This is a genomic window from Streptomyces sp. NPDC008137, from assembly GCF_042957035.1.
Taxonomy (GTDB): domain Bacteria; phylum Actinomycetota; class Actinomycetes; order Streptomycetales; family Streptomycetaceae; genus Streptomyces.
In genome coordinates this window covers 57,672-113,383 of record NZ_JBIBHN010000012.1, presented here as the reverse complement: position 1 = coordinate 113,383, position 55,712 = coordinate 57,672, and the positions used below count along the sequence as shown (strand labels likewise).

The following is a 55,712-nucleotide window of genomic DNA, read 5'->3' as shown; positions in this document are numbered from 1 at the left end:
CCGTCCCCGAGGAGGTTGAGCGCCAGGACCAGGAGGAAGAGCAGGACGCCGGGCACGAAGAGGTACATCGGGTCCTGGAGGAAGAACTGCGAGGCGTCCGAGAGCAGGGCACCCCAGTCGGGGTTGGGCGGGATGACGCCGACGCCCAGGTACGACAGGGCCGCCTCGGTGGTGATGTTCTGCGGGACGGCCAGCGCGAAGGAGATCAGGATCGGCGCCCACAGGTTGGGCAGGAGCTGCCGGAAGAGGATGTGCCGCCGGCCGGCGCTCATCAGCCGCGCGGCGTCGACGAACTCCCGTTCGCGCAGGGACAGTACCTGTCCGCGTACCAGGCGGGCGGTGTACGCCCAGGCGAAGACTGCGATGTTGAGGACCAGGACGAGGAGGCGCAGGTTCTCGTCGGTGCCGCCGTGGGTGTTGGTCTGCAGTGCGTTCTGGATCACCGGGGTGAGCGCGATGATGAAGAGCAGCTGCGGGAACGCCAGCATCACGTCCATGACCCGGGACAGCAGGGAGTCGACCCAGCCGCCGAAATAGCCGGCCGCGAGTCCCGCGACGACACCGACCACGGTGGACAGCACGGCCGAGGCGAGGCCCACGTACAGGGAGGTGCGCAGGCCGTAGACGATGCGGGCGAACAGGTCGTAGCCGGTGCCCGGTTCGACGCCGAGCAGGTGCCGGGCGCTGATGCCGCCCAGCGATCCGTAGGGGAAGTTGCCCGTGTCCGGGTTGATCGCCTTGTTGTCGGGGGTGATCGGCCCCCAGCCGGTCAGCGCGGTGAGGACCGGCGCGAGCAGGGCGATCACGATGAACAGGACGGTGGCCGCCAGGGCGGCCGTGGTGACCTTGTCCCGCCTGATCCGCCGCCAGGCCATCCGGGCCGGTGAGCGGCCGGCGACGAGCGGGCCGCCGGGTCTGCTGTCCTGCGTCGACGGCTCGGCCGGCAGCGCGGTGCCGCTGCCGGTGTCGACCGGCTGGTGTTGCGTGGTCATCGTACGGACATCCCGGATCTGCCCCTGAGGCAAGGAAATTGAGTGGCGGTCGTGAACGCCGCCGTGAGACATTGCGGACTTTCGCAATGCCGGGCGAGGCCGGTCAAGCCGAGCAGGGGACAGAAAAGGGATTGTTTACGGTCATGGAAAAGTGTTGACGAGAGCGGGGAATGTGATTACCCGCCGCGTGAGGGAATGAGGGAGATTCCTTGGGCAGTACTTAGCGTTGCTGCCGGGTGCGTTTCCTCTCGCTTTTCCCTCGGAATCCTCCGCGCCGGGTAAAGGGCACGAACACGGACCCCGGCTCAGCCGACCGGCACCCCGGCCTCGAGATAGAGCGCCGCTCCGCGTTCGCGCGCCCTCAGGGCCCAGCGCAGCCGCTCGTAGCGCACCGGTGGCAGCAGGTCGGCCGCCTCCTCCTCGGTGACGAACCGCCAGTCGCGCAGCTCCGGCCCGGGCAGCAGCACCCGGCCGGCTTCCGCGGAGTCGAGGAGGCCGCCGTCGAAGAGGAGCCGCAGGCCGCCGAAGCCGGGAGGCGCGGGGCGCTCCCAGTCGACGACGAGCAGGCTCGGTACCTCGTCGAGGTGGATGCCGGTCTCCTCGGCCACCTCCCGTACACCGGCCCGCGCGGGTGCCTCACCGGGTTCGACGACTCCGCCGGGGAACTCCCAGCCGGGCTTGTAGGTGGGGTCGACGAGCAGCACCCGGTCCCGCTCGTCGAACAGGAGCACACCGGCGGCGAGCGTCTCGGCCGTGGGCTCGGGGGTCTGCACGATGTCGCAGACGGGCACGGAGCCGCTCTGCACGGCCTCGGAGATGCGGGCGGCGGCCTCGTACGGGGTGAGGTCGCTGGTGTCGACCGGGTGCGCGTCCGCGGTGAGCCAGGAGGCGAGCGCGGCCCGGTAAGGCTCGATGTGGTCGAAGGACCACTGGCGTATTCGTGTCTCGCCCTCGGGGAGGTCCCGCGGAACCTCACGGCCCGCGATCCGCTCCCGCAGTATCGTTTCGGCCGGAGCGAGCAGGATGTGGCTGACCGGAATCCTGCGCGCGGCCAGGCCGCCGAAGATCTCGTCGCGGTACTCCTGACGCAGCAGCGTCATCGGGACCACCAGGGTTCCGCCGAGCTCGGCGAGCATCGCGGCCGCCGTGTCGATCACGAGCCGTCGCCAGATCGGCAGGTCCTGGAAGTCGCCGACCTCCGCGAGGCGCTTGGGCGGCAGCAGATACCGGAGCGCTCCGCCGATGACCTCGGGGTCGAAGAGCGTGCTGTTCGGGATCAGTTCGATCAGTTCCTGTGCGGTGGTGGTCTTCCCCGCACCGAACGCGCCGTTGATCCAGACGACGGTCACAGGTCCCCCTCTTCTGTTGGCCCCCTGAGGCTTGCCCGCTCCACCCTGCCACGGAAACCAGCCGCAGTTGAGGGCGCATGACGACGGCGCCGTCGCTCCCCTCACGCGGGGAGCGACGGCGCCGTGGGCCGGGGCCGGAGCGGCTCGTCAGCCCTTCTTGTGCTGAACGCCCTTCTTCTGGGCACCCTTCTTCTGGGCGCCCTTCTTCTGGAGGCCGTCCTTACCGGCCACGGACAGTCCGTCCTTGCCGACGGCCTGGTTGAGCGTGTTGAGGGTCTCGTCCACGTTGATCCCGGGGAGCTTCTCTCCGACGGCGTGCGACGGGGTGACCGCCGCGACGACGAAGCCGGTGGCCAGGGAGGCGATGGCGAGCATGCTGCGCTTCTTCATGACCGACTCAACTGTCCGACCCGCTCCGGGGTCACGCCACTGGGCCGTTCGGGCGACACGACGGCTGTCATTCGGTACCGGAGCCCCAGGTCCCGGGCCCGCCGCCGCGCCATTCGATCAGCCCCGACGACGCCGCGTACGCCTCGTCCGCGTCCTCGATCCCCGCCCGGCGCAGAAACTCGGCGACGTCCAGCAGCCCGTACGCGATCCCGAGGAACTGGTCGTCCACACGGACCCGCCGGCCGCCGTCCACGGCGGGCGGGTAGACCACGACGGGCTTCACGGACGCCATGGCACCAGAGTGCGCGGAAACGGCGCCGGGCGCGCGCCGGGGTGGGCCGTTCAGCCTGCCCTTCGCCTCCGCGTCAGGCGCCCACGTAGTCCGCGAGATGCTCCCCGGTCAGGGTGGAGCGGGCCTCGACGAGTTCGGCCGGGGTGCCCTCGAAGACGATCCGGCCGCCGTCGTGTCCGGCGCCCGGGCCGAGGTCGATGATCCAGTCGGCGTGCGCCATGACCGCCTGGTGGTGCTCGATGACGATGACCGACTTGCCGGCGTCGACGAGCCGGTCGAGCAGCCCGAGCAGCTGCTCCACGTCGGCGAGGTGAAGCCCGGTGGTCGGCTCGTCGAGTACGTAGACGCCGCCCTTGTCGCCCATGTGCGTGGCCAGCTTGAGCCGCTGCCGCTCGCCGCCGGAGAGGGTGGTGAGCGGCTGGCCGAGGGTGAGGTAGCCGAGTCCGACGTCCGCCATCCGTTCGATGATCCGGTGGGCCGCCGGGGTGCGTGCCTCACCGGCGCCGAAGAACTTCTCGGCCTCGGTCACCGACATCGCCAGCACCTCGCTGATGTCGCGGCCGCCGAAGCGGTACTCCAGCACCGACGCGTCGAACCGCCTGCCCTCGCACACCTCGCAGGGGGTGGCGACGGTCTGCATGATCGCCAGGTCGGTGTAGATGACACCGGCGCCGTTGCAGGTGGGGCAGGCGCCCTCGGAGTTGGCGCTGAAGAGCGCCGGCTTCACGCCGTTGGCCTTGGCGAAGGCCTTGCGGATCGGGTCGGCGAGACCGGTGTACGTGGCCGGGTTGCTGCGCCGGGAGCCGCGGATCGCGGTCTGGTCGACCGACACCACGCCCTCCTCGGTGGGGATCGAGCCGTGCACGAGCGAACTCTTGCCGGAGCCGGCGACGCCGGTGACGACGGTGAGCACGCCGAGCGGGATGTCGACGTCGACGTTCTGGAGGTTGTTCGCCGTCGCGCCGCGGATCGCGAGCGTGCCGGTGGGTTTGCGGACCGTCTCCTTCAGCGCCGCCCGGTCGCCGAGATGGCGGCCGGTGACGGTGGCGCTCCTGCGCAGCCCCTCCAGGGTGCCCTCGAAGCAGACGGTGCCACCGGCCGTGCCGGCGCTGGGGCCGAGGTCCACGACATGGTCGGCGATGGCGATCGTCTCCGGCTTGTGCTCCACGACGAGCACCGTGTTGCCCTTGTCGCGCAGCCGCAGCAGCAGGTTGTTCATCCGCTGGATGTCATGGGGGTGCAGTCCGATGGTCGGCTCGTCGAAGACGTAGGTGACGTCGGTGAGCGAGGAGCCGAGGTGCCGGATCATCTTGGTGCGCTGCGCCTCGCCGCCGGAGAGCGTGCCCGAGGCACGGTCGAGCGAGAGATAGCCGAGGCCGATCTCCACGAACGAGTCCAGGGTGTGCCGGAGCTTGGCGAGCAGCGGGGCCACCGAGGGATCCTCGATCCCGCGGGCCCATTCGGCCAGGTCGCGGATCTCCATCGCGCAGGCGTCGGCGATGTTGACCTTGCCGATCCTGGAGGAGCGGACCAGCTCGCTGAGCCGGGTGCCGTCGCACTCGGGGCACTCGGTGAAAGTGACCGCCCGGTCCACGAAGGCCCGGATGTGCGGCTGCATCGACTCGCGGTCCTTGGCGAGGAAGGTCTTCTGGATCTTCGGGATCAGCCCCTCGTAGGTGAGGTTGACGCCGTTGATCTTCACCTTGGTCGGCTCGCGGTACAGGAAGTCGTGCCGCTCCTTCTTGGTGTACTCGCGGATCGGCTTCTCCTTGTCGAAGAAGCCCGACTCGGCGATGACGCGCACCACCCAGCCGTCGCCGGTGTAGGTGGGGATGGTGAACGGGTCCTCGGAGAGCGACTTGGAGTCGTCGAACAGCTGGGTGAGGTCGATGTCGGAGACCTTGCCCCGGCCCTCGCAGTGCGTGCACATGCCGCCGGTGCGGCTGAAGGTCACCTTCTGCGTCTTGGTCTTGTCGGCACCCCGGTCGACCGTGATGCCGCCGCTCGCCGAGACCGTGGCGACGTTGAAGGAGAACGCGCCGGGCGGGCCGATGTGCGGGGTGCCGAGCCGGCTGAAGAGGATGCGCAGCATCGCGTTGGCGTCGGTGGCGGTGCCGACGGTGGAGCGCGGGTCGGAGCCCATGCGCTGCTGGTCGACGGTGATCGCGGTGGTCAGCCCGTCCAGCACATCGACCTCGGGCCGGGCCAGGTTCGGCATGAAGCCCTGGAGGAAGGCGCTGTACGTCTCGTTGATCAGCCGCTGCGACTCCGCGGCGATCGTGTCGAACACCAGCGAGCTCTTGCCCGAGCCGGAGACGCCCGTGAACACCGTGAGCCTGCGCTTCGGAATCTCGATGCTGACATCCTTGAGGTTGTTCTCGCGCGCACCGTGCACGCGGATCACGTCATGGCTGTCGGCGGCGTGCGGCCCGGGCGACCGTCTGTCCGTCGTCGTGGCCTTGCTCATCGTGTCTCCATCTGTCGCTCGGACGTTCCGTCCCCCGCACCGAACCGGGAGGTGCGGGGGATGTGGTCTGTGAGGCGCCGCTACGGCATCACGGCTTGAGCTGCTGGATGCGGATCATGTTGCCCGCGGGATCGCGGAAGGCGCAGTCGCGGACGCCGTAGGGCTGGTCGACCGGCTCCTGGACCACCTCGGCGTCGCCCGCCTGGAGCCGCTCGAAGGTGCCGTCGACGTCGGTGGTGGCCAGGACGATGCTCGCGTAGGTGCCCTTGGCCATCATCTCGGCGATGGTGCGGCCCTCGTCCTCGGTGATGCCCGGGTCGGCGGCCGGCGGATGCAGGACGATGCTGGTGCCGGGCTGGCCGACGGGACCGACCGTGATCCAGCGCATGCCCTCGTACCCGACGTCGCCCCGGACTTCGAAGCCGAGGGTGTCGCGGTAGAACGCCAGAGCGGCGTCCGGGTCGTCGTGCGGCAGGAAACTGGCGTGAATGTTGAGGTCCATGGCCACCACGCTAGTTTCGGCTCGGGGCGGGCGCTTCTCGATTCCTGACCGGTCTGGTGACCTGCTTCGCCACGCACGACGGGATCCCCGCGGTGGCCCGCGCCGCCTCGCGCCGGTAGGCGCTGGGCGGCATGCCGACCAGCTCCGTGAAGCGGGTGCTGAAGGTGCCCAGCGACGAGCAACCGACCGCGAAACACACCTCGGTGACGCTGAGGTCGCCCCGGCGCAGCAGGGCCATCGCGCGCTCGATGCGCCGCGTCATGAGGTAGCTGTACGGCGACTCGCCGTACGCCTGCCGGAACTCGCGGCTGAGATGCCCGGCCGACATGTGCACACCCCGGGCCAGCGCCTCCACGTCCAGCGGCTGCGCGTACTCCCGGTCGATCCGGTCCTTGACCCGGCGCAGACGCGCGAGGTCACGCAGGCGCTGTTCCGAGGTGGGTCTGCTGGTCACATGCCGGATCGTGTCACATCGCACGGATATTCGGACGATTTCGGAGGGAAAAGCCGGTGTCCCGGATCGGAGCCCGTCAGGTGAAGTACGTGTCGAACGTGCCGATCCACCAGGCCGCGAGCGGCAGGAGGCACATCTGCACGCCGGCCGTGATCCAGCAGCGGCCGAGCACCGCGATCCCGCAGGTCCACCACGCCGTGCTGCGCAGCGCGCTCACGACCGCGGCCTGGTATCCCCGCCCGGTGGAGTCGACCATGCCCGGATAGCCCATCCAGTCCTCGGTGAAGACGCCGTCCGCCCCGAACACGAGGATCGCCGACACGAACCACAGGTCGGCCAGGAGGGCCGTCACGGCGAGCGCCACGTCGAAGCGCCGGAACTGGGGCGTCGGCAGCAGCAGCCGTACCGCGGGGTGCCCTTGGCGGCGCACCCAGTCCCGCTCCCGGACACGCACCAGCGTGACGACGGTGAACACCAGCGCCCCGAGGGCGGCCGCCCACCCGCCCATGAAGACCAGCCCGAAGAACGTCATCCCGGCACTCACACCGGGCCAGATGCCGCGCCGGGCGGAGTGGTTCCCTCCGGCTCAGGGACGGGTGGGGCCCGGGAGGCGGCCCGGCCCCACCGCCTGAACGTTCCCGCCCGTGCTCACACCCCAGCGGCGGCCGCGTCCGGCCGCTTCGCGAGCGCCGCCGCGGCGGCACCCACCAGTCCGGCGTCGGTGCCCATCTGGGCCGGTGCCACGGTCAGCTGCCGGACGAAGGACAGGGTCGCGTAGGCGCTCAGAGCCTTGCGCAGAGGGGCGAAGAGGACGTCGCCCGCCTTGCCCACTCCCCCGCCGATCACCGCTATGTCGATCTCCACGAGGGTCGCCGTGGCGGCGATCCCGGCGGCCAGAGCCTGGGCGGCACGCTCGAAGGAGGCGACGGCCACCGGGTCCCCGGACCTGGCGGCGGCGGCCACCGCGGCGGCGGAGGTGTCACCGTCGGGGCCGGGCCGCCAGCCGTTCTCCAGGGCGCGCCGGGCGATGTTGGGACCGCTCGCGATGCGCTCGACGCAGCCGTGCGAGCCGCACGGGCACGGATCACCGTCGAGGTCCACGCTGATGTGGCCGATATGGCCGGCGTTGCCGGTGGGCCCGGGGTGCAGTCGTCCGCCGAGCACCAGGCCTCCGCCGACACCCGTGGAGACGACCATGCACAGCGCGTTGTCGTGGCCGCGGGCGGCGCCCTGCCAGTGTTCGGCCGCCGTGATCGCCACACCGTCGCCGATCAGCTCCACGGGCAGGTCTCCGGCCACGGCCCGGACGCGGCCGACGAGCGGGTAGCCGCGCCAGCCGGGCACGTTCACCGGGCTCACCGTGCCCGCCGAGGCGTCCACGGGCCCGGCACTGCCGATGCCCACGGCCGTGGCGCGCTCCCACAGCGGCGACACGGTGAGCTCGCCGAGCACCGCCTCCACGGCCCGCATCACGGTGTCGCCGTCCTCCCGGGCGGGCGTCGGCCGCTGGGCGCGGACCAGGATCCGGCCGTGGCCGTCCACCAGAGCGCCGGCGATCTTGGTGCCGCCGATGTCGAGCGCGGCCACGAGGTCGGTGTGCATCAGTGTCGGATCTCCCCGTCAACCATGAGAAAGAACGTCGAGACGTACTGAGAAATACTGGGAATCGAATCGCGGTGGACAGTCTCCCCCGAGCCTGACAACGTTGTCCAGGCTCTATGCTCGACGCCACATCCTCATACAAACCCAGGATCGACGCACCCCCGTGGACGACAGGACAGGACACCGCACCGTGCCCCAGACCCCCCTCCGATCCGCAACGCGCTACGGCACCAGGCCGACCATGAAGGACGTCGCGGCACGCGCCGGAGTCGGGCTCAAGACGGTCTCCCGGGTGGTGAACGGGGAGCCGGGGGTCACCCCGGAGACGGAGCGGCGGGTCCAGGAGGCGATCGACGCCCTCGGTTTCCGGCGCAACGACAGCGCGCGGGTGCTGCGCAAGGGCCGTACGGCCAGCATCGGCCTGGTCCTGGAGGACCTCGCGGACCCGTTCTACGGGCCGCTGAGCCGCTCGGTCGAGGAGGTGGCCCGCGCGCACGGCGCCCTGCTGATCAACGGCTCCAGCGCCGAGGACCCGGAGCGCGAGCAGGAGCTGGTGCTGGCCCTGTGCGCGCGGCGAGTGGACGGTCTTGTGGTGATCCCGGCCGGTGACGACCACCGGTATCTGGAACCGGAGCTCAAGGCGGGCGTCGCCACGGTGTTCGTGGACCGGCCGGCCGGGTACATCGACGCCGACGTGGTCCTGTCGGACAACTTCGGCGGAGCCCGCGGCGGCGTCGCGCATCTCATCGCGCACGGGCACCGCCGGATCGGCTTCATCGGCGACATGCCCCGCATCCACACCGCCGCCGAGCGGCTGCGCGGCTACCGGGCCGCGATGGAGGACGCGGGCATACCGGTGGCGGACTCGTGGATGTCCCTCGGCGTCACCGACCCCGAGCGGGTGCGCGGGGCGGCCGAGGAGATGCTGTCCGGGCCGGACCCGGTCACCGCGATCTTCACGGCCAACAACCGGGTGACGGTCACCGTGATCCGTGTCCTCGCCGAGCACGCCCGGCGCGTCGCCCTGGTCGGCTTCGACGACATCGAGCTGGCCGACCTCCTGCAGCCGGGCGTCACGGTCGTCGCCCAGGACGCGGCGGTCATCGGCCGCACCGCGGCGGAACGTCTCTTCCGCCAGCTCGACGGCACCCAGATCGCCCCCGAGCGCGTCGAACTGCCGACCCGGCTGATCACCCGCGGCTCCGGCGAACTGCCCCCGGCGGACTGAGCGCCCCATGGATCACCTCACCGATCGCACGCTGCGGGCACTCGGCCTGGCCGAGGCGCCGCGCGAGCATCCGCTGCTGTATCCCGGCGCGTGGCCGGCCGGCTCCGGGCTCCTCGACGGTGACTGCTTCCTGCCGCTGGATCAGCTCGTGTACGAGGACCGCACGCCGGTCCTGGCCATCGGATCCAACGCCAGCCCGGGGCAACTGCGGCACAAGATGGCCGAGTTCGGGATCAGGTCCCCGCTCCCGATGGTGCGGGCCCGGGTGACGGGCGTCGACGCGGGCGTCTCGGCGCACGTGAGCCGCATGGGGTACATGTCCGCCTCGCCGGTCAGTGCCCCGGGCGTGGTGCGGGAGCTGTTCGTCCTCTGGCTCGACGACGAGCAGCTCGCGGTGATCGACGCGAGCGAGGGCGCGCCCGTGCCCAGCGGCAACTTCAACCGGGCCTGGCTGCCCGCGCCCGATGTGCGGATCGACCTCGCGGACGGCACCCGGCTGCCCGGCGCGTACGCGTACGTCAACCGGCACGGGGTCCTGCACGACGGAACCGGCGCGCCGCGCACCCACCCGGGCCAGCGGGAGCTGCTCACCGAGCTGCTCTCCGGCCTGCCGCGCTTCAGGGAGCTCTTCGGCGTGGTGCCCGAGGAGTTCAGCGCGCGGGCCCGCGGTGACCGGCGGTTGTGCGATCGGGGCACACGGCTGTTCATCGAGGAGAAGCTGGTGGCCGCCTCCGGCCTGGAGCGGTACGTCGATTCCGGGCTGACGGGGTCTCAGCAGACCGGGAGCCCGGGGACCGGGCCGTCGTTGTCCCCGCCCTTGACGTAGACGTCGCTGACCCAGACGTTCGTGTTGCCGCTGTCGTCGTCGGTCTTCGCCCACCAGACGTTGGTCCACCGGCCGTCGGTCTCGCGGCGGCCCAGGTTCTGCTGGCAGTAGAAGTAGTTGGTGCCCGCCTTGAGGACACCGACCTTGGTGCCGGAGGCGGTGTAGGAGTCGGCGGTCTTCCAGACCTGGCAGTTGTACTTGCCGCCGCCGATGGCGTGGCAGGCCGGTTCGGGGGCCGGGGTGGTCGGAGTGCCGCCCGTCCCGCCCTCCCCGGAACCGCCTCCGGTGTCGTTGCCGCCGGAGGTGCCCGAGGTCTCGCTCGTGCCGCCGGGGGACTTGGCGGGGGCCGGGGTGTCCGCCCCGCCGGTGGGCGCGGGGTCCTTCTTGTCGCCGGGCTTCCCGGACGGGGCCTTGCCCTTCTCGTCGCCCTGCTGGGTGGGCCGGGGGGCGTTCGAGCCGTCGTCGGTGCGGCCGGGATCCGAGGAGGCCGCGGCGTCGGTACGGGCGGCGCCATCCCGGGAGCCCGCTTCCTTGTCGCCGGAGTGGCTGAGCACGGCGGCCGTGACTCCGGCTGCGGCGAGAACGACGGTGGCGGCCGCGGCCGCGAGCAGCACGCGGGACCTACGGCGGGGCAGGCGGCCGGAGTCCACCGGGCCCGTGGGAGCGGAGGCGCCCGGAGCGGCGGTACCGCCCGGGTCGGACGGTCCGAAGTCGGGCCAAGCGGGTCCCGAGCCGTAGGGGCCCGTCCCCGCACCGGCAGGAGAGCCGGCGGTGCCCGGCTGGACGTTCAGCGGTGGCCCGAACCCCGGCGGCACCGCCGGAACACTGCGCTCCGTGTCCGGGCGTGGAGGCGAGGGCGCGGGCGACGCCGCAGCTTCTCGCAGCGCGGAGGTCGGCGTGTCCGTACCGTCCGAGTCGGCCACCGACTGGAGCAGCTCTCGGGCCTGGTCGGCCTCCGGGCGGGCCTCGGGGCGTTTGTCCATCAGCCGCTGGAGGACGGGGCCGAGAGGGCCGGCCCGCTCGGGCTCCGGCAGCGGGTCGGTGACGATCGCCGTGAGCGTCGAGAACGTGGACGTACGGCGGAAGGGCGAGGCCCCCTCGACGGCCGCGTACAGCGTGGCGCCCAGGGCCCAGATGTCGGAGGCGGGGCCCGGGTCGGCGCCCTGGGCGCGCTCGGGGGCCAGGTAGTCGAGGGAGCCGACGAGTTCGCCGCTGCGGGTGAGGTGGGTGGCCGAACCGTCGCCCGGATCGTCCATGGTGGCGATGCCGAAGTCGGTGAGGACGACGCGGCCCGAGCGGTCGAGCAGGATGTTGCCGGGCTTCACGTCACGGTGCAGGACGCCCGCCCGGTGGGCGGCGGACAGCGCGTCCATGACCTTGGCGCCGATCCCGGCCGCCTCGCCCGAGTCCAGGGTGCCGCGCTCCCGCAGGACGTCGTCCAGGGACGGCCCGTCGACCAGTTCCATGACGATGAGAGGCCGGCCGTCGACCTCCGCGATGTCGTGCACGGCGATGACGCCGGGGTGGCGCACCCGGGCCGCCGCACGCGCCTCGCGCTGCATCCGCAGTCGCAGAGCGGCCAGTTCGGGGCCGGCCACGTCGGTGTAGGTGCGCAGTTCCTTGACGGCGACCTCACGGCCGAGGACCTCGTCGACGGCCTTCCAGACGATGCCCATGCCGCCGCGTCCCAGCCGGCCCGTGACGCGATAACGGCCTGCCAGCAGCCGACCGGCCCCGTCGGTCTGCCCGTACTCCCCCGTTGACACCGCTGCCCCGTTCCTGTGACACCACTGGATCCACCGACACGTCAGTACGTGGCGTACAGAGTACGGGGCGGCGATGACGATGTAAGCCCGCGGTGACGGCTGTGACAGGGCCGGTACGTGCCGGCCCTGTCACAGCGACGCGGTCAGGAGGACGCCGTCAGGTCCGCCCGCCTGGGCGTCGCGAAGCCCTCCAGGTCGGCGCGGGTCAGGCCGGTCAGCCGGGCGACCTCGCCGATGTCGAGGGCGCCGCAGTCCAGGCCGCGCAGCAGGTAGCCGCTGAGGGCCTTGGCGGTGGCGGGTTCGTCCATGACGTCGCCGCCGGTGCGGTTGGCGTAGCGGGCGAGGCGGGCGGCGGCCTGCTCGTAGCCCTCGCGGTAGAAGGCGAAGACGGCCGCGTACCGGGTCGGGATGTGGCCGGGGTGCATGTCCCAGCCCTGGTAGTAGGCCCGGGCCAGGGCGCGGCGGGTGAGGCCGTAGTGCAGGCGCCAGGCCGCGTGCACCTTCTCGGTGGGGCCGACGGGCAGCACGTTGGTGGAGCCGTCCGAGACGCGGACGCCGGTGCCGGCCGCCGCGACCTGCATGACGGCCTTGGCGTGGTCGGCGGCGGGGTGGTCACTGGCCTGGTGGGCGGCGGAGACGCCGAGGCAGGCGCTGTAGTCGAAGGTGCCGTAGTGCAGGCCGGTGGCGCGGCCCTCGGCGGCCTGGATCATGCGGGCGACGGTGGCGGTGCCGTCGGCGGCGAGGATGGACTGGCTGGTCTCGATCTGGATCTCGAAGCCGATCCGGCCGGGCTCCAGGCCGTGGGTCTTCTCGAAGGCGTCCAGCAGTCGTGCCATGGCGGTGACCTGCTCGGCGTAGGTCACCTTGGGCAGGGTGAGCACCAGCCCGCGGGGCAGGCCGCCGGCCTCCATCAGGCCGGTGAGGAAGATGTCGAGGGTACGGATGCCCCGGTCGCGTACGGGCGCCTCCATGCACTTCATCCGGATGCCCATGTACGGGGCCGCGGTGCGCTCCTCGTACGCCTCCGCGATCAGGCGGGCGGCGCGGGCCGCGGCCTCGTCCTCCTCGGCGTCGGGGCGGTTGCCGTAGCCGTCCTCGAAGTCGACGCGCAGGTCCTCGACCGGCTCGCGCTCCAGCTTGGCGCGCACGCGCGCGTGGACGGGCTCGGCGAGTTCCTCGGCGAGGCCGAGCACGGCGGCGAAGGACGCGGCGTCCGGTGCGTGTTCGTCGAGGGCCGCCAGGGCACGGTCGCCCCAGGCGCGGATCGTGTCGGCGGCGAAGACGTCGCCGGGGACGTAGACGGTGTGGACGGGCTGACGGGTGCCGGGGTCTCCGGGGTAGCGGCGCTCCAGTTCGGCGTCGACCGCCGCGAGGGAGGTGCTGATCTCCTCGCTGACGGCGCCCGCGAGGCTCGTCGCCACCTTCTCCTGCCGGCCCTGCCCCATCCCGCACCCTCCATTTTCCGTACAGCGGAATCAATAATCCGTATGACGAAGCTAACTGTCGATCTTCGCTTAGGTCAACACCCTCTTGAAGTGGGATTCCCCATCCTTCACCCTTGGTCACTGCCAACCCGCCCTCTTCTTCCGTATCCAGAAGGCAAGCTTCATGCTGACGCGCAAGGGGAGGGAGACCACGTGCCGAACGAGGTCGGAGTGACGCGCCGCCACGGGCTCAAGGCAGCGGCGGCCGCCGCCATCGCGGGACCGCTGCTCACCACCGCGGGCCCCACACAGCGCGCTTCGGCCGACGAGCACCCGGGCGCCCTGGACGTCATGACGTTCAACGTGCGCTTCGGGACCGTCGTCGACAGGACGCCGCGCTGGGAAGTGCGCCGGCCGGTGATGCGAGAACTGCTGCGCCGCGAGCGACCGCACCTCATCGGCACCCAGGAAGGGCTCTACCGACAAGTGCGCGCGATCGAGAAGGATCTCGGCGGGCACCACGACTGGATCGGCACCGGACGCGGAGGGGGCAGCAAGGACGAGTTCATGGCCGTCTTCTACGACACACGCAGACTCGAGCCGATCGAGTTCGATCATTTCTGGCTGTCCGACACCCCGTACACGATCGCCTCGAACACCTGGGGCGCGGACTGGCTGCGCATGGTGACCTGGGTCCGTTTCGCCGATCTCGCCGACGGGGGACGGGAGTTCTACGTCCTCAACACCCACCTCGACAGCGTCAGCCAGTACGCCCGGGAACGCTCGGCGGGGCTCATCGGCAAGACGATCGCCGGGTGGGACCGGTCGCTGCCGGTCATCGTCACCGGTGACTTCAACGCGGCCGCGCGCGACAACCGGGTGTACGACCTCATGCTGGACATCGGGCTGGTGGACGCCTGGGACGCGGCGGCCTCGCGGGGGCCGGCGTACGGGACGCACCACGGCTACCGGACGCCCAGGCCCGGCGGGCGGCGCATCGACTGGATCCTCACCACGCCCGGGGTGACCACGCACTGGGCCGGGATGAACACCTACTCCGTGGACGGGACGTACCCGAGCGACCATCTGCCGGTGCAGGCCTCGATGACCCTGGGATGAAAAGAGACCCCCGTGACCGTTCGCGCGGTCACGGGGGTCTTCTGCATCCGGATTCGATCAGCCCTTGCGGGTCTTGATCTCCTCGGTGAGGGCCGGGACTACGTCGAAGAGGTCGCCGACGATGCCGTAGTCGACGAGGTCGAAGATCGGAGCCTCGGCGTCCTTGTTGATCGCGACGATGGTCTTCGAGGTCTGCATGCCGGCGCGGTGCTGGATCGCCCCGGAGATGCCGGAGGCGATGTACAGCTGCGGCGACACGGACTTGCCGGTCTGGCCGACCTGGTTGGTGTGCGGGTACCAGCCCGCGTCCACCGCGGCACGCGAGGCACCCACGGCCGCGCCGAGGGAGTCGGCGAGCGCCTCGATGATCGCGAAGTTCTCCGCGCCGTTGACGCCACGGCCGCCGGAGACCACGATCGCGGCCTCGGTCAGGTCCGGACGGCCCGTCGACTCACGCGGCGTGCGGCCGGTGACCTTGGTGCCGGTGGCCTGCGCGGAGAAGGTCACGGACAGCGCCTCGACCGCGCCGGCGGCCGGGGCGGCCTCCACGGCCGCGCTGTTGGGCTTGACCGTGATGACCGGGGTGCCCTTGGAGACACGGGACTTGGTGGTGAAGGACGCGGCGAACACCGACTGGGTGGCCACCGGGCCCTCGTCGCCGGCCTCCAGGTCGACGGCGTCGGTGATGATGCCCGAGCCGATGCGCAGCGCCAGACGCGCGGCGATCTCCTTGCCCTCGGCGGAGGACGGCACCAGCACGGCGGCCGGGGACACGGCCTCGTGCGCGGCCTGGAGGGCGTCCACCTTCGGTACGACCAGGTAGTCGGCGTACTCGGCGGCCTCGTGGGTGAGGACCTTGACCGCGCCGTGCTCGGCGAGCGTGGCGGCGGTGTCTGCGGCGCCGTTGCCCAGCGCGACGGCGACCGGCTCGCCGATGCGGCGGGCCAGGGTCAGCAGCTCCAGGGTGGGCTTGCGGACGGCGCCGTCCACGTGGTCGACGTAGACGAGAACTTCAGCCATGGGACTTCTTCTCTCCTGCTTGCGAAAGATGAGGGGCGGTCAGCGAATGCCGGGCTCAGATGAACTTCTGGCCCGCGAGGAACTCAGCGAGCTGCTTGCCGCCCTCGCCTTCGTCCTTGACGATCGTGCCCGCGGTACGGGCGGGACGCTCGGCCGCGTTGTCGACCGTGGTGTAGGCGCCCTCCAGACCGACCTCCTCGGCCTCCAGGTCCAGGTCGGACAGGTCCCAGGACTCCACCGGCTTCTTCTTGGCCGCCATGATGCCCTTGAAGGAGGGGTAACGGGCCTCGCCCGACTGGTCGGTCACCGACACGACCGCCGGCAGGGACGCCTCCAGGTTCTCCGAGGCGGCGTCGCCGTCGCGGCGGCCCTTGACCGTGCCGTCCGCCACCGACACCTCGGAGAGCAGGGTGACCTGCGGGACGCCCAGACGCTCGGCGAGCAGCGCGGGGACGACGCCCATGGTGCCGTCGGTGGAGGCCATACCGGAGATGACCAGGTCGTAGCCGGCCTTCTCGACGGCCTTGGCCAGGACCAGGGAGGTGCCGATGGCGTCGGTGCCGTGGATGTCGTCGTCCTCGACGTGGATCGCCTTGTCGGCGCCCATGGACAGCGCCTTGCGCAGGGCGTCCTTGGCGTCCTCGGGGCCCACCGTCAGAACGGTGATCTCCACGTCGTCGTCGGAGTTCTCGGAGATCTGCAGCGCCTGCTCGACCGCGTACTCGTCGAGCTCGGAGAGCAGACCGTCCACGTCGTCCCGGTCGACGGTCAGGTCATCGGCGAAGTGCCGGTCGCCAGTGGCGTCGGGCACGTACTTCACAGTGACAACGATCCTCAAGCTCACGCCGGCTCTCCTACTGCATCGTCATTTCTCGGCTGCCTACTTGCAGGCAGCATAGGCGCCTCAAGCGGCCGATTCCGGTCGGGGCGACCCACGCTCCGAGCGAAATATTACTCGTCAGTACACCTAGTTCGTTCCCGCTAAGCAAGCGCTTTGAACTGTGACCTTCGCAACGCAGCGTAACCGGAACTCGACGGTCCCGCAGCCCGGGGGGTACGCCCCTCAGTCGGGCAGTCTCCGGAAACGCCCCTGGTGGTAGAGGAGCGGACGGCCTTCGCCCGTGGGGTCCCCGTGCAGGACCTCGGCGAGCACGAGCCGGTGGTCTCCGGCGGGCACGCGGGCGACGACCCGGGCCACCAGCCAGGCCAGCACGCCGTCGAGCAGGGGAACGCCCTCGGGCCCCTCCCGCCAGGCTGTGGGCGGAGCGAAGCGGTCGGCTCCGTTGCGGGCGAAGGTGGCGGCCAGCTCCTGCTGGTGCTCGCCGAGGATGTGGACGCCGACATGATCGGTCGCCGCGATCGCGGGCCAGCTGGAGGAGCCGGTACCGACGCCGAAGGAGAGCAGGGGCGGTTCGGCGGAGACGGAGGCGAGGGAGGTGGCGGTGAAGCCCACCGGACCGGTGTCGCCACGAGCGGTGATCACGGCGACCCCCGCCGCGTGCCGCCGGAAGACCGAGCGCAGAAGGTCGGGCGTGGCGAGGAGGTCCGAAGGCATGGGGTCAGGCTGACGATAAATGGTGTGCACAGTCAAGTTCGTTTCGTGATGTGGGAGATGGCTCACTGAACGCCCTCACATGCGCCGGGACCTCACACCGCCTCCCCCAGCGCGGCGATCACATCGGCCTTGCGCGGCTGTCCGGTGGCCCGCCGCACCACCCGGCCGTCGGCGTCGAGGACCAGCACGGTCGGGGTCTTGAGGATGTCCAGCCGTCGTACGAGGTCCAGCTGGGCCTCGGCGTCGATCTCGACGTGGGTCACGCCCGGGACCACGCCCGCGACCTCTCCGAGAACCCGCCGGGTCGCCCGGCAGGGCGCGCAGAACGCGCTGGAGAACTGGACGAGCGTCGCCCGTTCGCCGAGTTCCGCGCCCAGTTCCGCCGCACCGAGCCGCTTGCCGTCGTCCCGCCCGCGCACCCTTACTCTCCCGCTCCGCCGCCGTTGCAGCACTCCGAAGGCGCTCGCCGCCGCGAGCACCAGGACACACACCACCAGTCCGGTCATCACCTGATTCAAGCGTTCACGAGACCGCAAAGATTCCCGCCCTCCCAACGGGGCCGCGTTGCGGAATGCTTGGTTCCTATGGACATCGATGCGAGAGGGCCGCGTTTCGGCGCGGCCGTGACGGCCGTCGTCCTGGCGGTCGTTCTGGTCACGGGGAGCGCGTGGCTGCTGGCCTGGCAGACGCTGGCGTTCCTGCTCGGCACGGCGGGCGGGGTGAGCCGGTCGCCGTACGGCCTGCTGTTCCGGAAGGCCGTACGGCCGCGGCTCGGACCGCCGACCGACTTCGAGGCGCCCGAACCGCCGCGTTTCGCCCAGGCGGTGGGACTGCTCTTCGCCGCACTCGGGCTCGTCGGCTACACGCTGGGGCCCGGTTGGCTGGGACTCGCGGCTACCGGCGCGGCGCTCGCGGCGGCCTTCCTCAATGCGGCGTTCGGGTACTGCCTGGGCTGCGAGTTGTACCTGCTCGTGCGCCGGGTGGCGGTACGCGCGGAGTAATAAGGGCGTAAAAGCACGAGGTGGGGTCACACGGGCGACGTGACGAGAATCTCCTCCCCGGCGGGCACGAGGACTGGCTACCCGGCCGTTCTTCGGGCACGATCTGCGACAAGCCGTAAACCTACGGCTCCGTAACTTTCCGCTGGGAATCCCTTCCCAGGCAGAGCAGGAAGGGTCCGACCCGCCCATGGCAGAGCTCGTCTACCGTCCCGTCGTCGGTTTCGCCCGCACGCTGTTCAAGGTGTGGGACCTCAAGATCGACCTCCAGGGTTCGGAGAACATCCCGCGCTCGGGCGGCGCCGTGCTGGTGAGCAATCACATCAGCTACCTGGACTTCGTCTTCGACGGCCTGGCGGCCCTGCCGCAGAAGCGCCTGGTGCGCTTCATGGCGAAGGAGTCCGTGTTCCGGCACCGGGTCTCCGGCCCGCTGATGCGCGGCATGAAGCACATCCCCGTGGACCGCAAGCAGGGCGAGACGGCCTACGCGCACGCCCTGGACTCGCTGCGGTCGGGCGAGATCGTCGGGGTCTTCCCGGAGGCCACCATCTCGCAGTCGTTCACACTGAAGAGCTTCAAGTCGGGCGCCGCGCGCATGGCGCAGGAGGCCGGCGTCCCGCTGATCCCGATGGCGGTGTGGGGCACGCAGCGGCTGTGGACGAAGGGGCACCCCCGCAACTTCAAGCGCAGCCACATCCCCATCACGATCCGGGTCGGCGAGGCGATCGAGGCCTCCCGCGACAAGTACGCGGGCGCGATCACGCGTCAGCTGCGCGAGCGCGTCCAGGAACTCCTCGAGGCCGCCCAGCGCGCCTACCCCGTACGCCCGAAGGGCCCCGAGGACACCTGGTGGATGCCGGCTCACCTGGGCGGCACGGCTCCGACGCCGGAGCAGGTGCGGGCGGCGGAAGCGCACTGACAGGTGCCTCAAAGCGCCGTGGGGAGCGTCTCCCACAAGTGGGGCCGGTCACGGGCCGATGTGAGGGCTCCGAGCACCACCGGGTGAGGCGCGGCGTACAGAACCGGGCAGTCCGTTTCCCCGGACGCCGAATCGGGCGTGAAGGCGAGCCGCTCGCCGTCCAGGGAGAACCGGGCGTCCACCCCCTGCTTGTTGCCCCGGGGGTCCTGCCGGTGCCACGCGCCGTCGAACCGCACGGCGACCAGACCGTGCACCACCTCCAGCTCCTGGTAGCACAGCGCGGTCGGGATGTCCTCGGCCCGTAGCAGCGCCGCGAGCGCGTGCGCCTTGGCGTAGCAGATGCCGGTGCGCTGTTCCAGGACATCCGAAGCGCGCCAGGTGACACGGAGATCGCCCGAGTCCTGCGAGTGCGGGATGGTGTCGCGTACGAATTCGAATGCCACCCGCGCATACTCATACGAGTCCGCGACGCCTTCGGCGAGCCTCGCGGCGGTCTCGCGCACGCGGGGGTGGTGATGGTCGATGACCTCGTCAGCGTCCAAGTAAGCGGAGACGTCTGGGTTTTCTTGAATCAGCCGCATGCGGAAGGACTCTAGGAGCCGAGACTGCCTACGGGCAATTCTTTTTCATGCTTCCGCATATTCATACATCTGCACGCAATCTGAGGGACTCATCCCGCCTGCTCGGCGCCGCGGTGGCCTGCTGCGCCCCGGCGGCGGCCGGAGTCGGGAGCCGGGCCCGCGCACGCCGCGCAGAACGAGCTGTGGAGCAACGCCCCGTACGAGACGGTGCTGCCCGGCGCGGACGCCGACGGTGGTGTCCTGGCCCACGAACTGCGTGCCCGAGCCTGAGGTCAAGGCGGTCTGCGACATGCGCGCGATGCCCGAGGCGCCGCCCGGGGCACGGACGCCGAGCTCGACCTGCGCCCCGTGGCCGCCGTCTCCGAGCCCGACATCGATCCGCAGGACAACTACGGGACGGTCAATCTCCACGCCCGCAACACCGCCGATCTGAGGCTCACCGGCAGCACGGTCGGCGGAGCCGCCGGTGACACCCTGACCGCCCGCGTCACCGTGCACAACGACGGCCCGGCCTGGGTCGCCTCGCTCGGTGTGGGCGCCGCCAACGACGATCCCGAGCTGAGCATCAGTTCCACCCGGACCTGGGCAACAACACCGCGGAGATCGTCGTCAACTGACGAACGATACGGGTCAGCGGGCCATCTCCTCCTTGAGTGCCGCCACGAACGTGTCCACGTCCTCCTCGGTCGTGTCGAAGGCGCACATCCAGCGGACGTCGCCCGCCGCCTCGTCCCAGAAGTAGAAGCGGAACCGCTTCTGCAGCCGCTCGGTCACCTCGTGCGGCAGACGGGCGAACACCGCGTTGGACTGCACGGGGTAGAGGATCTCCACCCCGTGCACGGCGCGGACGCCCTCGGCGAGGCGCTGGGCCATCTCGTTGGAGTGCCGGGAGTTGCGCAGCCACAGGTCCCTGGCGAACAGGGCCTCCAGCTGCACCGACACGAAGCGCATCTTGGAGGCGAGCTGCATGGACAGCTTGCGCAGATGCTTCATGTGGCTGACGGCGTCCTGGTTCAGGACCACGACGGCCTCGCCGAACAGGGCGCCGTTCTTCGTGCCGCCCAGGGAGAAGAGGTCGACGCCGGCGGCGTCGGTGAACGTCCGCATCGGCACGTCCAGGGTGGCGGCGGCGTTGGCCAGCCGGGAGCCGTCCACGTGCACCTTCATGCCGTGCGCGTGGGCGTGCTCGCAGATGGCGCGTATCTCGTCCGGCGTGTAGGCCGTTCCCAGTTCGGTGGTCTGGGCGAGGGAGACGACCTGGGGCATCGCGCGGTGCTCGTCGTCCCAGCCGAACGCCTGCCGATCGATCAGCTCGGGGGTGAGCTTGCCGTCGGGCGTCGGAACGGTGAGCAGCTTCAGGCCACCGACCCGTTCGGGAGCCCCGCACTCGTCGACGTTGATGTGCGCGCTCTCGGCGCAGATCACCGCGCCCCAGCGGTCGGTGACCGCCTGGAGGGCGACGACGTTCGCGCCGGTGCCGTTGAAGACCGGGAACGCCTCGGCCGTGGCGCCGAAGTGGCTGCGGACGACGTTCTGGAGGTTCTCGGTGTACGCGTCCTCGCCGTACGAGACCTGGTGCCCGCCGTTGGCCAGGGCCAGGGCGGCGAGCACCTCCGGGTGGGCGCCGGCGTAGTTGTCGCTGGCGAAACCACGGACTTCCGGGTCGTGATGGCGGCGCGCGTCGGTCTTCGGCGGGTTCACGGCTTCTCGGTGAGCCACAGACGGTTTCCGTTCACTTCGGCGGCGGGCTTGTCCCAGACACCCACGACGGCTTCGGCCAGGTCCTTGACGTCGGTGAAGCCCGCGAACTTCGCGTTGGGTCGCTCGGCGCGCATCGCGTCGTGCACCAGCGCCTTCACCACCAGGATGGCAGCGGCGGACGTCGGGCCCTCGGGGCCCCCCGCCTTGCGGAAGGCGTCGGCCAGCGCGAGCGTCCAGGCCTCGGCGGCGGCCTTGGCGGCGGCGTACGAGGCGTTGCCCGCGGTCGGCTTCGTGGCGCCGGCGGCGCTGATCAGCAGATACCGTCCGCGTTCGCTGCGCTGCAGGGCCTCGAAGAAGGCCAGCGAGGTGTGCTGCACGGTGCGGATCAGGAGCAGCTCCAGGAAGTCCCAGTCGTCGAGACTGGTCTTGATGAAGGTCTCGCTGCCGCGCCAGCCGCCCACGAGGTGGACCACGCCGTCCACGCGGCCGAAGTCCTTCTCGATGTGCGCGGCCCAGTCACGCGTGGACTGCAGATCCAGCAGGTCGACGGGCTCGCCGATGACGCTGGCGCCGCCCGAGGCGTAGCGGGCCGCGTCCACGGCCTCCGCCAGCCGCTCGGGATCGTTGTCGGCGGCGGCGACGGTCGCCCCCGCCTCGGCCAGGCGCAGCAGCGCCGCCCGGCCGGCGGGCCCGCCCGCGCCGGCCACCGCGATCACCGCACCGCTGAGAGCTCCGTTCCCCGCCATCTTCTTCGCCTCCTGAGCAGTGGTCCCGGTTCCGCGGAGGTTTCCGCCGCTCACGCGGCGATCCGCTCGGCGCCGTCCGCCGTGATGCCCTTGGTGGAGGCGATCACGTTCTTCAGCTTCTTGGACAGTGCCTCATAGAACATGCTCAGCGGAAACTCGTCCGGAAGCACGTCATCGACGAGTTTCCGGGGCGGCTGCGTCACATCCAGGGCCTCGGGGCCCTTGGCCCACTTGGAGCCCGGGTGCGGGGAGAGGTACGTGGAGACCAGCTCGTACCCGGCGAACCAGTGGACGAGCTTGGGGCGGTCGATGCCGTCGCGGTACAGCTGCTCGATCTCGGCGCACAGCTGGTTGGTGACCTGCGGGGCACGCTCCCAGTCGATGGTCAGCTTGTTGTCGGTCCAGCGGACGACGTCGTGTTTGTGCAGGTAGGCGAAGAGGAGCTGGCCGCCGAGGCCGTCGTAGTTGCGCACGCGCTCGCCGGTGACCGGGAAGCGGAACATGCGGTCGAAGAGCACCGCGACCTGTACGTCACGGGCCTGCGGGACGCCCTCGCCCGCCAGCTTCACGGCCTCCCTGAAGGCGGTGAGGTCGCAGCGCAGCTCCTCCAGGCCGTACATCCAGAACGGCTGCCGCTGCTTGATCATGAACGGGTCGAAGGGCAGGTCGCCGTGGCTGTGGGTGCGGTCGTGGACCATGTCCCACAGGACGAACGCCTCCTCGCAGCGCTTCTGGTCGTGGACCATCGCGGCGACGTCCTCGGGCAGCTCGAGGCCCAGGATGTCTACGGCGGCGTCGGTCACCCGGCGGAAGCGGGCGGCCTCGCGGTCGCAGAAGATGCCGCCCCAGCTGAACCGCTCGGGCGCCTCGCGCACGGCGATGGTCTCGGGGAACAGGACGGCGGAGTTGGTGTCGTAGCCGGCCGTGAAGTCCTCGAACTTGATGCCGCAGAACAGCGGGTTGTCGTAGCGCGTGCGCTCCAGTTCGGACAGCCAGTCCGGCCAGACCATGCGCAGGACGACCGCTTCGAGGTTGCGGTCCGGGTTGCCGTTCTGCGTGTACATCGGGAAGACGACCAGGTGCTGGAGGCCGTCCGCGCGGCTCGCGGCGGGCTGGAAGGCCAGCAGGGAGTCGAGGAAGTCGGGCACCTCGAAGCCGCTGTCGGCCCACCGGCGCAGGTCCTTGACCAGGGCCTCGTGATAGGCGGCGTCGTGCGGGAGCAGCGGGGAGAGCTCCAGTACCGCGTCGGCGGCCCGGCGGACGGCCAGTTCGGCGTCCGCGGGCTCAGGCGCGCCCTCGGCGGCGAAGTCGATCGACCCGTCCTTGGACTGCCATGGCCGGATCCGCTCCACGGCATCCTTGAGCACGGGCCATGCCGGGTGCTCCACCACCCTGGCCACGGGAGGAACCAGGTCCTCCGAACCCACCTGCACAAGAATTTCCGTCATGTCCCACCTTCCACGGGAGAATCTCGCGTACCTCGACCGTATACACACGAGGTTCCTCCCAGCAAGGGCAGTCTCCGAAAATTATCCTGCCACACCCTGTGGGTCACCGCACTTTTTCCTGCCGGCCATGCTTCTGCCCGTATGTGCGCCGACCATGCCCTCGCCCTCTGCAGAGGGCGGGTACAGGCGATACGGTCCAGGTGGGCCGTAAGGCCCCCAGTGCCGCCTGTCGACGGAAGAGAGTCGCGTCTTGAACTTCCTCACCATCGGTCACCGCGGAATCATGGGTGTGGAACCCGAGAACACCCTCCGGTCCTTCGTCGCCGCCGAGGAGGCCGGCCTCGACGCCATCGAACTCGACCTGCACCTGAGCAAGGACGGCGCGCTCGTCGTCATGCACGACACGGACGTGGACCGCACGACCGACGGCAGCGGGCCCATCGCCGAGAAGACCCTCGCCGAGCTGCGCGCCCTGGACGCGGGCCGGGGCGAGCGGGTGCCGGTCTTCGAGGAGGTCCTGGAGGCCGTCCAGGCGCCGCTCCAGGCTGAGATCAAGGACGCACAGGCGGCGCGAGCCCTCGCCGAGGTGATGAACCGGCGCGGGCTGGCCGGCCGGGTGGAGGTGTCCTCGTTCCACGACGAGGCGATCGCCGAGATCAAGCCACTGGTGCCGGGTGTGCGGACCGCGCTGATCGCCAGCCGCTACGGGACCGACATCGTGGACCGCGCCGTCGCGGTCGGCGCCGAGACGGTGTGCCTGAACATCCGCCGGCTCACCCTGGAGATCGTCGAGCGTGCGCACAAGGCGGACCTGCGGATCATCGGCTGGGTGGTGAACACACAGGACCATCTGCGGCTCGTCCGGGCGTTCGGCCTGGACGGCGCGACCACCGACCACCCGGACATCAAGCGCACGGGCCGTTTCACGGCCTAGTCGCTAGCCGAGCCGCTTGACCAGCAGCTCGAACTTCAGGTCGTCGCGCTGGGGGATGCCGAAGCGCTCGTCGCCGTACGGGAAGGGGGTCATCCGACCCGTACGGCGGTAGCCGCGCCGCTCGTACCAGGCGATGAGGTCGTCGCGTACGGATATCACGGTCATGTGCATCTCCGTCACGCCCCACGTCGCTCGGGCCATGCTCTCCGCCTCCGCGATGATCACCTTGCCGAGGCCCTCGCCCTGCAGCCGGGGGCTGACCGCGAACATCCCGAAGTAGGCGTGGTCACCGCGGTGTTCGAGCTGGCAGCACGCGACGATCCGGCCCTCCCGTTCCACGGTCAGCAACCGGCTGTCGGCCGACTTGATGACGGCCAGCACGCCCTCCGGGTCGGTCCGCTGCCCTTCGAGAATGTCCGCCTCGGTGGTCCACCCGGCCCGGCTGTCGTCGCCCCGGTACGCCGACTCGATCAGCGCGACCAGCTCGTCCACGTCGGCGTCGGTGGCATCACGGAAGGTCAGTCCGGTGGCGGCGGTGTCGGCGGTGTCCATGGGCGTGCGTCTCCGTTTCCGGGCAGCGTTGGGGCATGGATGAGAGTAACGCCGCCACTAGGCTCTCGTGCATGGTGCATGTACTCAGCAGCCGAATCCTGCTCCGCCCGTCCGACCCCGAGCGCTCCCGTGCCTTCTACGGCGAACAGCTCGGCCTCGCCGTCTACCGGGAGTTCGGTACGGGTCCCGAGCGCGGCACGGTCTACTTCACGGGCGGTGGCTTCCTGGAGGTCGCGGGCCGGTCCGAGACTCCCCCGTCACCCGCCGCACGGCTGTGGCTCCAGGTCGACGACGTGGCCGCCGCGGAGGAGGAGTTGCGGGCGAAGGGCGTCGAGATCGTGCGGCCGGCGGTGAAGGAGCCGTGGGGCCTGGTCGAGATGTGGATCGCGGACCCGGACGGGACGCCGATCGTGCTGGTCGAGGTCCCGGCGGACCACCCGATGCGGTACCGGCCCGGTATCTGAGGTCAGCCGGGGCGGTGCTCCCAGCCCCGGTCGGTGCGGGTCAGCTCACGGAAGCCCGCGCCCGCCAGGAGGTTGAGCCTGGCGCCGTCGGCGGCCGTCTCGTAGGCGACGAGCCGGTCGACGCCGCACAGGCGGAGCCAGTCCGCGGCCTGAGCCAGTAGCCATTGCTCCAGGCCGGTGCCGGACTGCGCGGGGTCGACGTGGAGGTTGCCGATGTCGGCCAGGCCCGCGGCGCGGGCGTGCCGTTCCGGGCGGGCCAGGGCAGTGTCGACCTCGATGAATCCGAGGGTGCGCGCGTCGGCACGGGCCGTGAACCGAGTGCCGCACTCCCCCAGCGTGCGGGTGACCGTGACGCCCGGCCGGAGTTCGTTCGCCGGGAGGTCGGCGACCCGGGCGATCAGGATGACCTCGGTGTCCCCGGTGTGCCGGAATCCCGCGCGTTCGTAGACGGCCCGGATGTGGGGCCAGTTGCGGGGCAGGCCGTAGACGAGCGGGGCGGGCAGTGCGCCGTCGGCGTACCGGACACGGACGTCCCAGCGGGCCAGCTGTGCCAGGCACGCCCGCATCAGCAGGTCGGCGGCCCGGTCGGAGTCCGGCCAGTGCGACGCCGTCGGGCGGTGCACGAACCAGTTGATCTCGGCGCTGTCCCGGTAGGTCTCGCCGACCTCGGCGTCGGCGCGGTAGCGCAGCAGATGGGCCGCGGCGACGACGCACCGGCGCTGCTCGGCGACGAGCGTCGTCCGCTCGGCCACCCACGGGTCGGTGATGAACTCGCCGGGCTGCCGCTCCAGGTCGCCGAGGACGGTGTTCACGGAGACGGAGACACCGGGGACGACCGCCGCCACGTGCATGTTGACCAGGTCGGTGAGCTGGTCGCGGTCGGCTCGGCGGAAGGGGCGCACCTCGAGTGCGGGCATGGGGTACCTCCGGGCTGATGAAGGAGCTGGAGGCCGCCACGCGGTGCGGTACGGGGTGAGGGTACGACGGGCCGGTGCGGCACGCCAGTGGGGGCGGACGCCGCCACCGGGCAGGTCCGGTTCAACCCCGCAGCGCGCCCAGGCGGCCCTCCAGCTGGCCGAGCAACTCACCCAGCAGGGCTGCGAGTTCACCCTGCTCGGGGGCGTCCAAACCGGACAGGACCGCGGTCTCGTAGGCGAGCTGGGCGGGCAGGACGCCGTCGACGAGTTCGCGTCCGGCGTCGGTGAGGCGGAGGTGGGCGACGCGGCGGTCGCGGCTGTCGGCCCGGCGTTCCACCAGACCGCGTTCGGTCAGCTGCTTGAGGCGCTTGGTGACGGCGGCGCCCGAGGAGAAGGTCTCCCGGGCCAGCTCCCCGGGGGAGAGTTCGTGCCCGGTACGGCGCAGCGCGCCCAGCAGATCGAACTCCGGGCGGCTCAGTCCCGCCCTGCGCAGCGGCGCGTCCTCGGCCTGCTGAAGGAGGGCGGCACAGCGGTTGATCCGGCCGATGACCTCCATCGGCCCGGTGTCGAGCCCGGGGTGCACGGCCCGCCACTGCCGCACGACACCGGCGACGGTGTCGCCCCGCCGGCCACCGTCCGGGACGGGTTCGACAGCAGGGGACTCGTCGGCCGGCTCCCGTCCGCCCGTACCGGTCCCGTCGGCCGCATGCTCCCCATGGGTCCCGTCGGCCCGCCCCGCTCCGGCCTCGGGAGCCAAGTCGCCCGCAGTCCCGCCGCCGGGGCCGTCCCCGGCCGCATGGGCCCGACCGGCCCCGTGCCCACCGGCCGATTCCTCTCCGGTCGCGCGCGCACCGTCGGAGGCCCTTCCGTGCGTCGGATTCCCTCCGGCCGTCCGCGCCCGGTCGGCCGTACGCCTTTCGGTGGGATCGTCCCCCGCCCGCCCGGCCCGGGCCGCCGGTCGCGGTCCGAATCCCGACTCGTCCCCCGTGGGCGATGGCCCTTCCGTCGCCGTCATGGCCGTGCGTCCTCCGTCTCCGTGCCAGTGCCCCGCTCCGGGAGCAGCCCCTGGCGTCGTGCCGTAGCGGCGAGCGTACGGTGTCCGGACTGCTCGGCGAGCACGACCCGCTCCTGGGGCAGGGCGCGCTGCCACCATTCACCGGCCGCGGCGTCGGTGGTGGCCCGCAGCTCGACCAGGGCGACGGCGAGGCCGCGGCGGGCCGACTCCAGGGCGGCCGCGTCGGGGTCCGGCTCGGCCAGGAGGCGGGCGGCGTGCTCGCGGGCCCGGCCGGCGGTGGCCAGGGCGCGTTCGACACGGTCGCCCACGCGCCGGTTGGTGACGGCCACGGCTGCGGCGAAGCCGACCAGGGCGCCGACCACGGTGTCCACGACGCGCTCCGTCATCAGCGCGCCGGGCTCCTGGAATCCGGCGAACTCGGTGATGAGCAGGGCCATGGGGGTCACGCAGACACTGCCGAGCCAGTAGTTGCGGCTGATCAGCATCTCGGCGCCGAAGCTGAACGCGAGGCAGCACAGCACGAGGACCGCCGGGTCCAGGTGCGCGAGCGGCGCGACGGCCGCGAAGACGAGCACGCCGACGACGTTGCCGACGACCCGCTGGATGGCCCGGCTCCAGGTCAGGGCGATGTTGGCCTGGTAGAGCGAGGCGGCGGTGACCAGAGCCCAGTAGGGGCGGCCGATACCGAGGGCGAGGGAGGCGTAGCCGGCGAGTGCGCAGCCGAGCGCGGTGCGCACCGCCAGCGGGGTCAGCGGGCCGAGCCGCGCCCACAGGGAGCGGGCCGCGTCCACACCGAGCAGTTCGTCGGCGGCCGCCCGCGGCAGACCGGCCGACGGGACGGGCCCGGTACCGCGCAACGCGCGGGCCCACGCACGCAGCCGGCCGGCCTCCGACTCGGCAGGTGCCGCGAGGGCGACCTCGGCCCGCACGACGAGCCGTTCGAGGGCCCGCCGGGTCCGGGAGGGCGCGCCGGTGGACAGCAGTGACTGCCAGGCGGCCTGCACGGCGGCGTAGCCCGCGGCACGGGCCCGGGCATGCCCCTCGCCGCTGCCGCCGGTGTCGGCATACGCGGCCGCGGCCCGCAGCGCACCGGCGGTGGCACGGCGTTCCGGGCCGTGCGGCCGGACCAGCGCGGGCGCCATGCAGACCAGCCAGGCCCAGGCCCCCGTCGCGGCGGCCAGCGCCAGATGGCCCGGCACCTGGGCGAGGGTCTGCGGCGCGAACAGCGAGGCTGAGCTGACGAACGTGAGGACGACATTGCCCGGCGGCCCGACGCGGGTGGCGTCGCACAGCACCTTCTGCGCGGCGGCCAGCAGGGCGCCGACCGTGACCAGGGCGACGGCGCTGCCGGTGAGCGAGGCGGCGACCAGGGCGACGGCGAGTCCGCCGAGCATGCCGAGCACCACCCACACCAGGGCCCCGGCCCGGGCGGCGTAGGGGCGGTTGTGGGCGTACAGCGCGCACAGGGATCCGGCCATCGTGTACATCGCCAGGTCGAGCCGGCCGAGCGCCAGGAGGGTGAGGTTGGGCGGGGCGATCGACGCGACCACGCTCAGAGCGGGCTTGAACCAGATCTCGGAGGGCCGGCCGACGCGCAGCACGCCCGCCAGCGGGAGGCGCCGGGCGGGCGGGGAGGCGGGGGTGGGGTTCGCACTGCTCATTCCCGCAAGGTTAGCAGGTGTTTTACTCGTAAAAGATAAATCGAGGGGATAGCGGCTCACCTGGTGTGCTCCGTCGAATGCTCCCCGTGTACACCCTTGCGCTCGCGTGCGCGCCGGATGACCTGGGCATCGAATGACCGACTGTCGAGCGGGGAGGTGCGCGTGCACGGACCGGCTTCGTCCGGCTGGCTGCTGGTGGCGCTCTGCGCGGTGAGCGGCGCCTACTGCCTGGTGCGGATGCGCAGCGGCGGCGAGGCGCTGATGGGGTTCGGGATGGCCGCGATGGCGGTTCCGGCGGCGGCGTTCTCTCCGCCCTCGTGGGCCTGGCTCGCGTACGCGTTCGTGTTCGGGGCGGCCGCGGTGCACGCGCTGTGGGCGGCGCGGGCCGGGGCGCACCATCTCCATCATCTGGCGGGCGCGGCGGCGATGGTCTACATGTCCGTCGTCATGGCCGGCTCGCCCGCACACGCGCACGGTCAGGGCGGATCGGGAGTTCCGCTCCTGACGGGGGCGCTGCTGCTGTACTTCGCCGGATACGTGCTGCTGACCGGCGTCCGGCTGGTGCCGGTGCCCGCCGTGGCCGGGGGCGGTGCGTCCGCCGCGTGGGGCGACCGGCCGGAACTGGCGCGGGCGTGCCGGCTGTCCATGGGGATCGCGATGGTGGCGATGCTGCTGACACTCTGATCCGTTGCCTGCGTCACTTCCGCGCCAGATGTCGTACCCGTGGGCCGCGCCGCGCTCATAGGCTGCCCCCATGATGCTCCCCGCGGCGCTGTTGCTGCTCGGCGCCCTGACCGCCGTGGTGGCTCCCCGGCTGCTCGCCCGGGCGGACTGGCCGGATCGTGAGCCAGTGGTGGCGCTGTGGGCGTGGCAGTGCGCGGTGGCGGCCGTACTCGTGTGCTGTGCGCTGTCGATGACGCTCAGCGCGGCGGCGGCCTGGCACGCGGTCGGCGGACATGTCTTCGCGACGGCGCCGAGCGCCGCCGTCGAGGCCTATGCCCTCGGTACGGCGGGCCCTTGGGCGGCGGCCACGGCGGTGGCGCTGGCCGGCGGGGGTCTGTGGAGCGCGGCGATGCTGGTCCGCGAGGTCGGCCGGGCGCGCGCCCGGCGCCGCAGCCGGCGCGCCGATCTGCTGGTCCGGGCTCCGCTGCTGCCGGGCGAGGTGGCCGTGTCCGGCCGGCTCGTCGTCCTGGAGAGCGAGCGGCCCGACGCCTGGTGGCTGCCCGGCGCCTCGCCCCAACTGGTCGTGACGACGGCCGCGTTGCGCCGGCTGAAGGGGCGGCAGCTGGATGCCGTGCTCGCCCATGAGCAGGGGCACGCCCGGGCCCGGCACGACTGGCTGCTGAACTGTTCCTCGGCCCTGGCGGGCGGCTTTCCCCAGGTGCCGGTGTTCGCCGCGTTCCGCGACGAGATGCACCGCCTGGTCGAACTCGCCGCCGACGACACGGCCTCCCGCCGCTTCGGCCGTCTGACGACGGCCCTGGCCCTGGTCGAACTGAACGAGCACCGTGGCGTGTTCGGCCCCTGCCCGACGCCGCAGGCCCATGTCCCGGCGCGGGTGCGCCGTTTGCTCACTCCCCCGGACCGGCTGACCGCGGCACGCCGCCTGCGGCTGACGGCGGCGGCCGCGCTGGTGCCCGTGGTGCCGGTGCTACTGGCGTTCGTGCCGGGGCTGCGGGCGCTCGGATAGCCGCCGGCGGTGACCCGGGCGCCGGGGCCTTGGAGTGGCCGAAGCGTGTGGCCCCCGGCCCGGAAGATCGCCGCCGTACTGGATCCGGAGCACCCGGTTCGGCGAGGATCGCACTATGCACACCCAGTCCGTCGACTCCCCGCCCCGTACCGAGCACCGCACCGCCGCCGGTTCCGCCGGTGTCCTGGCCCTGTGCTCGGCTCTGCTGCTGACCCTCGTCGCGGTCAGATGGAGCCCGTTGATCACCACGGACGGAGACATCTCCGGCACCACCCACCGCTGGGCGGTCGACGAACCCGGCATCACCCAGACGTTCCGCGTCCTCACCGACTGGGTGTGGGATCCCTGGACGATGCGCCTGCTGTGCGCGGCGGTCGTCGTCTGGCTCGCAGTGCGGCTCGCGGCACGCTGGACGGCGGTGTGGCTGGCACTGGCCGTCACCCTGGGCACTCTGCTGCAGCAGGGCCTCAAGGCGGCTGTGGACCGTCCCCGTCCGGTCTGGCCCGACCCGGTCGACTCGGCCCACTATTCGGCCTATCCGTCGGGTCATGCCATGACCGCCACGGTCGTGTGCGGCCTCCTCCTGTGGCTCCTGCACCGTCACGGTGTGAGCCGGGCCGTGTGGCGTACGGCCCTGATCGTGGCCGTCGTCTCGGTGGTCGGGGTCGGGCTGACCCGTATCTGGCTGGGCGTCCACTGGCCCTCGGACGTGCTGGGCGGCTGGCTGCTGGGCGCGATGGTGGTGGCCCTGGCGGTGTGGGTGCACCAGCGCCGGCATCCCTGAACACCCGCGGGAGTCAGGTGCGCCCTCGTAGGATCCCCCCATGACCGCCGTGCTGTTCGACTTCTCCGGGACCCTCTTCCGTGTCGAGTCCACCGACTCCTGGCTGCGCGGCACCCTGGCCGGGACCGCGATCCGGCTCGCGGAGGCGGAGGTGGCCGCGGCGGCGCGGGCGCTGGAGGCCGCGGGGGCGCTGCCGGGCGGTGGCGGCCCCGCCCGGGTGCCGGAGGAACTGGCCGACGCCTGGCAGATCCGGGACCAGAGCGCCGAGCTGCACCGGGCCGCGTACACCGGTGTCTCCCGCCAGGTCACGCTGCCCGACCCGACGTTGCACGACGCGCTGTACGACCGCCACATGCACCCGGACGCGTGGGCCCCGTACCCGGACGCCGTCGAGGTGCTCCGCACCCTGCGCGAGCGGGGCATCCCGGTCGGGGTGGTCAGCAACATCGGCTGGGATCTGCGCCCGGTCTTCCGCGCGCACGGCCTGGACCCCTACATCGACGTGTACGTCCTGTCGTACGAGCACGGCATCCAGAAGCCCGACCCACGGCTGTTCGCCACCGCCTGCGAGACGCTGGGCGCCGATCCGCGCCGGACGCTCATGGTCGGCGACGACCGCAGGGCGGACGGCGGCGCCACGGCCCTGGGCTGCGCGGTGCACTTCGTGGACCATCTGCCGGTGACCGACCGGCCGGACGGGCTGCGGCCGGTCCTGGACCTGGTGAGCTGAGGGCCGCACCGCCGGAACAAGCTGCCCGAGGCGACCATCCGGGCTTCTGCTCGCCCGCCTCGGACGATCCCCCGTGTCGCCCGAGGCAGACGGCATCCCCGGCTGGGACCGCACGGTCCCGGCCGGACGCTCCGAGTATAGTTGGCTGGCAGCCAGTCAACGCAGGAGTTTCAGCATGTCCCCGCGCAGCGCCTCGGTCAATGAAGAGTTGCGGAGACGTTCGAAGGAGCGGCTTCTGCAGGCGGCGGTCGAGCTGGTCGACGAGCGCGGATTCGAGGCGACGACGCTCGGCGACATCGCCGACCGGGCCGGTTCGGCGCGTGGTCTGGTGTCGTACTACTTCCCCGGCAAGCGCCAGCTCGTGCAGTCCGCCGTGCACCGGCTGATGCATCGCACGCTGGAGGAGGCGCTGGAGCGCGAGCCGCGCACCGAGGACGGCCGGGAGCGGATGGCGCGGGCCATCGACGCGATCCTGCGCCTGGCCGAGGACCGGCCGGTGCTGATGCGCCAGCACATGGCCGGGCTGCTGCAGGCCGAGGGCTTCGTGCCGTGCCCGGAGCAGCGGCGGCTGGCAGAACTGCTGCGGGACACCGTCGCCCGGCTCGGGTCGCGGGACGTCGACAGCGACTACCCGATGCTGCGCGCCCTGCTCATGGGCGCCGTGTACGCGGCACTGGTGCCGGGGGTGCCGATGCCGGTCCCGGTGCTGCGGGCCGAGTTGTTCACGCGCTACGGGCTCGACCGGGAGCTGGGTGTCCCGCCGGAGACCGGAGCCTCCGACGGGACGGGTGACAGGGATCTGTCACGGTTCTTCGCGACCGGGGCCGCACCGGGGCACGGCCTCGAGGGTCAGTCGAAGTAGTCCGGCTGCGTCTGCACGTTGAGTTCGCGCAGGTGGACCCGGCGGGCCGGGTCCGTGCGCCGGTCGTCGATCTTCAGGACGTCGAAGCCCCTGGCGTACTCGTTCGACCAGATGTAGCCGTTGTAGTAGTACGCCGACCACGAGCCGCCCGACTTGATCGTGTCCGTGGTCAGGGGGCCGCGGTCGAAGTAGGCGATCTCCTTGGGGTTGCTCGAGTCCGTGAAGTCCCAGACGGAGACACCGCCCTGGTACCAGGCCTGGACCATCAGGTCCTTGCCCCTCACCGGGATCAGCGAGCCGTTGTGGGCCACGCAGTTCTCGGTGTCCGCCTGGTGGCGCGGGATCTTGAAGTAGCTGCGGAACACGAGCTTGCGCTTGTCGCCCTTGCCGACGATGTCGTAGATGCCGTCGGCGCCGCGGTTCGGTCCGATCTCCGCGTTGCACGTGGCCGCGCCGCCGCCGCCCAGCTCATCGGTGTAGACGACCTTGTTCGCCTTCTGGTTGAAGGTCGCCGAGTGCCAGAACGCGAAGTTCACGTTGTCCTGCACGCGGTCGATGACCTTCGGGCGTTCCGGGTCCTTGATGGAGAACAGGATCCCGTCGCCCATGCAGGCGCCCGCGGCCAGGTCCTTCGACGGCAGCACGGTGATGTCGTGGCAGCCGGTGGTCTTGGACACGCCCGGGTTGGTGGGTCCGCCCGGGTTGCCGCCGCCGTCCGGCCCCTCACCGGGGAACAGCACGGGGAAGCCCACGACCTCGGCCTTCTCGGGGGCGTTGCGCGGCACCTTGATGACCGAGATGCCGTCGTGGGGCGGCTGGCAGTCGGGGTAGGTGGCGTTCGGCGAGTACGAGGAGACGTAGACGTAGACGTTCCGGCGCTCGGGCACCAGCGTGTGGGTGTGCGAGCCGCAGGCCGTCTCGACGGCGGCGACGTACCTCGGGTTGCGCTTGTCGCTGATGTCGAAGACCTTCATGCCCTCCCACGAGGACTTCTCGGTCGCCGGCTGGGTGGTGCTGGTGCAACTGCTGTCGCTGCGCGAGGAGTCGGTGGACAGGAACAGCAGGTCGCCGGAGACGGAGATGTCGTTCTGCGAGCCGGGGCACAGCACCTGGGCGACGGTCTTCGGCGCCTTGGGGTTGCTGATGTCGAAGATGCGGAAGCCGTCGTAGTTGCCCGCGAACGCGTACCTGCCCTGGAAGGCGAGGTCCGAGTTCGTGCCCTGGAGCACGTCCTTGGGGACGAAGGCCAGGTGCTGGATGTTGTCGGAGTGGACGATCTCGTCCTGGGCGGGTATCTCACCCTTCTGGATGGCCTCACGGACCTCGGCCTGTGCGCTCTTGGAGACCTTCTTCGGCGCGGGCGGCGCGTCCCCGGGGTCGGGGGTGGCCCCCGCCGGTGCCGCTGTGAGGAGCGCGGCCAGCAGCCCAGCGGCGGCAGCGGCAACTCCCAGGCGTCTGCGGCGTGTTCTGCGGTCGTTCAACAGGATCACTGTTTTCCTCCCTGGTTCCGTTCACTGCGGAACGGTTCACGCACCACGCAGTATCGTCTTCGCCATGCACATACCAACAGGGGGCAACAGAATCGCAATGAAGTTTTGCGATCAATGACCCGCGGAAGCGTGCCAGTACGCCGTCCGCAACACGAGGTGCGCCCCAACCCGCCCGTCACAGGAGGTCGTTGTGCTCTTCCGCCGCGTGTCTCGTGCGTCCGTCGTCACGACGGGGCTGGTCGCCCTGGCCGTGCTCACGGCCGGGGGCTGTGACTCCGACCCGGACCGGAAGCCGGCCACCGCGGACGGACCGTCCGTGATCGCGCCGGGCGAGCCCGGCGAGGCGAACCGCACCCTGTCCGCCGAAGAGGCCGCCGAACAGAACCCGGAGAACGACTCCCCCAACTCGGCGGACGTCTCCTACGCCCGCATGATGATCGAGCACCACGCCCAGGCGCTGGTGATGACCGGACTCGTCCCGAAGCGCGCCGAGTCGAAGGACGTGAAACGCATCGCCGAGCGCATCGCGGCCGGCCAGGAGCCCGAGATCGAGGCCATGAAGGGCTGGCTGAAGTCGCACGGCAAGCCGCTGAAGGCCGAGCGGCACGAGCACGCCGCGATGCCCGGCATGGCCACCGAGGCCCAGCTGAAGAAGCTCCGCGCGGCCGAGGGCAAGGCCTTCGACCACCTCTTCCTCACCCTGATGACGACCCATCACCAGGGCGCGATCACCATGGCGGCGGACGTGAAGGGACAGGGCAACAACATCCTCGTCGAGGAGATGGCCGACGAGGTGATCGCCCAGCAGACCAGCGAGATCACCCGGATGCGGGACATGCTCTGAGCGGACTCCCGGTCCGCGGTCGCGCCCCGGACCGGTCCGCTCGGCCCGGCCCGCTCAGCGCCGTGCGCGGCGTGGGGCCAGCAGGCCCGCGTCCCGGGCCTGGCCGATCAGCCTCAGCGACTTGCGGCGGCTGTGCCCGGTCGCGCACATCACGGCGAGGACCGGGTCGGCACCGTCCTGCTGGGCCGCGCGGTACTCCTGTGCCACCAGCCACCGCCCCTCCGCGCCGCGCGGCCAGACCGGCCGGGCCCGGCGCCCCGGGCCCGCACAGCCCTCGGCGACCGGACCCGCACCGGCGCCGCACGCTTCGGCCAGCGAATCCTCGAGCCAGTCGGCGAGCACCGCCAGGTCGTCGAGGGACAGCGCGGGCCGGGCGCGCACCTCCTCGACACCGACGCATCCGCCGGCCACGACCGCCAGCGCGTCGACGTGGGCGCCGTCCGTGAAGGCGAGCCGGACGTCGAACCACCGCGTGGCGTCCTCGTTCTCCCGCACTTCCCACGCGGGCCGCACGGATACCGCGCCGTCCACCGGGGAGCGATCAGAAAGATTAAGAAAGGATGCTTCCAGCACACACGGAACGTAACCGCATGATCACATTCGCTATAGATCCGACACGCACCCCGGTCGGAGCACAGCACCCTGTCAGCGGAGCCCGGCCGGTGCGATGCTGGAGGCATCAGAGCTCTCCTGCGATCCCCCGGGATCTGACGGGTAAGGAGTTCCGCCGTGCTGCGAGTCGCCGTCGTAGGCTCCGGGCCGAGCGGGTGCTACACCGCCCAGAGCCTCGTCCAGCTGGACGCCGAGGTGCGTGTCGACGTCCTGGACCGGCTGCCGTGCCCGTACGGGCTGGTCCGTTACGGCGTGGCACCCGACCACGAGAAGATCAAGTCGCTGCAGAACAATCTGCGCGCGGTCCTGGAGCACGACCGGGTGCGGTTCCTCGGAGGTGTGCAGGTGGGCCCCGGCGGGGTGCCGGCCGCCCGGCTGCGGGAGTTCTACCACGCGGTGGTGTTCTGCGTGGGCGCCGCCACGGACCGGCACCTGGGCATTCCCGGGGAGGACCTGCCCGGGAGCTGGTCGGCGACGCAGTTCGTGTCCTGGTACAGCGCCCACCCGGACGCCGTGGACGGCGGCTTCCTGCGGGACGCGCGGTCGGCCGTGGTCATCGGCGTGGGGAACGTCGCCGTGGACGTCACCCGGATGCTGGCCCGGGGGCTGGCCGAGCTCAGCCCGACCGACATGCCGCAGGCGGCGCTGACCGCGCTGGCGGCGAGCCGGGTGACCGAGATCCACATGGTGGGCCGCCGCGGTCCGTCCCAGGCCCGCTTCACCACCAAGGAGCTGCGCGAGCTGGGCACCCTGCCGGCGACCGACGTCGTCGCGGACCCCGTGGAGCTGGCGGCGGACCCGGGGTACACGGACCCGTCCGCGCTGCCCGCCCCGCAGCGGCGCAACGTGGAGGTGCTGCGCGGCTGGGCCGAGTCCCCGCCGGCCGGCGCCCCGCACCGGATCCACCTGCGCTTCTTCCTCCGCCCGGTCGAACTGCTCGCCGAGCGGGGCCACGTGGGCGCGGTGCGGTTCGAGCGGACGGCACCGGACGGGCACGGCGGCGTGACGGGCACGGGCCGGTACGAGGACATCGAGGCGCAGTTGGTGCTGCGTTCGGTGGGCTACCTCGGAGTGCCGATGGAGGGCTTGCCGTTCGACCCGAAGACCGGCACCGTACCGAATCTGGCCGGACGGGTCCTGCGCGAGGGCGTCGTCACGCCGGGCGAGTACGTGGCCGGCTGGATCAAGCGCGGCCCGACGGGTGTGATCGGCTCGAACCGCCCCTGCGCGAAGGAGACGGCGACGTCCCTCCTGGAGGACGCCCCGCTCCTGGCCGCGAAGGACGTCCCCGAGGACACGCTCACGGCTCTGCGGACAGCGGGGCTCGACCCGGTCGAATGGACGGGCTGGCAGTCGATCGAACAGGCGGAGGCGGAGCTGGGAGCGTCACTCGGACGCGGAGTGGTCAAGCTCCCCGACTGGCGGTCCCTGATGGAGGCCGCGCACGGCAGGGTTCCCTAAGGACCGAGCCTCCCGGCCTGCCGCCCCGCCGCATCGAGCAACGCATCCAACAGCCCCGGAAACAACTCCTCCAGATCATCCCGCCGCAACCCGTTCATCTTCGCCGTCCCCCGATACACCTGCCGGATCACCCCGCTCTCCCGCAGCACCCGGAAGTGATGCGTGGTCGTGGACTTCGTCACCGGCAGGTCGAAACGCGAACAGGACAACTCCCCGCTCTCCGCGGCGAGCTCCCGCACGATCCGCAACCGCATCGGATCGGAGAGCGCGTGCAGCACACCCTCCAGCCGGATCTCGTCGCGCTCGGGATGCGGCAGGACGCGGCTGCTCACGGCGGGGGACGTCACGGCGGCTCCACTTCCTCTTTCTCGGGGACTCCATAGTACGAGAACCATCGTAGTTTGACATCCTCCGTAATACGATGCCTATCGTACGAGTCGACATCGGCCCCGTCCCGAATGGAGTCCGCCGTGACCGCGCTCTTCGAGCCTTACAGTCTGCGCGATGTGACGATCCCGAACCGCGCATGGATGGCCCCGATGTGCCAGTACTCAGCGGCACCGGAGGGCCCGGAGGCCGGCGCCCCCGCCGACTGGCACTTCGCGCACTACGCCGCCCGCGCGGCCGGCGGCACGGGCCTGATCATCGTCGAGGCCACCGCCGTCTCCCCGGAGGGCCGAATCTCCCCGTACGACCTCGGCATCTGGAACGACACGCAGGTGGCGGCGTTCCGCCGCATCACCCGCTTCCTCGCCGAGCAGGGCACTGTGCCCGCGATCCAGCTCGCGCACGCCGGCCGCAAGGCCTCGACGGACCAGCCCTGGAAGGGCGGCGCCCCGGTCGGCCCGGAAGCGTACGGGTGGGACTCCGTGGCGCCGACCCCTCTCGCGTTCGACGAGAAGCACCCGGTCCCGGCCGAGCTGACAGCCGATCAGATCAAGGACGTCGTCGGACAGTTCGCGGCCGCTGCCCGCCGCGCCCTCGCCGCCGGTTTCGAGATCGCCGAGATCCACGGCGCCCACGGCTACCTGATCAACGAGTTCCTCTCCCCGTACTCCAACCACCGCACCGACGCCTACGGCGGCTCGTACGAGAACCGCGTCCGCTTCGCCCTCGAAGTGGTGGACGCCGTACGGGAGGTGTGGCCGGACGACAAGCCGCTGTTCTTCCGCATCTCGGCGACCGACTGGCTCGAGGACGGCGGCTGGACCGCGGACGACACCGTCCGCTTCGCCGCCGAGCTGCGGGCCCACGGCGTCGACCTGCTGGACGTCTCCAGCGGTGGCAACGCCTCCCGCGCCCGCATCCCGACCGGCCCCGGCTACCAGGTGCCCTTCGCCGCCCGGGTCAAGGCCGAGACGGCCCTGCCGGTCGCCGCGGTGGGGCTGATCACCGACGCCGAGCAGGCCGAGAAGATCCTGGCCAACGGCGAGGCGGACGCGGTCCTGCTGGGCCGGGAACTGCTGCGCAACCCCTCGTGGGCCCGGCACGCGGCGCGGGAGCTGGGCGGTGAGGTCCGGGTGCCGGACCAGTACCACCGGTCGGTCTGACCGGCACCCGGATCCCGGAGCATCCGGTGCGTCAACCGGCCGTGCACGCTGTCCCGTTGAGCGTGAACGCGGCCGGAGGGGCGCTGTTGCCGCCATGGCTCGCCTGGTAGCCGATGCTGACACTCGCGCCCGGTGCGATCGTGCCGTTGTACGACACATTGGCGGCGGTGACCGTCCCGGACGACGGCGCGTAGGTGGCGCCCCAGCCGCCCGTGACGGTCTGTCCGGCGGGGAGCGTGAAGCCGAGTTTCCAGCCGTTGACGGTCGTCGTACCGGTGTTGGTGAGAGTCACGGACGCGGTCAGGCCGGTGTTCCAGGCGTTCACCGTGAACGTCACCTTGCAGGCGCCGGGCTGCGGCTGCGGCGCCGGGCCCGAGCTGTCCAGGCCGAAGAAGGTGAGTACACGGGACGCCATGCCGTGGGCGTACAGGTTGTGGCCGACGCCCTGGAGGCTGATGGCCTCGACGGGGGCCCGGTCGCCCGTGCCGCCGTAGCGGGTGCGGGCCCAGCCGGACTGGGGTGTGTCCGAGGCGGTCGGCGTCTGGCTGACGCCGTGCACGTTCGTCCACTGCTTGATCTGCTCCCCGAAGTTGGGGTAGCGCAGGACGTCGTCCTGGGTGCCGTGCCAGATCTGCATCCGCGGGCGGGGGCCGGTGTAGCCGGGGTACGCGCCCCGGACCAGGTCACCCCACTCCTTCGGGGTGCGGGTGAGCGTGCCGCCCGAGCAGTCGCTGTTCCACTCGGAACCGTCGGCGGTGGCGAAGCAGGCGAACGGGACGCCCGAGAAGGCGGCGCCCGCCGCGAACACGTCGGGGTAGTCGCCGAGCAGGACGTTGGTCATCATCGCGCCGGAGGAGATGCCCGTGGCGAACACCCGGCCGGTGTCGGCGTCGTAGGTGCGGGTGACCCAGTCGATCATCGACTTGACGCCGACGGGGTCGCTGCCGCCGCCGCGGCGCAGCGCCTGGGGCGAGGAGACGTCGAAGCACTTGCTGCTGCGGGTGACGGACGGGTAGAGCACGATGAACCCGTACTGGTCCGCCAGGGTGTCGTACTCGGTGCCGTTGTACATGTCCGGGCCGGAGCCGGTGCACCAGTGCACGGCGACCACGACCGCCGGGTTCGGTGTGACGCTCTCAGGCACGTAGAGGTACATCCGCAGATTGCTGGGGTTCGTACCGAAGTTGGTGACCTCCGTGAGCGCCGCGGCGGGCACGGCGCCCTCGCGTGCGGACCCGCCGGCCGGCTCGCGGGCGGCGGCCGGGGGTGCGGTGAGCACCGTGGCCGCGAGCATCGGCAGCAGCGCGGCGACTAACGCGAGGAGGATCGACCGCAGCGGTCTCCTCGCCGTGGGGCGGGGGGTGGCAGGCACGTCCGGGTCCCTTCCGTTGTGGGTGCGGCTCGCAGGACGTCGTACGGCGGTTCAGCTGGTGGAGTCGGTCCGGGTCACTCGGCATGGTGACATGCACATGGCCGTCATGGAAGCGCTCCCACACCGCCTCCACGAGTCCCTCACCCTGACCAGGACCGGCCGAATGTGTTCTGCGCGAGGCGTTGACTAGAAAGCGCTTGCCCCCTACGTTCCGTTCAGCAGTGTGACCGAGACCTCCGGTCAGGTCGCACTCAGCGCGCACGGTGAACAGCATGGCGAACGTCATTCATGTACATGACCTACTGCACCATGACGGCACCACGAAGGGACGCACCCCACATGCGTACTCCCCCACGGACACGCGTACACAGATTCACCCTGGCCGTCGCCGCCGCGTCCGCGCTGGCGACCGTGGCGGTCCTGGCCGTTCCCCAGCCGGCCGGGGCCGCCGAGAGCTCGCCGATCGGGTTCGGCGCGGGGACGACCGGCGGCGGCGCCTCGGCGGTCACCGTCTCCACGCTGAGCGCCTTCAGGTCCGCGGTGACCGGTAACGGGGCCAAGGTCGTCCGGGTCAACGGCCTGATCTCGCTGAGCGGCCAGGTCGACATCGGTTCCAACACGACGGTCCTGGGCGTGGGTTCGGCGTCCGGGTTCACCGGCGGCGGACTGCGGCTGAAGAAGGTCTCGAACGTCGTCGTCCGCAACCTGAACATCAGCAAGCCCGTCGCGCCCGCCGACGGCATCACCGTCGAGGCGTCCACCAAGGTCTGGATCGACCACAACTCCTTCTCGGCCGACCGCGACCACGACAAGGACTTCTACGACGGTCTGCTGGACGTCAACCACGGCGCGGACAACGTGACGGTGTCCTGGAACACCTTCAAGAACCACTTCAAGGGCTCGCTCGTCGGCCACAGCGACAACAACGCGGGCGAGGACACCGGCAAGCTGAAGGTGACGTACCACCACAACCACTTCGCCAACGTGTACTCGCGCATCCCCAGCCTGCGCTTCGGCACCGGGCACTTCTACAACAACTACGTCGAGGGCGCCGACACCGCCTGCCACTCGCGCATGGGCGCCCAGATGCTGGTCGAGAACAACGTCTTCCGCTCGACGAAGGTCGCGGTCACCACGAACCGCAGCAGCGACATCGACGGATACGCCAACCTGCGCGGCAACGATCTCGGTGGAGCCGCGACCGAGGTCTCGCGCGTCGGCGGCTTCACCAGCCCGCCGTACGGCTATACGGCGGAGCCGGCCTCGTCCGTCGTCACCTCGGTGACGTCGGGTGCGGGCGCCGGAAAGCTCTGACACCCCATCTCCCTCCCTCACCCACTCAGACGACAGAAGGAATCGGGACATGACTTCTGCGACACGCCCGCGCGCCCGCAGGCGCGCGCTGACCGGCGCGCTGGCCACCCTCGGCCTTTCGGTTGGCATGATCATGACTACCCACGCACCCACGGCGAGCGCCGCCACCTGGCCCACCCCCAACGGCAGCCAGGGCACTTCCTCCACCATCTCCGTGTCCGGCACCAAGGACTACGGGATGAAGCGGTACTACGGCACCGGAGAGTTGGCCGGTGACGGCCAGGAGGAGGGCCAGGACCCGATCTTCAAGCTCGCGGACGGCGCGGTGCTGAAGAACGTCGTCCTCGGCGCCCCCGCGGCCGACGGCATCCACTGCGAGGGCAGCTGCACCCTGCAGAACGTCTGGTGGGAGGACGTCGGCGAGGACGCCGCCACCTTCCGCGGCGGCAACGGCGCCACGTACCAGGTGATCGGCGGCGGTGCGAAGAAGGCGGCGGACAAGGTCTTCCAGCACAACGGCGGCGGCACCCTGAACATCTCCAACTTCGCGGTACAGGAGTTCAAGACGCTCTACCGCTCCTGCGGCGACTGCTCCACGCAGTACACGCGCAAGGTCAACCTCAGCAACATCGACGTGACCGGCACGGGCTCCACCGCGCGGATCGTCGGCATCAACGTCAACCGCAACGACGCGGCGACGCTGCGGGGCATCACCATCCGCAACGACTCCGGCCGCAAGGTCGTCCCCTGCCAGAAGTACAACAACAACACCGCTGTCGGGTCAGGGCCCGACAGCAAGAACTGCCTGTACTCCACCTCGGACGTCACCTACAGGTAGCACCTCAGGCAGCCCCCCACGGTGAAGGCGGCCGTGCGCAGCGCCCCGGCGGGCGCCGCGCACGGCCGTCCGCGTCATGCGCCCCGCACGCGCGCGCGGACCTCTCCGATCAGCTGCTGCTGGTAGTCGGTGTAGGCCACGCGCAGTTCGGCGCCGGGCCAGTCGGAGGGCAGCAGATGGCCATGACGCTCCGGGCCTCCCTCCTCGTCCGACACGCCCCGCCGGCGGTCGCCGACGCGTTCTGCGCGACCCGGCTCCGGGGCGACCGGGGGCACGCGTTCGGGACGCTGCCGGAGACGGCGGGCCTCGACGCGATCCTGGAGCGCGCGTTGCCGGACCGGGACTGAGCCGTCGTCGGCCAACGGGCGCACAGTTCGCGCACAGTCGTCTCCTGATTCCGCTTCGTTGTCGGTGCGGTGGTGCAGACTCCCCGTCAGTCGGTACTTCGCCCGGGGAGGACAACGTGTTCAGGGGGATCGACGAGGTCGACTGGGCCTCGCTGCGGCACGCGAACGGCAGCGCGGAGGACGTGCCCGGACTGCTGCGGGGACTGGCCTCCGCCGACCCGGCCGAGCGGGAGAGCGCGCTCGACGGGATGTACGGCGCCGTGCACCACGAGGGAGGCCTGTACGACGCGACGCTCGCCTGTGTTCCGTTTCTCCTCGCGCTCGCCGTCCACGAGGAGGTGCGGGACCGGGCGGAGGTCGTGGAACTCCTCGCCGGCATCGGTGACATCGCGGGTGACGGGGGTGTCCCGGCGGAATTGGCGACGAGAGCCCGGGCGGCCCTGCACGCGGGTGCCGAGGTCTTCGTCCGGCTCGCGGGGGACGCGGACACCGGGGTGCGCCGGGCGGCGCCGGGCGCACTCGTGCGGTTCCTCGGCCCGCCGGAGCGTGTGCTCGCCCTGTTGCGCGAGCGGATCACCGTGGAACGGGACGACCGGGTCCTGCTCGCCCTGGCCACGAGTCTGGGCCTGTTCGTGGAGCGGCACCAGGGACGCGCCACCGGGGCAATGGAGCTGCTGGTGGAGTTGAGCGGGCCCCGGTACGGCCCGGGGCTGCGCCTCGCCGCGCTCGGCCAACTGGCGGGGTGCGCGCCGGAACTGCTTCCCGCCGATCTCGTACCGGCCGTCGTCCGGTTGCTCAGGGACAGATCCGGGGAGCACGCCTCCTCCGGCCACCCGAGCGACCGTCCCGGCCCGGACACGCTCGCCGGCCGGCTGCGGCGCCTGCGCCCCTCGGACGAGGAGGGCTCCCAGCTGATGCGCACGCTGCACTCCGCGCTCGGCAGCCGGGTCACGGACCGGGTCGCCCTGCTGTGCGGGCAGTTGACCAGCCCGGATCCCCTCGACCGGTGCAACGCCGTATGGATGTCGGCCGGGCTGTTCCGCGAGTGGCGTACGGGCGGCGCGGAGCCGGTCGCCCTCATCGGTGCCCAACTGGGCGTCGAGGAAGTCCGGTTGCATGACGCGGCGGTCGCCGTCCTGTCGGAGCTGTTCGAGCTGGCCGGGCCGGCCGCGGACCACCTCCACGCGCTGGTGGTCCGCCGTCCCGAGTTTCGCGTTCGGCACGGGGAGCGGGGTGCGCCGACGCTGGGCGGTCCGCTCAAGGCCCTGGCCGGGACGGGGGATCCACGGGCCACGCCGGTACTGTCCGAGGTGCTGGCCGGTCCGGTCGTACCGGACGACCTGGGCTACGCGATACCCCACCTCGGACCGGCGGCGCTCCCGCTCGCTCCCGCTCTGCGGCGCCGGCTCGCCCGCGTCCCGCTCGACGGCCCCGGCACAGCCGCGCGGGCCGCTCCCCTGCTGTCGGCGCTCACGGCCCTGGGCGACGCCGAGTCCCTGCCGGCGGTGTTACGCCTCCTGCGCGGCATGCCGGACGGACGGCGGTCACGCGACGGCGTCACGAGGGCGGCGGTCCGTGCTCTCGGCGCGTTCGGCGGTGCCGCGTACGAGGCGATACCGGAGCTGCGCGGACTTCTGGCGACGGACCACGCCGTCGCGGCGGCGGAAGCGCTGTGGTCGGTCACGGGCGAACCGGATGCCGTGGTGCCCGTGCTGCTCCGGGAGCTGACGGACACCGGCGGCGACCCGCGTCGCCGCGCGGCGGCCGCGGACGCGCTCGCGCGACTGGGACCGGCGGCCCGCCCGGCCCTGCCCGGGCTGCGGCGGACGGCCGGCTCCGGCGCGGTAGGGCACCGGGCCACGGCCGCGTGCGCGGTGTGGCGGATCGCCGGGGAGCCGGAACAGTTCCTTTCCCTCCTCCGCTCCGCGTGGGCGCAGGACCCGCGCACCCGCACGACGGTCGCCGGGTGCGCGGCGGCCCTGGGGCCCTCGGGAGCGCCCCTGCACGACCTGCTCCGGGCCGAGCTGGCGTCCCCACGGCGGCACCGGGCCGACGTCCGGGGCTACGGCGTCCACGACATCCGCGAGGACGAGGGGTTGCTGCGGGTGTGCCGGGGGGTGCTGGCCGGGGCAGGGCACGGGTAGGCGGTAGGCGCGGTCGGTCGGCGACCCGGTGGCCGGCACGGTCTGGGCCGGCCACCGCGCGCGGCTGCCCACCGTGGCCTCACCGGGCGGGGATCCCGGCCGGCCGCGACGTTCCACTGCGCGTGGCCGTCGCCCCTGGGGCTCACCCGGTGGTACGTCCCCACATCGGCCCGAAGCGTGACCACTCGGCGTCCCACTGGTCCATGCGGCGTCGTTCCAGCCGGCGGCGCAGGGCACGGCCGCCGACGAGCGGCAGGAGCGCGGCGCCGATGCCCGCCACGCCGCCGGTCAGGAAGGCCCGTACGTGGGCCTGGGACTCGGTGACGGGGCGGGTCACCTGGCGGCCCTCGGGGTCCGTCCACACCGTGACCGGTGTCCCGGCGGCGCTGCCCGCCGGGACCCGGAGCTGTCCGGTGTGCGCGGAGCCGTCCACAGCGGTCCACGTCGCCTTCGCCCACACCTGCTCGGTTCGGGACCCGACGCCGCTCTCGGCGGCGGCCCTTCCAGGGGCCCGCTCGTCCAGCCGGGCCACGAGGGGCCGCCACTCGACGCGCTCCCTGGCCAGCCCGTCCTCGACGGACCGGCTCACCGTCGTGCCGGCCAGCATCCCGACGAACGCGGTGAGCGTCCACACGCCCAGCACGACCCAGGCCTCCACCCTGTCGGCGCGGCGCTTGAGCGGATTGCGCCGCCAGCGCCACAGCCACACCTTCGGACCTCGTAACGCCATCGAAGGCATCCTCCTCATGAGCGCATGACCATCCCGCCGCCCTCTGCATACGGAAGACGGCCCCTGGATGCTCACTGCACCTACTCCGACGTGACGGCCCCCACGCCGCCCGGCCCGTGCGGGAGGCCCCGAGGCACACGCTCCGCCGAGCCCCGCGACGGCCCTCGACACCCGCCTGACCTGCATCGGAGCCAGATCCAGAGGTGACTGTCAGTGGCGGGGTGCAGACTGGCCGGTGTCAGAGACGAGGGCGTCAACGACGACGCCGCGGAGGTGATCGGCATGGCCGAGGTACTGCTGGCCGTGGGCACGCGCAAAGGCCTGTTCATCGGGCGCCGGCGGAGTGGTGGCGCCTGGAAGTTCGACGAGAGTCCCTACTTCAACGCGCAGGCCGTGTACTCGGTCGCCGTCGACACCCGGGGCGCGACACCTCGGCTGCTGGCCGGCGGCGACAGCGCGCACTGGGGCCCGTCCGTGTTCCACTCCGACGACCTCGGCCGTACCTGGACCGAACCGGCGCGTCCCGCCGTCAAGTTCCCCAAGGACACGGGGGCGTCCCTGGAGCGGGTGTGGCAGCTGCACCCGGCGGCCGCCGAGCCGGACGTGGTGTACGCGGGTACGGAACCGGCCGCGCTGTACCGCTCGGAGGACCGCGGGGAGACGTTCGAACTGGTCCGGCCCTTGTGGGAGCACCCCACGCGGTCGAAGTGGGTGCCGGGCGGCGGTGGTGAGGGCCTGCACACCGTGCTCACCGACGCGCGCGACCCGAAGGCCGTGACGGTCGCCGTCTCGACCGCCGGCGTGTTCCGCACGCTCGACGGCGGCGCCAGCTGGGAGCCTTCCAACTCGGGTGTCTCGGCGGTGTTCCTGCCCGACCCGAACCCGGAGTTCGGCCAGTGCGTGCACAAGGTCGCCCGGGACGCGGTGCGCCCGGACCGCCTGTACCTGCAGAACCACTGGGGTGTGTACCGCAGCGACGACGCGGGCGCGCACTGGACGGACATCGGCGAGGGGCTGCCGTCCACGTTCGGCTTCGCGGCGGTCGCGCACCCGCACCGAGGTGACACGGCGTATGTGTTCCCGATCAACGCCGACGCCGACCGGGTCCCGGCCGACCACCGGTGCCGCGTCTACCGGACGGCGGACGCGGGCGAGAGCTGGGAGCCGCTTTCGGCGGGGCTGCCCCAGGAGGACCACTACGGCACGGTGCTGCGCGACGCGATGTGCACGGACGACGGCGATCCGGCGGGCGTCTACTTCGGCAACCGCAACGGCGAGGTGTTCGCGTCCGCGGACGACGGCGACAGCTGGCAGCAGATCGCCTCACATCTGCCGGACGTGCTGTGCGTGCGGGCCGCGATCGCCGGATGAGCCGACGCCGACCGGCGTGCCGGACGGCACTCCGTCCCGGCTCGTGACCGGCGAGCAGCTCATCCTGTTCGGGCCGGCGCGACGGCTCAGACGCGCGATGCCGTGGCCCGGACGGCTGGCGGATCGTCCGCGAGCACAACTCGAGCAAGGTGCTGCCCGCCGGGTCCCTCGACGAGGCGTTCAGCGGGGACCTCCCCGCCGTTTCGCGAGAGGCGTGAACCACCCCGGCCTACGGCAGGCGCCACTCCACCGGTGCGCTCCCCTGCCGCGCCAGCAGATCGTTGGCCCTGCTGAACGGGCGCGAACCGAAGAAACCCCGGTCCGCCGACATCGGCGAGGGATGAGCGGACTCGATCGCAGGAAGGTCTCGCAGGAGTGGCCGCAGGTTGCGGGCGTCGCGGCCCCACAGGATCGACACCAGCGGCTTGCCGCGACCCGCCAGGGCCCGGATCGCCTGCTCGGTGACCTCTTCCCAGCCCTTGCCCCGATGGGCGCCGGGCTTGCGCGGGGCGGTGGTGAGCGCCCTGTTGAGAAGCAGCACCCCTTGCTGCGACCACGGCGTCAGATCGCCGTTGGACGGCCGGGGCAGCCCCAGGTCCGTATGCATTTCCCGGAAGATGTTCTCCAGGCTGCCCGGCAGTGAACGCACCTCGGGCGCCACCGCGAAACTCAGCCCGATGGCCATCCCCGGCGTGGGATAAGGGTCCTGGCCGACGATGAGGACGCGGACGTCGTCGAAGGGCTGCTGGAAGGCCCGCAGTACATTCGCCCCGGCCGGGAGGTAGGTCCGGCCGGCCGCTATCTCGGCCCGCAGGAAGTCCCCCATCGCGGCGATACGTTCGGACACAGGCTCCAGGGCCTTCGCCCAGCCTGCTTCGACAAGTTCATGCAAGGGTCGTGGTGCCACAGCGCGTCACCCTACTGGCACACAACCGGTCCCCGCTCAAGCACGCGTTCCCTCACGTCCGGACGCCGCCCACGGGGCTACTCTGCCCTACGGGAAGGAGGGGATCCCGTTGCATCCAGTGGTATCCGGGTTTCTCGCCGTGGACTCCGGCGGGTCCGGGCTGCGGGCGGTGGTGGGAACCGCCGAGCGCGGGCCGCTGGCCCGGCGGGAGTCGGCGGAGCCGGTCCGCACGGGCGGCCGGGGCATCGATCCCGGACACTTCATGGCGCGGCTCATGCCCTTGGTGCGTGCGTTGACCGCGGAGGCCGGGCCGGTGCGGTTGACCGCCGTCGCCGTCGGCGCCGCCGGGCTCGCCTCCCTCGGAGACGCGCTGCGCGCCGAACTGCCGGGTGCCCTGGCCCGGGAGCTGGGCGTACGAAGGATCGCGCTGGCCGCCGACGCCGTGACCGCGTACGTGGGCGCCCTCGGGTCACGTCCCGGTGCCGTGATCGCCGGCGGTACGGGGCTCATCGCGATCGGCACCGACCTGACCGGCTGGCGTCGTGCGGACGGTTGGGGGCATCTGCTCGGCGACTGCGGGGGCGGTGCCTGGATCGGGCGGGCCGGACTCGAGGCCGCGCTGCGCGCCCATGACGGGCGCGAGGGCGGCTCGGCCCGGTTGCTGGCGAGCGCCGAGGAGGTGTTCGGACCCATGGCCGGGCTGCCCGGACGGTTGTATCCGCGGCCGGACCGGCCCGCCGTCCTCGCGTCCTTCGCGCCCCACGTCGCCGCCTGCGCCGCCGAGGACCCCGTCGCGGCGGACATCCTGCGCGGTGCCGCGCGGCACATGGCCGACTCCGCGGCAGCCGTGTGCCCCTCCGGCGGCGAGCCCCGTGTCGCCGTCACCGGCGGCCTGTTCAAGCTGGGCGACCCGCTCCTCGGGCCCCTGGACGAGGAACTGACGGAGCGGCTCCCGCACGCGCGGCGGGTGCGGGCCGGGGGCGACCCGTTGCACGGCTCCGTGCGTCTGGCGACCGAGCTGAGCACCGGTCCCCTCACGCTGCCGGGTGACGAGGCGATGCTGTCCGTGACAACCCGTTCGGGTGAATAGTCCGACCCGCATGATCCGTACGTAACTCAATCCGTACGTAACTCATCAGACAAAACCGGACGTATACCGCTCACCTGCACCCTCCCCGAACAGGAGAGCCCAGGAAACAAGTAACATGCGGCGCCATGAGTTCCCCCACTGGACCCGAGTCCGGCCTGCCAGTACGAATGCCGCGACCCCGCCAGCCGGGACGGCACCGCCGTCCCGAGCCGCTGGTGGCTCCCGAGGGCGCGCCCGCGCTCGTCCTCGCCGTGCCGGGCACGCCCAGTAGCGCCACGCGCGGCCTCGCCGAGGAGGTCGTGAGCATCGCCCGCTCCGAGCTGCCCGGCCTCGACGCCCGTATCGGGTACCTCGACGGGGACAACGCGGAGTTCTTCACGCTCCAGGCCGTGCTCGCGCACGCCGCAGAGGAGCGCACCGCCCGTTTCGAGCAGGCCCGTGCCGCCGGCATGGACGTCAGGGAGCCCGACGGGCCCGTCGCCGTCGTGGTGCCGCTGCTCGCCGGCCCGGACAGCGCGCTGCTGCGCCGGGTCCGTCAGGCCGTCATGGAAAGCCACATCGCGGCGGAGCTGACCGACGTCCTCGGCCCGCACCCGCTGCTCGCCGAGGCGCTGCACGTCCGGCTCTCCGAGGCCGGTCTGGCCCGCGCGGACCGTGCCCGGCTGTTCACCGTGGCGACCGCCGCCGACGGCATCATCCTGGCCTCCGTGGGCGGTGACGAGGCCGTGCAGGCGGCGGGGATCACCGGCATGCTGCTGGCCGCGCGCCTGGCGGTGCCGGTGATGGCCGCGGCGCTGGACCAGGAGGGCTCCATCGCGTCCGTCGCCGAGCAGCTCCGCACCTCCGGCTCGCAGCAGCTGGCCCTCGCGCCGTATCTGATCGGCCCGGAGATCGAGCCGGGGCTGGTCGAGGAGGCGGCCAAGGAGGCGGGGTGCTCCGCGGCGGAGTCGCTCGGGCCGTACCCCGCGATCGGGAAGCTGGCACTGGCGAAGTACACGACGGCGTTGGGAATCACGCCGCAGCAGGTGCAGCAGACGCCGGTTCGCTGACGCGACCCGGGGAATGCCGGACGGGTGCGGGTGCGCTGCGGCTTGCCGCGCAGTTCCCCGCGCCCCTTGTGGGGCAAGCCCCCGCACCCCCCATCAGCCGATGATCACGCACGACGCCGCCGTCACCCTCACCGAGCCCCCTCGTCGCGGAATGCCCGTGCGCGGGTCGGTGGCGAACCAGGTCACGTCGCCCGAGCGTTCGTTGGCCACGTACAGGAAGCCGCCGGACGCGGTCAGGGCGCGTGGCCAGTGGCCGCCGCAGGGCACCGTGGTGACCAGGCGCAGGTCCGCCCCTTCCACCGCGAGCACGGACAGGACGTCCTCACCTCGGGTGGCGGTCCATACGAAGCGGCCGTCGGGTGAGGTGACGATCCCCGAGGGGTAGGCGTCACGTGCCGGTGCGCCCGGCAGGACCGGGGTCTCGGTCAGCGGGGACAGCACGCCGTCCGCCGCGTCCCAGCGGCAGACGGTGACGGAGGGGCTGAGTTCGTTGACGACGTAGGCGTACGAGCCGTCGGGGTGGAAGGCCAGGTGGCGCGGTCCCGAGCCGGGCCGCAGGGCGGCCTCCCGGTGCACGGCCGGGGTGCCGTCGGTCAGTGTGCACACCCGTACCGAGTCGGTGCCGAGGTCGACGCTGACGGCCCAGCGCCCGCTCGGGTCGGGCTGCACCTGGTGGGCGTGCGGCCCGTGCTGGCGCGGGGTGTGCGGGCCCCCTCCGGTGTGCCGGAGCACACCGGAGGCGGACCGTGCGAGGGTGCCGTCGGGGCGGACGGGGACGGCCGTGACACTGCCCGATCCGTAGTTGGCGGTCAGGACGTGCCCGGCGTACAGACTGAGGTGGGTCGGCCCGCAGGCGTCGAGCGGCACGGGCCGTCCGGCCGGCTCGGGCTTGTCCCCGGTCACGCGGAAAGCGGCCACCGTGCCCGCGGCCGTCTCACTGACCGCGTACAGCGTGTCCCCGCCGGGCGAAAGGGCGAGGTAGGCCGGGTCGGGGACGGCGTTCACAGTGCTCAGGATGGTCAGCGCGCCGCTGCCGGCATCGATCTCCGCCGTCACGATCCCGGGGCCGCCCGCGGCCGTGAACGACCCGATGAACGCCCGTCGCCTGCTGCCGTCCGCCATCGCTGCGCCCTTTCGCCCCTGAGCCGTCCGGAATGACCGCGCAGTCGATCATGCGCGGTCTAGACCAAAGGGTCAAGAGGGTGTGGCGGCTCGCCGCTCAGGCTCCGGCCAGCGGTCAGGTGGTCAGGGGACCCGGCCGCGGACCTCCCGGGCGCAGTCGTCGAGGGAGCGAGCAGGTGCCGGGCCCGCCGCTTGCGGCCGAGCAGCGGGTCCAGCGGGTGCGCCAGCGGGGCGGACACCCTTCCTCACGTTCAGGAACGCACAAGTGAAGAGCGCGGAGACGACCCAAGCGGCATCGCCAGCTCCGACAGAGCCTTCTCCAAGCCGCGCAGATGAACCAGGGACGACTCCGTCTCGTCATGCTGGGGCATGTCGCCGTCGGCGGACGCCGCTCCCCTCCGCCCCAGATCGCTGACAGTGAGTGCTTCCACCGCCACCTCGACGCGCCGGCAGGCAGCGGCCAGACGGGCATCGTGCGACGCGACAGGGTCGGCGGCAACGGACACCAGACTGCGCACCTCGCGGGCGCAGTCGTCGAGCAGCTCAATGACCTGACGGGCACGGGCTTTCCGAGCACGGAAGGGAGTCAAAGGGTGCATCAACGGGGCGAGGGCCACCCGTACCCGGCCGAGCAGCAGTTCCAGTTCGGCGGCGTGCGGAGCGGGGTCGCGATTCGGATCTCCAGCGAGGCGAGCGGCGGCTTCGGCCGTGGCCGCGTGGACGCAGAGCAGTGCCCGCTGGATCCAGGCATCGTTCGTGGCGTGCGTGGTGACCGGCAGGACCAGGGCCACGGCCAGCGCGGCACACAGCGCGCCCACACCGGTCTCCGCGAGACGGAGCTCGAGCAGGCTGCGGTCCAGCACGCCCAACAGGCCGTAGAGCAAGCTGACCATGACCGTCACCGCCAGCATCATCCAGGAATACGAGACGGCGGCGGTGTAGAAGATGCCGAAGACGCAGACGGCGACCAGGGCGGCCGTCGGCGCGGGCGCACCATGCAGCGGGATGGCGACCAGCAGGCCGATGGCGATGCCGATCACCGTTCCGAGGACCCGGCGGAAACCACGGACCAGGGTTTCGCCGCGAGAAGCCGTGTTGACGAAGATCCACCAGACAGTACCGACGGCCCAGTACCAGCGCTCCTCGGAGAGCAGTTGCCCGACCAGCAGCGCGAGGGCCGAGGCGGCAGTGGCCTGGAAGGCCTGCCGGGTGGTGTGCCGCGCCAACCCGCTGCCGGGCAGGGCCGGCGGGGCTGCCGCGGGTGGGGTGTGACGCTCGATGGGCCAGAGCACGAAGCGTGTGACGCCGGCCGTGAGGAGGGCCAGGCCCACAACGGTGTACAGCTCGGGCAGCTGAGCGGGAACCGCGTGCAGGAACTGCGTGATGAAGAAGTTCATGAACGCGAAGATCCCGAGCGCGTGGCCCCGCGGGCCCCAGCGGCGGGCATAGACCCCACCGAAGACGACGGCCAGGAACGCGGCGTCCCGGGCCGGGGTGATGCCGTGCAGTGCGGTGGCAAGCGCCAGCACGGGGAACCCCGCGATGGGCAGCAGGGCGGTGGTGATCCGCTGGTCACGGACGGTCGCATCGGTGACCGTGAAGAGGGCGAGCAGGGCCGCGAGCCCTCCGGTGATCGACGCGGTGAGCGACAGCCCGCAGAGTTCGGAAACGGCGACGGCCGCGGCGACACCGACGACAGCGCGGGTCGCGTTCCGCAGCCTCGAGCGCCCCGGGTCCGGGGCCACGAACATCCTCTTCACGGCGGTGCGCCGCCCCCCTTGCGGTGGTCGCGTCCTGCCTACGGTCACCGGGTGTCGGACGACAAGCAGGCACGACTGAGGCGCCGCGGGTCCGGACACGGCCTCGTCGCCGTCCGGCGCTACGCGGCGCCGCACATACATGGATAGGGCAAAGACAACCACCTCCAGGCCCACTGGCTCAACTGTCACGCCAAAGACGGTGCCATTGGTGCAGTAGATCAACCTCGATGTCGACCGATGGATGGCCAATGGATCAGAACTGACCCAGGCAACAGGCCGGCCTGTCCGGCGGCCCTGGGCGACTTCGGCTCAGGAGGGGCCGAGGAGGTTGGTGCGGACGTCGAGGAGGTGGGCGCGCATGTGCTGTCGGGCGGCACCGGGGTCTCGGTCGTTGAGTGCTTCGACGATCTGCCGGTGGGCGTGTTCGTAGCCCGCTCGGCGTTCGGGACCGGCTGAGCGGCGTTTGATGTTGCCCCAGACCGGCAGGCCGCGGGCGGCGTTCATGGTGTCGAACATCCGGAGCAGCAGGCCGTTGTGAGCGGCTTGGGCGATGGCGCGGCGCAGTACGGAGTCACACGCACCTCGGGCGGGTTCGGGGGAAAGGTGCGCGACCTGCTCGGGGGCGGCCCGGAGGGAATGCTTTCGCCCCCCCGGGCCAGGTGTTGATGACGAAGTGCGCGGCGTAGATACCGGGAGGCCAGGAGGACGGGTGCTGATGGGCTTCAGAGACTGAAGACGAGTTCGGCCTGGTCGCGCTTGGTGGTGTGCAGGTCCCAGTAGACCGGGGAGATCTCCTCGGGCTGGGCGGTCGGGAATCCGGGGATCGCCGGCGTGCCGATCGACACGTTGATGGCGACGTGCGCCGCCTGGACACCGGTGCCGTCCAGCTCCTTGTGCAGGTTGATCACCCAGTTGCGCAGCGCCGCGGCGGCGGCGTTGACGTTGGCGACCTGCGGCACGGGGTCGACGGAGCCGGCGCCGGTGGTGAACAGCAGGGTGCCCGCACCGGCCTCCCGCATGGCGGGCAGCACCGCACGGGTGGCGTCGATCGCTCCGTAGAGCTGGAACTCCATCTCGTGCTGCACGTCGGCCGGCTCGGTGGCGCCCGGGGTGGTCATGACGGTCTGGAGGCCGCCGACCGGGGAGTACTCCAGGACGTCGATGCCGCCGAAGTGCGTAGCCGCATCCTTGAGTGCCTGGGTGAGGGCGGGGCGGTCGAGGACGTCGGCGGGGAAGGCGGCGGCGGTGATGCCCTCGGCGGCCAGCTCGCCGGCAAGGACTTCGAGCTTGGCCCGGTTGCGGGCGATCAGTGCGACGTCGTAGCCGTGAGTGCCGTAGGTGCGGGCGACGGCGAGACCGAGCTGAGGGCCGGCACCGACGATGGCGATGGTGGGCATGAGAGAACCTTTCACTGAAGGGGTCGACGGAAAGGGCTATTCGTTTCATTTCCGGAAAGCCCTATCCGGTTCGCCGCCCACCGTAACACGAGAATCGGATAAGTCATTCCGGTTTGCTAGTCTGGCGTCATGAGCCCCCGAGACCCGCACACCGAAGCCAGCGCCGACGCGACTGTTTCCGCAGGTCAGTCCAAGCGCAGCGACGCGGAGCGCAACCGGGGGCGGATCATCGCCGCCGCGCGCACGGTCTTCGGGCGCGACGGGCTGAACGCGTCGATGGCCTCAGTCGCACGGGAGACCGGGGTCGGGATCGCCACCCTCTTCCGCCACTTCCCCCGCAAGGAGGACCTGCTCGCCGCGGTCTTCGCCGACCGCATGAAGGCGTACGCCCAGGCCACCGACGCAGCCCTGGCCGATCCGGACCCGTGGCACGGCTTCACCGGCTACATCGAGACCGTCTGCGCGATGCAGGCCGCCGACCGCGGCTTCGCCGACATCCTGACCATGAACTTCCCGGGCGTTCCGGAGCTGGAGAGATACCACGCTCAGGCGTACGAGGGCTTCCTCGAACTCATCGGCCGCGCCAAGAACAGCGGGCGGTTGCGCGAGGACTTCACCAGCCGCGATCTCGTGCTGCTGCTGATGGCCAACGCCGGAGTCCTCAGCGCCACTGCCGATGCCGCCCCGGACGCCTGGCGCCGCCTGGTCGCCTGGATGATCCAGTCCTTCCAGGCCCCGGCCCGCGGCCCGCTGCCGGACCCGCCGGAGGACGCTGCGCTGTACGAGGCCATGCGCCGCGCCAGCCAGAGCGCCACCGCCCCCGAGACTGGAAAGCGACGCTGAACCAGCGACCGGTGGGACAGAGCGACCGCGATGAGGCCGTACATCGGAGCGGTCTTGTCGGTGGTCGGATCCGCTTGGCAACCTCACAGAACATCAACCATTCCGCACGTTCGCATAACCGGGTTCACCAGTACCGCTCCCACGGATCCCCGAAGACCGCATAGCCGTCCACTCCCACGAACTTCGCGCCGACAGCCACATCTCTGGGTGCCGGACCGGGTGCACGGGTGATCCGAACGCGGCGACCGCGCTGAACATGCCGGGGGCCGGGCAGCCGTTCCCAGGGCGCCGAAGCCCCCTGCGATTCGCCGGCCACCGCTCTGCGCGTCCCGGCACCGTACTCCCGTTCCACCAGGGGCACGACCTCGCGCAGGAAGTCTGTGCGCACCCTGGGCGAGCCTTGCCTGCCGTGGTTCCCCCAGTCGGTCCAGAAGCCGAACAGCGGCATGCCGGGCATGACGACCAGGACGTCGCGCAGTTCGG

56 protein-coding genes and 1 pseudogene (2 of these 57 cut by a window edge) are annotated in these 55,712 nt (G+C 71.6%); 23 read left to right on the top strand and 34 right to left on the bottom strand.

Annotation, left to right across the window (positions count from 1 at the left end; all coding sequences use genetic code 11):
- From ACFZBT_RS20930 to ACFZBT_RS20890, 9 genes are all read right to left on the bottom strand, one after another.
- Positions 1-992, bottom strand: partial view of an ABC transporter permease subunit gene (locus tag ACFZBT_RS20930; protein ID WP_391105523.1) — the 5' portion only. The gene continues 40 nt to the left of window position 1, outside the view; 992 of the gene's 1,032 nt are visible here — the first part of the coding sequence; it begins with the start codon at positions 990-992; its stop codon lies off the left edge, out of view.
- Positions 993-1,297: 305 nt separating this feature from the next.
- A complete protein-coding gene (locus ACFZBT_RS20925; protein ID WP_391105521.1) occupies positions 1,298-2,341 on the bottom strand; it encodes an NUDIX domain-containing protein in 1,044 nt (347 codons plus the stop codon).
- A 147-nt stretch (positions 2,342-2,488) separates the two neighbouring features.
- Positions 2,489-2,731, bottom strand: coding sequence for a hypothetical protein (locus ACFZBT_RS20920; RefSeq protein WP_391105519.1), 243 nt, complete (start codon positions 2,729-2,731; stop codon positions 2,489-2,491).
- A gap of 67 nt (positions 2,732-2,798) precedes the next feature.
- Positions 2,799-3,023 carry a hypothetical protein gene (locus tag ACFZBT_RS20915; protein WP_391105517.1) on the bottom strand — a complete coding sequence of 75 codons (225 nt, stop codon included), beginning with the start codon at positions 3,021-3,023 and terminating at the stop codon, positions 2,799-2,801.
- 73 nt (positions 3,024-3,096) lie between these two features.
- Positions 3,097-5,490 (bottom strand): ATP-binding cassette domain-containing protein, encoded by a 2,394-nt coding sequence (locus ACFZBT_RS20910; RefSeq protein WP_391105515.1) that lies wholly within the window; start codon positions 5,488-5,490, stop codon positions 3,097-3,099.
- An 88-nt stretch (positions 5,491-5,578) separates the two neighbouring features.
- A complete protein-coding gene (locus ACFZBT_RS20905) occupies positions 5,579-5,992 on the bottom strand; it encodes a VOC family protein (protein WP_391105513.1) in 414 nt (137 codons plus the stop codon).
- A gap of 10 nt (positions 5,993-6,002) precedes the next feature.
- Positions 6,003-6,446 carry a helix-turn-helix domain-containing protein gene (locus ACFZBT_RS20900; protein WP_391105511.1) on the bottom strand — a complete coding sequence of 148 codons (444 nt, stop codon included), beginning with the start codon at positions 6,444-6,446 and terminating at the stop codon, positions 6,003-6,005.
- Positions 6,447-6,522: 76 nt separating this feature from the next.
- The gene (locus ACFZBT_RS20895; RefSeq protein ID WP_391105509.1) at positions 6,523-6,978 is read right to left on the bottom strand and encodes a hypothetical protein; all 456 of its coding nucleotides are present in this window, start codon (positions 6,976-6,978) and stop codon (positions 6,523-6,525) included.
- 116 nt (positions 6,979-7,094) lie between these two features.
- Positions 7,095-8,048 (bottom strand): ROK family protein, encoded by a 954-nt coding sequence (locus tag ACFZBT_RS20890; RefSeq protein WP_391105507.1) that lies wholly within the window; start codon positions 8,046-8,048, stop codon positions 7,095-7,097.
- Positions 8,049-8,211: 163 nt separating this feature from the next.
- On the opposite strand from ACFZBT_RS20890, the gene ACFZBT_RS20885 reads away from it, so the two are divergent.
- Together ACFZBT_RS20885 and ACFZBT_RS20880 are read left to right on the top strand one after the other, a co-directional pair.
- Entirely contained in the window at positions 8,212-9,276 is a 1,065-nt protein-coding gene (locus tag ACFZBT_RS20885; protein WP_391105505.1) for a substrate-binding domain-containing protein, read from the top strand.
- Between the two features lie 7 nt (positions 9,277-9,283).
- The gene (locus tag ACFZBT_RS20880) at positions 9,284-10,102 is read left to right on the top strand and encodes a hypothetical protein (protein WP_391105503.1); all 819 of its coding nucleotides are present in this window, start codon (positions 9,284-9,286) and stop codon (positions 10,100-10,102) included.
- Here the strand turns inward: ACFZBT_RS20880 and ACFZBT_RS20875 are convergent.
- Both ACFZBT_RS20875 and ACFZBT_RS20870 read right to left on the bottom strand, forming a co-directional pair.
- On the bottom strand, positions 10,048-11,868 hold the full coding sequence (locus ACFZBT_RS20875; protein WP_391105501.1) for a protein kinase: 1,821 nt from the start codon (positions 11,866-11,868) through the stop codon (positions 10,048-10,050). The two genes, ACFZBT_RS20880 and ACFZBT_RS20875, sit on opposite strands and share 55 nt — an antisense overlap.
- A gap of 143 nt (positions 11,869-12,011) precedes the next feature.
- A complete protein-coding gene (locus ACFZBT_RS20870; protein ID WP_391105499.1) occupies positions 12,012-13,313 on the bottom strand; it encodes a DUF6986 family protein in 1,302 nt (433 codons plus the stop codon).
- Between the two features lie 192 nt (positions 13,314-13,505).
- Between ACFZBT_RS20870 and ACFZBT_RS20865 the strand changes: the two genes are divergently transcribed.
- On the top strand, positions 13,506-14,411 hold the full coding sequence (locus ACFZBT_RS20865) for an endonuclease/exonuclease/phosphatase family protein (RefSeq protein ID WP_391105497.1): 906 nt from the start codon (positions 13,506-13,508) through the stop codon (positions 14,409-14,411).
- Between the two features lie 57 nt (positions 14,412-14,468).
- On the opposite strand, the gene ACFZBT_RS20860 is transcribed toward ACFZBT_RS20865, so the two are convergent.
- The 4 genes from ACFZBT_RS20860 to ACFZBT_RS20845 form a co-directional block, all read right to left on the bottom strand.
- Entirely contained in the window at positions 14,469-15,431 is a 963-nt protein-coding gene (locus tag ACFZBT_RS20860; RefSeq protein WP_391105495.1) for an FAD-binding protein, read from the bottom strand.
- A gap of 55 nt (positions 15,432-15,486) precedes the next feature.
- Positions 15,487-16,275, bottom strand: a complete 789-nt coding sequence (locus ACFZBT_RS20855; protein ID WP_391105493.1) for an electron transfer flavoprotein subunit beta/FixA family protein — start codon at positions 16,273-16,275, stop codon at positions 15,487-15,489.
- 219 nt (positions 16,276-16,494) lie between these two features.
- Positions 16,495-16,986, bottom strand: a complete 492-nt coding sequence (locus tag ACFZBT_RS20850; RefSeq protein WP_391105491.1) for a flavin reductase — start codon at positions 16,984-16,986, stop codon at positions 16,495-16,497.
- A 92-nt stretch (positions 16,987-17,078) separates the two neighbouring features.
- Entirely contained in the window at positions 17,079-17,492 is a 414-nt protein-coding gene (locus ACFZBT_RS20845) for a thioredoxin domain-containing protein (protein ID WP_391105489.1), read from the bottom strand.
- Positions 17,493-17,570: 78 nt separating this feature from the next.
- Here ACFZBT_RS20845 and ACFZBT_RS20840 point away from each other — a divergent pair, with 78 nt between their 5' ends.
- Both ACFZBT_RS20840 and ACFZBT_RS20835 read left to right on the top strand, forming a co-directional pair.
- Positions 17,571-17,987, top strand: a complete 417-nt coding sequence (locus tag ACFZBT_RS20840; RefSeq protein ID WP_391105487.1) for a DUF4395 family protein — start codon at positions 17,571-17,573, stop codon at positions 17,985-17,987.
- 187 nt (positions 17,988-18,174) lie between these two features.
- Positions 18,175-18,903 (top strand): 1-acyl-sn-glycerol-3-phosphate acyltransferase, encoded by a 729-nt coding sequence (locus tag ACFZBT_RS20835; RefSeq protein WP_391105485.1) that lies wholly within the window; start codon positions 18,175-18,177, stop codon positions 18,901-18,903.
- Positions 18,904-18,911: 8 nt separating this feature from the next.
- Here the strand turns inward: ACFZBT_RS20835 and ACFZBT_RS20830 are convergent, their stop codons facing one another.
- The 4 genes from ACFZBT_RS20830 to ACFZBT_RS20815 all read right to left on the bottom strand — a co-directional run bounded on the left by ACFZBT_RS20830 (position 18,912) and on the right by ACFZBT_RS20815 (position 23,379).
- Entirely contained in the window at positions 18,912-19,484 is a 573-nt protein-coding gene (locus ACFZBT_RS20830; RefSeq protein WP_391105483.1) for a transglutaminase domain-containing protein, read from the bottom strand.
- Between the two features lie 630 nt (positions 19,485-20,114).
- Positions 20,115-21,185, bottom strand: coding sequence for a beta-eliminating lyase-related protein (locus ACFZBT_RS20825; protein WP_391105672.1), 1,071 nt, complete (start codon positions 21,183-21,185; stop codon positions 20,115-20,117).
- On the bottom strand, positions 21,182-21,931 hold the full coding sequence (locus tag ACFZBT_RS20820; protein WP_391105481.1) for an SDR family NAD(P)-dependent oxidoreductase: 750 nt from the start codon (positions 21,929-21,931) through the stop codon (positions 21,182-21,184). The genes ACFZBT_RS20825 and ACFZBT_RS20820 overlap by 4 nt, the downstream gene beginning before the upstream one ends.
- Before the next feature lie 50 nt (positions 21,932-21,981).
- On the bottom strand, positions 21,982-23,379 hold the full coding sequence (locus ACFZBT_RS20815; RefSeq protein ID WP_391105479.1) for a DUF6421 family protein: 1,398 nt from the start codon (positions 23,377-23,379) through the stop codon (positions 21,982-21,984).
- A gap of 250 nt (positions 23,380-23,629) precedes the next feature.
- Between ACFZBT_RS20815 and ACFZBT_RS20810 the strand changes: the two genes are divergently transcribed.
- A complete protein-coding gene (locus tag ACFZBT_RS20810; RefSeq protein ID WP_391105477.1) occupies positions 23,630-24,313 on the top strand; it encodes a glycerophosphodiester phosphodiesterase family protein in 684 nt (227 codons plus the stop codon).
- A gap of 3 nt (positions 24,314-24,316) precedes the next feature.
- On the opposite strand, the gene ACFZBT_RS20805 is transcribed toward ACFZBT_RS20810, so the two are convergent.
- Complete coding sequence (locus tag ACFZBT_RS20805; protein ID WP_391105475.1) at positions 24,317-24,865, bottom strand: GNAT family N-acetyltransferase; 549 nt, start codon at positions 24,863-24,865, stop codon at positions 24,317-24,319.
- Between the two features lie 71 nt (positions 24,866-24,936).
- On the opposite strand from ACFZBT_RS20805, the gene ACFZBT_RS20800 reads away from it, so the two are divergent.
- Entirely contained in the window at positions 24,937-25,329 is a 393-nt protein-coding gene (locus ACFZBT_RS20800; RefSeq protein WP_391105473.1) for a VOC family protein, read from the top strand.
- 2 nt (positions 25,330-25,331) lie between these two features.
- Here ACFZBT_RS20800 and ACFZBT_RS20795 read toward each other — a convergent pair whose 3' ends face one another.
- The 3 genes from ACFZBT_RS20795 to ACFZBT_RS20785 form a co-directional block, all read right to left on the bottom strand.
- On the bottom strand, positions 25,332-26,246 hold the full coding sequence (locus tag ACFZBT_RS20795) for an N-acetyltransferase (RefSeq protein ID WP_391105471.1): 915 nt from the start codon (positions 26,244-26,246) through the stop codon (positions 25,332-25,334).
- A gap of 121 nt (positions 26,247-26,367) precedes the next feature.
- A complete protein-coding gene (locus tag ACFZBT_RS20790; protein ID WP_391105469.1) occupies positions 26,368-27,003 on the bottom strand; it encodes a MarR family transcriptional regulator in 636 nt (211 codons plus the stop codon).
- Between the two features lie 254 nt (positions 27,004-27,257).
- Positions 27,258-28,922: an FUSC family protein gene (locus ACFZBT_RS20785; protein WP_391105467.1), complete on the bottom strand. Its 1,665-nt coding sequence runs from the start codon at positions 28,920-28,922 to the stop codon at positions 27,258-27,260.
- A gap of 162 nt (positions 28,923-29,084) precedes the next feature.
- Between ACFZBT_RS20785 and ACFZBT_RS20780 the strand changes: the two genes are divergently transcribed.
- From ACFZBT_RS20780 to ACFZBT_RS20760, 5 genes are all read left to right on the top strand, one after another.
- Complete coding sequence (locus ACFZBT_RS20780; protein WP_391105465.1) at positions 29,085-29,606, top strand: DUF5134 domain-containing protein; 522 nt, start codon at positions 29,085-29,087, stop codon at positions 29,604-29,606.
- 70 nt (positions 29,607-29,676) lie between these two features.
- Positions 29,677-30,612, top strand: coding sequence for a M48 family metalloprotease (locus ACFZBT_RS20775; RefSeq protein ID WP_391105463.1), 936 nt, complete (start codon positions 29,677-29,679; stop codon positions 30,610-30,612).
- 115 nt (positions 30,613-30,727) lie between these two features.
- Complete coding sequence (locus ACFZBT_RS20770; protein ID WP_391105461.1) at positions 30,728-31,396, top strand: phosphatase PAP2 family protein; 669 nt, start codon at positions 30,728-30,730, stop codon at positions 31,394-31,396.
- A gap of 40 nt (positions 31,397-31,436) precedes the next feature.
- Entirely contained in the window at positions 31,437-32,126 is a 690-nt protein-coding gene (locus ACFZBT_RS20765) for an HAD-IA family hydrolase (RefSeq protein WP_391105459.1), read from the top strand.
- Between the two features lie 175 nt (positions 32,127-32,301).
- Positions 32,302-32,988, top strand: coding sequence for a TetR family transcriptional regulator (locus ACFZBT_RS20760; RefSeq protein WP_391105457.1), 687 nt, complete (start codon positions 32,302-32,304; stop codon positions 32,986-32,988).
- On the opposite strand, the gene ACFZBT_RS20755 is transcribed toward ACFZBT_RS20760, so the two are convergent.
- A complete protein-coding gene (locus ACFZBT_RS20755; protein ID WP_391105455.1) occupies positions 32,976-34,478 on the bottom strand; it encodes an LVIVD repeat-containing protein in 1,503 nt (500 codons plus the stop codon). The two genes, ACFZBT_RS20760 and ACFZBT_RS20755, sit on opposite strands and share 13 nt — an antisense overlap.
- 190 nt (positions 34,479-34,668) lie before the next feature.
- On the opposite strand from ACFZBT_RS20755, the gene ACFZBT_RS20750 reads away from it, so the two are divergent.
- Positions 34,669-35,322, top strand: coding sequence for a DUF305 domain-containing protein (locus ACFZBT_RS20750; protein ID WP_391105453.1), 654 nt, complete (start codon positions 34,669-34,671; stop codon positions 35,320-35,322).
- Positions 35,323-35,376: 54 nt separating this feature from the next.
- On the opposite strand, the gene ACFZBT_RS20745 is transcribed toward ACFZBT_RS20750, so the two are convergent.
- The gene (locus ACFZBT_RS20745; protein WP_391105451.1) at positions 35,377-35,853 is read right to left on the bottom strand and encodes a DUF6214 family protein; all 477 of its coding nucleotides are present in this window, start codon (positions 35,851-35,853) and stop codon (positions 35,377-35,379) included.
- A 198-nt stretch (positions 35,854-36,051) separates the two neighbouring features.
- Here ACFZBT_RS20745 and ACFZBT_RS20740 point away from each other — a divergent pair, with 198 nt between their 5' ends.
- Positions 36,052-37,395, top strand: coding sequence for an FAD-dependent oxidoreductase (locus tag ACFZBT_RS20740; protein ID WP_391105449.1), 1,344 nt, complete (start codon positions 36,052-36,054; stop codon positions 37,393-37,395).
- On the opposite strand, the gene ACFZBT_RS20735 is transcribed toward ACFZBT_RS20740, so the two are convergent.
- Entirely contained in the window at positions 37,392-37,742 is a 351-nt protein-coding gene (locus ACFZBT_RS20735; protein WP_391105447.1) for a helix-turn-helix domain-containing protein, read from the bottom strand. The two genes, ACFZBT_RS20740 and ACFZBT_RS20735, sit on opposite strands and share 4 nt — an antisense overlap.
- 123 nt (positions 37,743-37,865) lie before the next feature.
- On the opposite strand from ACFZBT_RS20735, the gene ACFZBT_RS20730 reads away from it, so the two are divergent.
- Complete coding sequence (locus ACFZBT_RS20730; protein ID WP_391105445.1) at positions 37,866-38,945, top strand: tRNA-dihydrouridine synthase; 1,080 nt, start codon at positions 37,866-37,868, stop codon at positions 38,943-38,945.
- A 31-nt stretch (positions 38,946-38,976) separates the two neighbouring features.
- Here ACFZBT_RS20730 and ACFZBT_RS20725 read toward each other — a convergent pair whose 3' ends face one another.
- Positions 38,977-40,239 carry a PHB depolymerase family esterase gene (locus tag ACFZBT_RS20725; RefSeq protein WP_391105443.1) on the bottom strand — a complete coding sequence of 421 codons (1,263 nt, stop codon included), beginning with the start codon at positions 40,237-40,239 and terminating at the stop codon, positions 38,977-38,979.
- 417 nt (positions 40,240-40,656) lie between these two features.
- On the opposite strand from ACFZBT_RS20725, the gene ACFZBT_RS20720 reads away from it, so the two are divergent.
- The 4 genes and pseudogenes from ACFZBT_RS20720 to ACFZBT_RS20705 all read left to right on the top strand — a co-directional run bounded on the left by ACFZBT_RS20720 (position 40,657) and on the right by ACFZBT_RS20705 (position 44,960).
- Positions 40,657-41,631, top strand: a complete 975-nt coding sequence (locus ACFZBT_RS20720; protein ID WP_391105441.1) for a polysaccharide lyase family 1 protein — start codon at positions 40,657-40,659, stop codon at positions 41,629-41,631.
- Between the two features lie 49 nt (positions 41,632-41,680).
- Entirely contained in the window at positions 41,681-42,469 is a 789-nt protein-coding gene (locus tag ACFZBT_RS20715) for a pectate lyase (protein ID WP_391105439.1), read from the top strand.
- 170 nt (positions 42,470-42,639) lie between these two features.
- Positions 42,640-42,816, top strand: a pseudogene (locus tag ACFZBT_RS20710) (DNA alkylation response protein); the annotation flags it as partial.
- 116 nt (positions 42,817-42,932) lie between these two features.
- Positions 42,933-44,960, top strand: coding sequence for a HEAT repeat domain-containing protein (locus ACFZBT_RS20705; RefSeq protein WP_391105437.1), 2,028 nt, complete (start codon positions 42,933-42,935; stop codon positions 44,958-44,960).
- 142 nt (positions 44,961-45,102) lie between these two features.
- Here the strand turns inward: ACFZBT_RS20705 and ACFZBT_RS20700 are convergent, their stop codons facing one another.
- Complete coding sequence (locus ACFZBT_RS20700) at positions 45,103-45,690, bottom strand: hypothetical protein (RefSeq protein WP_391105435.1); 588 nt, start codon at positions 45,688-45,690, stop codon at positions 45,103-45,105.
- A 213-nt stretch (positions 45,691-45,903) separates the two neighbouring features.
- Between ACFZBT_RS20700 and ACFZBT_RS20695 the strand changes: the two genes are divergently transcribed.
- On the top strand, positions 45,904-47,061 hold the full coding sequence (locus ACFZBT_RS20695) for a WD40/YVTN/BNR-like repeat-containing protein (RefSeq protein WP_391105433.1): 1,158 nt from the start codon (positions 45,904-45,906) through the stop codon (positions 47,059-47,061).
- 229 nt (positions 47,062-47,290) lie between these two features.
- Here ACFZBT_RS20695 and ACFZBT_RS20690 read toward each other — a convergent pair whose 3' ends face one another.
- Positions 47,291-47,968, bottom strand: a complete 678-nt coding sequence (locus tag ACFZBT_RS20690; RefSeq protein WP_391105431.1) for a uracil-DNA glycosylase — start codon at positions 47,966-47,968, stop codon at positions 47,291-47,293.
- A 109-nt stretch (positions 47,969-48,077) separates the two neighbouring features.
- On the opposite strand from ACFZBT_RS20690, the gene ACFZBT_RS20685 reads away from it, so the two are divergent.
- Both ACFZBT_RS20685 and ACFZBT_RS20680 read left to right on the top strand, forming a co-directional pair.
- Complete coding sequence (locus ACFZBT_RS20685; protein ID WP_391105429.1) at positions 48,078-49,058, top strand: BadF/BadG/BcrA/BcrD ATPase family protein; 981 nt, start codon at positions 48,078-48,080, stop codon at positions 49,056-49,058.
- Positions 49,059-49,183: 125 nt separating this feature from the next.
- On the top strand, positions 49,184-50,107 hold the full coding sequence (locus tag ACFZBT_RS20680) for a sirohydrochlorin chelatase (RefSeq protein WP_391105427.1): 924 nt from the start codon (positions 49,184-49,186) through the stop codon (positions 50,105-50,107).
- A gap of 93 nt (positions 50,108-50,200) precedes the next feature.
- Here the strand turns inward: ACFZBT_RS20680 and ACFZBT_RS20675 are convergent, their stop codons facing one another.
- From ACFZBT_RS20675 to ACFZBT_RS20660, 4 genes are all read right to left on the bottom strand, one after another.
- On the bottom strand, positions 50,201-51,229 hold the full coding sequence (locus ACFZBT_RS20675) for a beta-propeller fold lactonase family protein (protein ID WP_391105425.1): 1,029 nt from the start codon (positions 51,227-51,229) through the stop codon (positions 50,201-50,203).
- 251 nt (positions 51,230-51,480) lie between these two features.
- Complete coding sequence (locus ACFZBT_RS20670; protein ID WP_391105670.1) at positions 51,481-52,980, bottom strand: FUSC family protein; 1,500 nt, start codon at positions 52,978-52,980, stop codon at positions 51,481-51,483.
- 318 nt (positions 52,981-53,298) lie between these two features.
- Positions 53,299-53,706 carry an FCD domain-containing protein gene (locus tag ACFZBT_RS20665; protein WP_391105668.1) on the bottom strand — a complete coding sequence of 136 codons (408 nt, stop codon included), beginning with the start codon at positions 53,704-53,706 and terminating at the stop codon, positions 53,299-53,301.
- Positions 53,707-53,711: 5 nt separating this feature from the next.
- A complete protein-coding gene (locus ACFZBT_RS20660) occupies positions 53,712-54,386 on the bottom strand; it encodes an SDR family NAD(P)-dependent oxidoreductase (RefSeq protein WP_391105423.1) in 675 nt (224 codons plus the stop codon).
- A gap of 129 nt (positions 54,387-54,515) precedes the next feature.
- On the opposite strand from ACFZBT_RS20660, the gene ACFZBT_RS20655 reads away from it, so the two are divergent.
- The gene (locus tag ACFZBT_RS20655; RefSeq protein ID WP_391105421.1) at positions 54,516-55,229 is read left to right on the top strand and encodes a TetR family transcriptional regulator; all 714 of its coding nucleotides are present in this window, start codon (positions 54,516-54,518) and stop codon (positions 55,227-55,229) included.
- A 124-nt stretch (positions 55,230-55,353) separates the two neighbouring features.
- Here the strand turns inward: ACFZBT_RS20655 and ACFZBT_RS20650 are convergent, their stop codons facing one another.
- Positions 55,354-55,712 carry the 3' portion of a hypothetical protein gene (locus ACFZBT_RS20650; RefSeq protein ID WP_391105419.1) on the bottom strand. 130 nt of this gene lie beyond the right edge of the window, so 359 of the gene's 489 nt are visible here — the last part of the coding sequence; its start codon lies off the right edge, out of view; its stop codon occupies positions 55,354-55,356.

Coding starts and splice junctions, on each gene's coding strand:
- ACFZBT_RS20920 (WP_391105519.1), bottom strand. CDS start 2,731: ATGAAGAAGCGCAGCATGCTCGCCATCGCCTCCCTGGCCACCGGCTTC.
- ACFZBT_RS20915 (WP_391105517.1), bottom strand. CDS start 3,023: ATGGCGTCCGTGAAGCCCGTCGTGGTCTACCCGCCCGCCGTGGACGGC.
- ACFZBT_RS20910 (WP_391105515.1), bottom strand. CDS start 5,490: ATGAGCAAGGCCACGACGACGGACAGACGGTCGCCCGGGCCGCACGCC.
- ACFZBT_RS20905 (WP_391105513.1), bottom strand. CDS start 5,992: ATGGACCTCAACATTCACGCCAGTTTCCTGCCGCACGACGACCCGGAC.
- ACFZBT_RS20895 (WP_391105509.1), bottom strand. CDS start 6,978: ATGACGTTCTTCGGGCTGGTCTTCATGGGCGGGTGGGCGGCCGCCCTC.
- ACFZBT_RS20890 (WP_391105507.1), bottom strand. CDS start 8,048: ATGCACACCGACCTCGTGGCCGCGCTCGACATCGGCGGCACCAAGATC.
- ACFZBT_RS20880 (WP_391105503.1), top strand. CDS start 9,284: ATGGATCACCTCACCGATCGCACGCTGCGGGCACTCGGCCTGGCCGAG.
- ACFZBT_RS20870 (WP_391105499.1), bottom strand. CDS start 13,313: ATGGGGCAGGGCCGGCAGGAGAAGGTGGCGACGAGCCTCGCGGGCGCC.
- ACFZBT_RS20860 (WP_391105495.1), bottom strand. CDS start 15,431: ATGGCTGAAGTTCTCGTCTACGTCGACCACGTGGACGGCGCCGTCCGC.
- ACFZBT_RS20850 (WP_391105491.1), bottom strand. CDS start 16,986: ATGCCTTCGGACCTCCTCGCCACGCCCGACCTTCTGCGCTCGGTCTTC.
- ACFZBT_RS20845 (WP_391105489.1), bottom strand. CDS start 17,492: ATGACCGGACTGGTGGTGTGTGTCCTGGTGCTCGCGGCGGCGAGCGCC.
- ACFZBT_RS20840 (WP_391105487.1), top strand. CDS start 17,571: ATGGACATCGATGCGAGAGGGCCGCGTTTCGGCGCGGCCGTGACGGCC.
- ACFZBT_RS20835 (WP_391105485.1), top strand. CDS start 18,175: ATGGCAGAGCTCGTCTACCGTCCCGTCGTCGGTTTCGCCCGCACGCTG.
- ACFZBT_RS20830 (WP_391105483.1), bottom strand. CDS start 19,484: ATGCGGCTGATTCAAGAAAACCCAGACGTCTCCGCTTACTTGGACGCT.
- ACFZBT_RS20820 (WP_391105481.1), bottom strand. CDS start 21,931: ATGGCGGGGAACGGAGCTCTCAGCGGTGCGGTGATCGCGGTGGCCGGC.
- ACFZBT_RS20815 (WP_391105479.1), bottom strand. CDS start 23,379: ATGACGGAAATTCTTGTGCAGGTGGGTTCGGAGGACCTGGTTCCTCCC.
- ACFZBT_RS20805 (WP_391105475.1), bottom strand. CDS start 24,865: ATGGACACCGCCGACACCGCCGCCACCGGACTGACCTTCCGTGATGCC.
- ACFZBT_RS20800 (WP_391105473.1), top strand. CDS start 24,937: ATGGTGCATGTACTCAGCAGCCGAATCCTGCTCCGCCCGTCCGACCCC.
- ACFZBT_RS20795 (WP_391105471.1), bottom strand. CDS start 26,246: ATGCCCGCACTCGAGGTGCGCCCCTTCCGCCGAGCCGACCGCGACCAG.
- ACFZBT_RS20785 (WP_391105467.1), bottom strand. CDS start 28,922: ATGAGCAGTGCGAACCCCACCCCCGCCTCCCCGCCCGCCCGGCGCCTC.
- ACFZBT_RS20775 (WP_391105463.1), top strand. CDS start 29,677: ATGATGCTCCCCGCGGCGCTGTTGCTGCTCGGCGCCCTGACCGCCGTG.
- ACFZBT_RS20770 (WP_391105461.1), top strand. CDS start 30,728: ATGCACACCCAGTCCGTCGACTCCCCGCCCCGTACCGAGCACCGCACC.
- ACFZBT_RS20765 (WP_391105459.1), top strand. CDS start 31,437: ATGACCGCCGTGCTGTTCGACTTCTCCGGGACCCTCTTCCGTGTCGAG.
- ACFZBT_RS20760 (WP_391105457.1), top strand. CDS start 32,302: ATGTCCCCGCGCAGCGCCTCGGTCAATGAAGAGTTGCGGAGACGTTCG.
- ACFZBT_RS20725 (WP_391105443.1), bottom strand. CDS start 40,239: ATGCTCGCGGCCACGGTGCTCACCGCACCCCCGGCCGCCGCCCGCGAG.
- ACFZBT_RS20720 (WP_391105441.1), top strand. CDS start 40,657: ATGCGTACTCCCCCACGGACACGCGTACACAGATTCACCCTGGCCGTC.
- ACFZBT_RS20715 (WP_391105439.1), top strand. CDS start 41,681: ATGACTTCTGCGACACGCCCGCGCGCCCGCAGGCGCGCGCTGACCGGC.
- ACFZBT_RS20700 (WP_391105435.1), bottom strand. CDS start 45,690: ATGGCGTTACGAGGTCCGAAGGTGTGGCTGTGGCGCTGGCGGCGCAAT.
- ACFZBT_RS20680 (WP_391105427.1), top strand. CDS start 49,184: ATGAGTTCCCCCACTGGACCCGAGTCCGGCCTGCCAGTACGAATGCCG.
- ACFZBT_RS20675 (WP_391105425.1), bottom strand. CDS start 51,229: ATGGCGGACGGCAGCAGGCGACGGGCGTTCATCGGGTCGTTCACGGCC.
- ACFZBT_RS20670 (WP_391105670.1), bottom strand. CDS start 52,980: ATGTTCGTGGCCCCGGACCCGGGGCGCTCGAGGCTGCGGAACGCGACC.
- ACFZBT_RS20660 (WP_391105423.1), bottom strand. CDS start 54,386: ATGCCCACCATCGCCATCGTCGGTGCCGGCCCTCAGCTCGGTCTCGCC.
- ACFZBT_RS20655 (WP_391105421.1), top strand. CDS start 54,516: ATGAGCCCCCGAGACCCGCACACCGAAGCCAGCGCCGACGCGACTGTT.